Source organism: Pseudomonas yangonensis (genome assembly GCF_009932725.1).
In the GTDB taxonomy this organism is placed as follows: domain Bacteria; phylum Pseudomonadota; class Gammaproteobacteria; order Pseudomonadales; family Pseudomonadaceae; genus Aquipseudomonas; species Aquipseudomonas yangonensis.
Genome location: NZ_BLJU01000020.1, coordinates 1 through 57098, shown reverse-complemented (window position 1 = coordinate 57098; position 57098 = coordinate 1). Strand labels below are relative to the sequence as shown.

General features: G+C 57.4%; 49 protein-coding genes and 2 pseudogenes (1 of these 51 running past the window's edge). 27 read left to right on the top strand and 24 right to left on the bottom strand.

The genetic code is table 11. From position 1 onward, the window contains the following. The 8 genes from fghA to rpoS all read left to right on the top strand — a co-directional run. On the top strand, positions 1-737 hold the 3' portion of the coding sequence (fghA, locus tag GYB81_RS18980; protein ID WP_161867647.1) for an S-formylglutathione hydrolase. The gene continues 106 nt to the left of window position 1, outside the view; the window shows 737 of its 843 coding nt (coding positions 107-843); its start codon lies beyond the left edge, outside the window; the stop codon is at positions 735-737. A gap of 99 nt (positions 738-836) precedes the next feature. Further along, positions 837-1310, top strand: a complete 474-nt coding sequence (gene ispF, locus GYB81_RS18975; RefSeq protein ID WP_161867648.1) for a 2-C-methyl-D-erythritol 2,4-cyclodiphosphate synthase — start codon at positions 837-839, stop codon at positions 1308-1310. Beyond that, a complete protein-coding gene (truD, locus tag GYB81_RS18970; protein ID WP_161867649.1) occupies positions 1307-2365 on the top strand; it encodes a tRNA pseudouridine(13) synthase TruD in 1059 nt (352 codons plus the stop codon). Before ispF ends, truD begins: the two co-directional genes overlap by 4 nt. Further along, positions 2353-3102 carry a 5'/3'-nucleotidase SurE gene (gene surE / locus GYB81_RS18965; protein WP_161867650.1) on the top strand — a complete coding sequence of 250 codons (750 nt, stop codon included), beginning with the start codon at positions 2353-2355 and terminating at the stop codon, positions 3100-3102. Before truD ends, surE begins: the two co-directional genes overlap by 13 nt. Before the next feature lie 38 nt (positions 3103-3140). Next, entirely contained in the window at positions 3141-3776 is a 636-nt protein-coding gene (locus GYB81_RS18960) for a protein-L-isoaspartate(D-aspartate) O-methyltransferase (RefSeq protein WP_161627115.1), read from the top strand. Between the two features lie 25 nt (positions 3777-3801). Next, positions 3802-4740 (top strand): polyprenyl-phosphate transporter, encoded by a 939-nt coding sequence (locus GYB81_RS18955; protein ID WP_161867651.1) that lies wholly within the window; start codon positions 3802-3804, stop codon positions 4738-4740. Between the two features lie 48 nt (positions 4741-4788). Further along, positions 4789-5670 carry a peptidoglycan DD-metalloendopeptidase family protein gene (locus GYB81_RS18950; RefSeq protein WP_178101920.1) on the top strand — a complete coding sequence of 294 codons (882 nt, stop codon included), beginning with the start codon at positions 4789-4791 and terminating at the stop codon, positions 5668-5670. A 101-nt stretch (positions 5671-5771) separates the two neighbouring features. Next, a complete protein-coding gene (gene rpoS / locus GYB81_RS18945) occupies positions 5772-6779 on the top strand; it encodes an RNA polymerase sigma factor RpoS (protein ID WP_161867652.1) in 1008 nt (335 codons plus the stop codon). Between the two features lie 447 nt (positions 6780-7226). On the opposite strand, the gene fdxA is transcribed toward rpoS, so the two are convergent. Further along, positions 7227-7550 carry a ferredoxin FdxA gene (gene fdxA, locus GYB81_RS18940; protein WP_003244255.1) on the bottom strand — a complete coding sequence of 108 codons (324 nt, stop codon included), beginning with the start codon at positions 7548-7550 and terminating at the stop codon, positions 7227-7229. Between the two features lie 140 nt (positions 7551-7690). Beyond that, positions 7691-10258, bottom strand: coding sequence for a DNA mismatch repair protein MutS (mutS, locus tag GYB81_RS18935; RefSeq protein ID WP_161867653.1), 2568 nt, complete (start codon positions 10256-10258; stop codon positions 7691-7693). A 180-nt stretch (positions 10259-10438) separates the two neighbouring features. Here mutS and GYB81_RS18930 point away from each other — a divergent pair, with 180 nt between their 5' ends. The 3 genes from GYB81_RS18930 (at position 10439) to recX (ending at position 12542) form a co-directional block, all read left to right on the top strand. Beyond that, positions 10439-10939, top strand: coding sequence for a CinA family protein (locus tag GYB81_RS18930; protein WP_161867654.1), 501 nt, complete (start codon positions 10439-10441; stop codon positions 10937-10939). 86 nt (positions 10940-11025) lie between these two features. Beyond that, entirely contained in the window at positions 11026-12069 is a 1044-nt protein-coding gene (gene recA, locus GYB81_RS18925) for a recombinase RecA (RefSeq protein ID WP_024308881.1), read from the top strand. Positions 12070-12080: 11 nt separating this feature from the next. Further along, a complete protein-coding gene (gene recX, locus GYB81_RS18920) occupies positions 12081-12542 on the top strand; it encodes a recombination regulator RecX (RefSeq protein ID WP_161867655.1) in 462 nt (153 codons plus the stop codon). Between the two features lie 4 nt (positions 12543-12546). Here the strand turns inward: recX and GYB81_RS18915 are convergent, their stop codons facing one another. Further along, positions 12547-13437, bottom strand: a complete 891-nt coding sequence (locus GYB81_RS18915; protein ID WP_161867656.1) for a DUF6685 family protein — start codon at positions 13435-13437, stop codon at positions 12547-12549. A 144-nt stretch (positions 13438-13581) separates the two neighbouring features. On the opposite strand from GYB81_RS18915, the gene GYB81_RS18910 reads away from it, so the two are divergent. Continuing rightward, the gene (locus GYB81_RS18910; protein ID WP_161867657.1) at positions 13582-13803 is read left to right on the top strand and encodes a DUF2835 domain-containing protein; all 222 of its coding nucleotides are present in this window, start codon (positions 13582-13584) and stop codon (positions 13801-13803) included. A gap of 86 nt (positions 13804-13889) precedes the next feature. Beyond that, positions 13890-14912 (top strand): quinone-dependent dihydroorotate dehydrogenase, encoded by a 1023-nt coding sequence (locus tag GYB81_RS18905; protein ID WP_161867658.1) that lies wholly within the window; start codon positions 13890-13892, stop codon positions 14910-14912. An 80-nt stretch (positions 14913-14992) separates the two neighbouring features. Here the strand turns inward: GYB81_RS18905 and rmf are convergent, their stop codons facing one another. Further along, positions 14993-15208: a ribosome modulation factor gene (gene rmf, locus GYB81_RS18900; RefSeq protein ID WP_003244273.1), complete on the bottom strand. Its 216-nt coding sequence runs from the start codon at positions 15206-15208 to the stop codon at positions 14993-14995. A 414-nt stretch (positions 15209-15622) separates the two neighbouring features. Between rmf and rlmKL the strand changes: the two genes are divergently transcribed. Continuing rightward, positions 15623-17803 (top strand): bifunctional 23S rRNA (guanine(2069)-N(7))-methyltransferase RlmK/23S rRNA (guanine(2445)-N(2))-methyltransferase RlmL, encoded by a 2181-nt coding sequence (rlmKL, locus tag GYB81_RS18895; RefSeq protein ID WP_161867659.1) that lies wholly within the window; start codon positions 15623-15625, stop codon positions 17801-17803. Positions 17804-17874: 71 nt separating this feature from the next. Here the strand turns inward: rlmKL and dacB are convergent, their stop codons facing one another. Then, positions 17875-19311, bottom strand: a complete 1437-nt coding sequence (gene dacB / locus GYB81_RS18890) for a D-alanyl-D-alanine carboxypeptidase/D-alanyl-D-alanine endopeptidase (protein WP_161867660.1) — start codon at positions 19309-19311, stop codon at positions 17875-17877. A gap of 241 nt (positions 19312-19552) precedes the next feature. Here dacB and GYB81_RS18885 point away from each other — a divergent pair. Further along, positions 19553-19615, top strand: a pseudogene (locus GYB81_RS18885) (hypothetical protein); the annotation flags it as partial. Between the two features lie 625 nt (positions 19616-20240). On the opposite strand, the gene GYB81_RS18880 reads toward GYB81_RS18885, so the two are convergent. Continuing rightward, positions 20241-20585 carry a YggL family protein gene (locus tag GYB81_RS18880; protein ID WP_161897932.1) on the bottom strand — a complete coding sequence of 115 codons (345 nt, stop codon included), beginning with the start codon at positions 20583-20585 and terminating at the stop codon, positions 20241-20243. Between the two features lie 433 nt (positions 20586-21018). On the opposite strand from GYB81_RS18880, the gene gapS6a reads away from it, so the two are divergent. Both gapS6a and gapS6b read left to right on the top strand, forming a co-directional pair. After that, positions 21019-21360, top strand: coding sequence for a GapS6a family protein (gene gapS6a / locus GYB81_RS18875; protein WP_161897931.1), 342 nt, complete (start codon positions 21019-21021; stop codon positions 21358-21360). 20 nt (positions 21361-21380) lie between these two features. Then, positions 21381-24713 carry a GapS6b family protein gene (gapS6b, locus tag GYB81_RS18870; RefSeq protein ID WP_161897930.1) on the top strand — a complete coding sequence of 1111 codons (3333 nt, stop codon included), beginning with the start codon at positions 21381-21383 and terminating at the stop codon, positions 24711-24713. A 230-nt stretch (positions 24714-24943) separates the two neighbouring features. Here gapS6b and GYB81_RS18865 read toward each other — a convergent pair whose 3' ends face one another. The 4 genes and pseudogenes from GYB81_RS18865 to GYB81_RS18855 form a co-directional block, all read right to left on the bottom strand. Continuing rightward, positions 24944-25414, bottom strand: a complete 471-nt coding sequence (locus GYB81_RS18865) for a hypothetical protein (protein WP_233787633.1) — start codon at positions 25412-25414, stop codon at positions 24944-24946. 90 nt (positions 25415-25504) lie between these two features. Further along, positions 25505-25645 (bottom strand): annotated as a pseudogene (locus tag GYB81_RS25085) (competence protein CoiA family protein); the annotation flags it as partial. Between the two features lie 146 nt (positions 25646-25791). After that, on the bottom strand, positions 25792-26544 hold the full coding sequence (locus tag GYB81_RS18860; protein ID WP_161897928.1) for an NYN domain-containing protein: 753 nt from the start codon (positions 26542-26544) through the stop codon (positions 25792-25794). 195 nt (positions 26545-26739) lie between these two features. After that, the gene (locus GYB81_RS18855; RefSeq protein WP_161897927.1) at positions 26740-28326 is read right to left on the bottom strand and encodes a hypothetical protein; all 1587 of its coding nucleotides are present in this window, start codon (positions 28324-28326) and stop codon (positions 26740-26742) included. A gap of 136 nt (positions 28327-28462) precedes the next feature. On the opposite strand from GYB81_RS18855, the gene GYB81_RS18850 reads away from it, so the two are divergent. The 6 genes from GYB81_RS18850 (at position 28463) to GYB81_RS18825 (ending at position 38201) form a co-directional block, all read left to right on the top strand. Continuing rightward, complete coding sequence (locus tag GYB81_RS18850; RefSeq protein WP_438810722.1) at positions 28463-28741, top strand: AbrB/MazE/SpoVT family DNA-binding domain-containing protein; 279 nt, start codon at positions 28463-28465, stop codon at positions 28739-28741. A gap of 184 nt (positions 28742-28925) precedes the next feature. Continuing rightward, complete coding sequence (locus GYB81_RS18845) at positions 28926-31325, top strand: type I restriction-modification system subunit M (RefSeq protein ID WP_161897926.1); 2400 nt, start codon at positions 28926-28928, stop codon at positions 31323-31325. Next, the gene (locus tag GYB81_RS18840) at positions 31322-32566 is read left to right on the top strand and encodes a restriction endonuclease subunit S (protein WP_161897925.1); all 1245 of its coding nucleotides are present in this window, start codon (positions 31322-31324) and stop codon (positions 32564-32566) included. The genes GYB81_RS18845 and GYB81_RS18840 overlap by 4 nt, the downstream gene beginning before the upstream one ends. 28 nt (positions 32567-32594) lie before the next feature. Then, positions 32595-34391: an ATP-dependent nuclease gene (locus tag GYB81_RS18835; protein WP_233787631.1), complete on the top strand. Its 1797-nt coding sequence runs from the start codon at positions 32595-32597 to the stop codon at positions 34389-34391. After that, on the top strand, positions 34388-37492 hold the full coding sequence (locus tag GYB81_RS18830; protein ID WP_161897924.1) for a type I restriction endonuclease subunit R: 3105 nt from the start codon (positions 34388-34390) through the stop codon (positions 37490-37492). Before GYB81_RS18835 ends, GYB81_RS18830 begins: the two co-directional genes overlap by 4 nt. Then, a complete protein-coding gene (locus GYB81_RS18825; RefSeq protein WP_233787629.1) occupies positions 37452-38201 on the top strand; it encodes a M48 family metallopeptidase in 750 nt (249 codons plus the stop codon). Before GYB81_RS18830 ends, GYB81_RS18825 begins: the two co-directional genes overlap by 41 nt. Positions 38202-38392: 191 nt before the next feature. On the opposite strand, the gene GYB81_RS18820 is transcribed toward GYB81_RS18825, so the two are convergent. From GYB81_RS18820 to GYB81_RS18810, 3 genes are all read right to left on the bottom strand, one after another. Next, positions 38393-38698 (bottom strand): hypothetical protein, encoded by a 306-nt coding sequence (locus GYB81_RS18820; RefSeq protein ID WP_161897923.1) that lies wholly within the window; start codon positions 38696-38698, stop codon positions 38393-38395. A 503-nt stretch (positions 38699-39201) separates the two neighbouring features. Then, complete coding sequence (locus GYB81_RS18815; protein ID WP_233787628.1) at positions 39202-39600, bottom strand: DUF6957 family protein; 399 nt, start codon at positions 39598-39600, stop codon at positions 39202-39204. 3 nt (positions 39601-39603) lie between these two features. Further along, positions 39604-40050, bottom strand: coding sequence for a hypothetical protein (locus tag GYB81_RS18810; protein ID WP_161897922.1), 447 nt, complete (start codon positions 40048-40050; stop codon positions 39604-39606). Between GYB81_RS18810 and GYB81_RS18805 the strand changes: the two genes are divergently transcribed. Next, positions 40049-40315, top strand: coding sequence for a hypothetical protein (locus GYB81_RS18805; RefSeq protein WP_161897921.1), 267 nt, complete (start codon positions 40049-40051; stop codon positions 40313-40315). The two genes, GYB81_RS18810 and GYB81_RS18805, sit on opposite strands and share 2 nt — an antisense overlap. 11 nt (positions 40316-40326) lie before the next feature. Then, positions 40327-40782 carry a helix-turn-helix domain-containing protein gene (locus tag GYB81_RS25080; RefSeq protein ID WP_368854841.1) on the top strand — a complete coding sequence of 152 codons (456 nt, stop codon included), beginning with the start codon at positions 40327-40329 and terminating at the stop codon, positions 40780-40782. A gap of 33 nt (positions 40783-40815) precedes the next feature. Here the strand turns inward: GYB81_RS25080 and GYB81_RS18795 are convergent, their stop codons facing one another. From GYB81_RS18795 to GYB81_RS18780, 4 genes are read right to left on the bottom strand one after another with little or no spacing between them, the layout of a single operon-like run. Then, complete coding sequence (locus tag GYB81_RS18795) at positions 40816-42228, bottom strand: tyrosine-type recombinase/integrase (RefSeq protein WP_161897919.1); 1413 nt, start codon at positions 42226-42228, stop codon at positions 40816-40818. Further along, a complete protein-coding gene (locus tag GYB81_RS18790; RefSeq protein ID WP_161897918.1) occupies positions 42209-42823 on the bottom strand; it encodes a hypothetical protein in 615 nt (204 codons plus the stop codon). The genes GYB81_RS18795 and GYB81_RS18790 overlap by 20 nt, the downstream gene beginning before the upstream one ends. 7 nt (positions 42824-42830) lie before the next feature. Continuing rightward, positions 42831-44915 carry an integrase gene (locus GYB81_RS18785; protein WP_161897917.1) on the bottom strand — a complete coding sequence of 695 codons (2085 nt, stop codon included), beginning with the start codon at positions 44913-44915 and terminating at the stop codon, positions 42831-42833. Continuing rightward, positions 44893-47199 carry a hypothetical protein gene (locus tag GYB81_RS18780; protein ID WP_161897916.1) on the bottom strand — a complete coding sequence of 769 codons (2307 nt, stop codon included), beginning with the start codon at positions 47197-47199 and terminating at the stop codon, positions 44893-44895. The genes GYB81_RS18785 and GYB81_RS18780 overlap by 23 nt, the downstream gene beginning before the upstream one ends. 91 nt (positions 47200-47290) lie before the next feature. Between GYB81_RS18780 and GYB81_RS18775 the strand changes: the two genes are divergently transcribed. Further along, the gene (locus tag GYB81_RS18775) at positions 47291-47572 is read left to right on the top strand and encodes a 50S ribosome-binding protein YggL (protein WP_161897933.1); all 282 of its coding nucleotides are present in this window, start codon (positions 47291-47293) and stop codon (positions 47570-47572) included. Between the two features lie 135 nt (positions 47573-47707). On the opposite strand, the gene GYB81_RS18770 is transcribed toward GYB81_RS18775, so the two are convergent. The 7 genes from GYB81_RS18770 to GYB81_RS18740 all read right to left on the bottom strand — a co-directional run bounded on the left by GYB81_RS18770 (position 47708) and on the right by GYB81_RS18740 (position 55441). Continuing rightward, positions 47708-50659 (bottom strand): HD domain-containing phosphohydrolase, encoded by a 2952-nt coding sequence (locus tag GYB81_RS18770; protein WP_161867661.1) that lies wholly within the window; start codon positions 50657-50659, stop codon positions 47708-47710. Positions 50660-50727: 68 nt separating this feature from the next. Continuing rightward, positions 50728-51792, bottom strand: a complete 1065-nt coding sequence (locus GYB81_RS18765) for an FUSC family protein (RefSeq protein ID WP_161867662.1) — start codon at positions 51790-51792, stop codon at positions 50728-50730. Between the two features lie 6 nt (positions 51793-51798). After that, positions 51799-53130 carry a deoxyguanosinetriphosphate triphosphohydrolase gene (locus GYB81_RS18760; RefSeq protein ID WP_161867663.1) on the bottom strand — a complete coding sequence of 444 codons (1332 nt, stop codon included), beginning with the start codon at positions 53128-53130 and terminating at the stop codon, positions 51799-51801. A 72-nt stretch (positions 53131-53202) separates the two neighbouring features. Then, on the bottom strand, positions 53203-54366 hold the full coding sequence (locus tag GYB81_RS18755) for an EAL domain-containing protein (protein ID WP_161867664.1): 1164 nt from the start codon (positions 54364-54366) through the stop codon (positions 53203-53205). 96 nt (positions 54367-54462) lie between these two features. Then, the gene (locus GYB81_RS18750) at positions 54463-54759 is read right to left on the bottom strand and encodes a hypothetical protein (protein WP_161867665.1); all 297 of its coding nucleotides are present in this window, start codon (positions 54757-54759) and stop codon (positions 54463-54465) included. Next, positions 54756-55115: a phage holin family protein gene (locus GYB81_RS18745; protein ID WP_161867666.1), complete on the bottom strand. Its 360-nt coding sequence runs from the start codon at positions 55113-55115 to the stop codon at positions 54756-54758. The genes GYB81_RS18750 and GYB81_RS18745 overlap by 4 nt, the downstream gene beginning before the upstream one ends. Positions 55116-55123: 8 nt before the next feature. Then, a complete protein-coding gene (locus tag GYB81_RS18740) occupies positions 55124-55441 on the bottom strand; it encodes an ElaB/YgaM/YqjD family protein (RefSeq protein ID WP_161867667.1) in 318 nt (105 codons plus the stop codon). Between the two features lie 372 nt (positions 55442-55813). Here GYB81_RS18740 and GYB81_RS18735 point away from each other — a divergent pair, with 372 nt between their 5' ends. Next, positions 55814-57022, top strand: coding sequence for an ammonium transporter (locus tag GYB81_RS18735; protein WP_161867668.1), 1209 nt, complete (start codon positions 55814-55816; stop codon positions 57020-57022). Positions 57023-57098 lie beyond the last annotated feature (76 nt).

Below are 57098 nucleotides of genomic sequence, written 5' to 3'. Positions count from 1 at the left end.
CGCAGGCCGAGCAGGGCGGCAAGCTGCCGGTGCTGTACTGGCTGAGTGGCCTGACCTGCACCGACGAGAATTTCATGCAGAAGGCCGGTGCTCAGCGCATGGCAGCCGAACTGGGGCTGATCATCGTCGCGCCGGACACCAGCCCGCGTGGCGAAGGCGTGGCCGACGACGCCAATGGCGCCTATGACTTCGGCCTCGGCGCCGGCTTCTATGTCAATGCGACGCAGGAACCCTTCGCCCGTCACTACCGCATGTACGACTACGTGGTGCAGGAACTGCCGGCATTGATCGAGGCCAACTTCCCCGTCTCGGACAAGCGTGGCATCGCCGGCCATTCCATGGGTGGCCACGGCGCGCTGATCTGCGCGCTGAAGAACCCGGGGCGCTACCAGTCGGTGTCGGCGTTCTCGCCGATCAGCAATCCGATGAACTGCCCCTGGGGCGAGAAGGCGTTTTCCCTGTACCTGGGTGAAGATCGCTCGCGCTGGCGCGAGTGGGATGCCAGCGTGCTGATCGCCGAGGCCGAGGAGAAACTGCCGATTCTGGTCGATCAGGGCGATCGCGATGATTTCCTCGAAGGCCAGCTCAAGCCTCAGGCGCTGCAGGCCGCTGCCAAGGCCGCCGGTCATCCGCTGACGCTGCGCATGCAGCCTGGCTATGACCACAGCTACTATTTCATCGCCAGCTTCATCGACGAGCATCTGCGTCACCACGCAGCCGCTTTGCTCCCGGCATAACCTGGATGAAAACCGGGGTGCGAATTAGCCGGTTTTCGTCCGGGCTACGGATCAATGCGGTTAGAATCACGCCCTGACTTTTTCAGGGCGTTGTTCTTTATGCGTATCGGTCATGGCTATGACGTACACCGCTTCGGCGAAGGCGACTTCATCACCCTCGGTGGCGTGCGGATTCCCCATAAATTCGGTCTTGTCGCTCACTCCGATGGCGACGTGCTGCTGCACGCGCTGAGCGATGCCCTGCTCGGCGCGGTGGCGCTGGGCGATATTGGCAAACATTTCCCCGATACCGATCCGACCTTCAAGGGCGCCGACAGTCGTATGTTGCTGCGTCATGTCATGGGCCTGGTGCGGGCCAAGGGCTATGCGGTGGGCAATGTCGACGCCACCATCATCGCCCAGGCGCCGAAGATGGCGCCGCATATCCAGAACATGCGCGAGCGCATCGCCGAAGATCTTGGCATCGAGCTGGACCAGGTCAACGTCAAGGCCACCACCACCGAGAAACTCGGCTTCACCGGACGCGAGGAAGGTATTGCGGTGCACGCCGTGGCCTTGCTGGTCAAGGCATGAACGAGCTGCAACTGCTGGGGCCGCGCGCCCATGGCGAGGCCTGCGGACGCGCCGTGCTCAAGGCTACGGCCGAGGACTTTCAGGTCGATGAGGTACTGGACATTCCGCTCACTGGCCAGGGCGAGCACCTGTGGCTGTGGGTGCAAAAACGCGGCTTGAATACCGAGGAAGCGGCGCGGCGCATCGCCCGTGCTGCCGGCTTGCCGCTCAAGGCGGTCAGCTACGCCGGCCTCAAGGATCGCCAGGCGCTGACCCGCCAGTGGTTCAGCCTGCACCTGCCGGGCAAGGCCGACCCCGATCTTGCCGCCGCGCAGGGCGATGATCTGGTCATCCTGAACAGCCAGCGACATAACCGCAAGCTGCAGCGCGGCGCCCATTCGGCCAATGGCTTCACCTTGCGCCTGACCGCGCTCGAGGCTGACTGTGATGCCCTCGAGCAGCGCCTGCAGTGTATTGCGGCGCAGGGCGTACCGAACTATTTCGGTCTGCAGCGTTTCGGCTTCGACGGCGGCAATGTCGAGCAGGCGCGCGATTTTGCCGTGCGCCAGGAGCTGCCGGTGCAGCGCAATCTGCGTTCGCGCCTGCTTTCAGCGGCACGCAGCTACCTGTTCAACCAGGTGCTGGCCAAGCGCGTGGCGGCCGGCTCCTGGAACCAGGCGCAGATCGGCGATTTGCTGGCCTTTACCGGCAGTCGCAGTTTCTTCATGGCAGGCGAGGCAGAATGCCATGACCCGCGCCTGGCCATTCTCGATCTGCATCCCACCGGGCCATTGTGGGGTGACGGTGCGCTGCCGACCGGTGGTGCCACCCAGCAGTTGGAGCAAAGCGTCGCCGATGAGGCTACGCAACTGGTGCAATGGCTGGTCAAGGCGGACATGGCGCACGAACGGCGAATTCTGCGCCTCCCCATTCAGAGCCTTACGTGGCATTATCCCGAGCCCGATATTCTGCAACTTGCATTCGTCCTGCCGGCCGGGTGTTTCGCCACCGTGGTGGTGCGCGAATTGCTCGATCTGGTGCCAGCAGGGCAGACGGATACTCCATGCGAATTCTGATTTCCAACGACGACGGGGTGAACGCGCCCGGTATCGCCGCGTTGCACCAGGCGCTGGCCGACTACGCCGAATGCGTGGTGATCGCCCCTGCCGAAGACAGGAGCGGTGCCAGCAGTGCGTTGACGCTCGACCGCCCGCTGCATCCGATGGCTCTGACCAACGGTTACATCAGCCTCAACGGCACGCCGACCGATTGCGTGCATCTGGGGCTTCACGGCTTGCTCGAGCAGACGCCGGACATGGTCGTTTCGGGCATCAACCTGGGCGCCAACCTGGGCGATGACGTGCTCTATTCCGGCACCGTGGCCGCGGCGCTGGAAGGTCGCTTCCTGAACAAGCCGGCGTTCGCCTTCTCGCTGCTGTCGCGTCTTCCCGATAATCTGCCGACTGCCGCCTATTTCGCCCGCAAGCTGGTCGAAGCGCACGAGCGCCTCGAGTTGCCGCCGCGTACCGTGCTCAATGTCAATGTGCCGAACCTGCCGCTCGAACATATCCGGGGTGTGCAGCTGACCCGTCTCGGTCACCGTGCGCGTGCAGCTGCGCCGGTCAAGGTGGTCAACCCACGCGGCAAGGAAGGCTACTGGATCGCTGCGGCCGGTGACGTCGAGGACGGCAGTCAGGGCACCGATTTCCATGCCGTGATGCAAGGCTATGTATCGATCACGCCGCTACGGCTCGATCGCACGTTCAATGAGGCTCTCGAAACTATGGATGGCTGGTTGGAGGGCATCTTCTGATGCGTGGCCAGGACGACATGCAGCGCAGCGGGATCGGCATGACCTCGCAGCGCACCCGTGAACGATTGATCCAGCGTCTCTACGAGGAGGGGCTGTCCAACGCGCGGGTATTGGAGGTGATCCGCCGTACCCCGCGTCATCTGTTCGTCGATGAGGCGCTGGCGCACCGTGCCTATGAAGACACCGCGCTACCCATCGGCCATAACCAGACCATTTCCCAGCCATACATGGTCGGTCGCATGACCGAGCTGCTGCTGGCAGCCGGGCCGCTGGACAAGGTTCTGGAAATCGGCACCGGCTCCGGCTACCAGACCGCCGTGCTCGCGCAGTTGGTAGAACGGGTGTTTTCGGTCGAGCGCATCCAGGTGCTGCAGGATCGTGCCAAGGAGCGTCTGGCCGAACTCAAGCTGCGCAACGTGGTCTTTCGCTGGGGAGACGGTTGGGAAGGCTGGAATGCACTCGGTCCGTACAACGGCATCATCGTAACGGCCGCCGCCGCGCAGGTGCCGCAGGCCTTGCTCGATCAGCTGGCGCCAGGCGGGCGTCTGGTCATCCCGGTCGGTAGCGGCGACGTGCAGCAATTGCTGTTGATCGTGCGCGAAGAGGATGGTTTTTCCCGTCATGTGCTGGACGCGGTGCGCTTCGTGCCGCTGCTCAACGGGCCGCTGGCCTGACTGCTGTATCGCTCTGGAAGGATCCATGAAGAAATATTTCCTGCTCTACGCCAAGGGCATGGCCATGGGCGCTGCCGATGTCGTGCCGGGCGTTTCCGGCGGCACCATCGCCTTCATCAGCGGCATTTATGACGAGCTGCTGCGCTCCATCGCCGGTATTCCCGAAGCATTGCTGTTGCTGCTGCGCGGCCGCATCAAGGACGCCTGGCAGATGGCCAACGCGACCTTTCTCCTGGTGCTGTTCAGCGGCATTGTCACCAGTATCCTCACGCTCGCCCGCGTCATCACCTATTTTCTGCACCATCATCCGATTCCGGTTTGGTCGTTCTTCTTCGGCCTGATTCTGGTGTCCACTTATCTGGTAGGACGCGAAATCGGGCGGTGGAACTGGAGTCGGGCGGTGAGCTTCGTGCTCGGTCTGGCTTTCGCCTACTGGATCACCGTCGCGGCGCCCATGCAGTGGGGCAGTGACCTGCCGACCCTGTTCCTGGCTGGCGCCATCGCCATCTGCGCAATGATCCTGCCAGGTATATCGGGCAGTTTCATTCTGCTGCTGCTCGGCCTCTATTCGGTCGTGCTGGGCGCGGTGAAAGACCTCAACCTCCTGGTGCTGGCGGTTTTCGCCAGCGGTTGTGTGGTGGGCCTGCTCAGCTTCGCCCGCTTGCTCAGCTGGCTGCTGTCGCGCTGGCGCGACCTCAGTCTGGCGTTTCTCAGCGGGCTGATGCTCGGCTCGCTGAACAAGGTCTGGCCCTGGAAGGAGACGCTGACCTGGCGTGTCGACAGCAAGGGCGAGCAGGTGCCGCTGTTGCAGAACAATCTGCTGCCGGGGCAGTTCGCCGACGTCAGCGGCCAGGATCCACAGCTCTTGTTCGCCGTGGCGCTGGCAATAGGCGGTATCGTTTTGGTGCTGAGCCTGGAATGGCTGGCACGCCGTCGGCCAATCGATAATGGCCGTACGGAATAATTGCGCCACAATAGGCGCCGTACTCGGAATCATTCAGGGAGCAGTTGGGTGAGTTGCACCGTCCTTCACGTGCTGGTCCGCGCAGTCGCAGTCTTTCGTCTGCCGCTCGCCATGCTTGCCGCCTCGGCGTTGGCCGGTTGCGTCAGTTCGCCCCCAGGTGGCGTGCAAGTGGTCGATCGCGGACAGAACCAGGGGCGCGCTCCGGTGGTGCAACGTCAGCCCGTGCGCAACGGCCATTATGTGGTGCAGCGCGGCGATACCCTGTACTCCATTGCATTTCGTTTCGGCTGGGACTGGAAGGCGCTGGCCGCGCACAACGGTCTGCGTGACCCCTACATCATCCGCGTTGGCCAGACGATCCGTTTCGACAATCGCCCGGTGGGCAGCAGTCGGCCTGCCGTTGCCTCGGCGCCGCCTGTGACCGCTTCCCCTGTGGTTACTCAGCCGGCGCAGACCCGCCCGCCAGCCGCAGTGACGGCGCCGCCTGCCACTCAGCCAGCCCGGCCACCTGTAGCCAATACACCCGCGACCACGCCTGTAACCCCGGTAAGCCGCTCTGCCAGCGGTTGGTCCTGGCCTACACAGGGGGCGGTAATCAGTCGTTTTTCCTCAAACGGTAGTTTGAATAAAGGAATTGATATCGCTGGGGAATTAGGACAGCCTGTTTTAGCTGCGTCTGATGGGTCAGTGGTGTACGCCGGGAGTGGTTTGCGGGGCTACGGCGAGTTGATCATCATCAAGCACAGCGACACCTACGTAAGTGCTTACGGTCATAACCGCAGGTTGTTGGTACGGGAGGGGCAGCAGGTCAAAGCCGGGCAAAGCATTGCCGAAATGGGGTCTACAGGGGCCGACCGGGTGAAGCTGCACTTCGAGATTCGCCGCCAAGGTAAACCTGTCGATCCGTTGCAATATCTGCCACGTCGTTGACCCGTCGCTGACCCGTTCCATCACGTAGGAGGGACGGGCTCAGGTGTGGCCAGGACGGTTCCGCCAGAGTCTGTTGTCGAACTCAGCTAAGGACAACAACAATGGCTCTCATCAAAAAAGAAGCGCCGGAGTTTGACGTCGACGATGAACTGCTCCTGATGGAGCCGGGCATCGTGTTCGGCGAGGTTCAGGGCGATGACGTGGAAGCACCGGTCACGCGCACCAAGGCCAAGAGCGCCGCACCTTCCAGGCAGCACAAGTACATCGACTACACCCGGGCGCTGGACGCCACTCAGCTTTATCTCAACGAAATCGGCTTCTCTCCCTTGCTCACTCCCGAAGAGGAAGTGCACTTCGCGCGCTTGGCGCAGAAGGGCGATCCTGCCGGGCGCAAGCGCATGATCGAGAGCAATCTGCGTCTGGTCGTCAAGATTGCCCGGCGTTACGTCAACCGCGGTCTTTCTCTGCTCGACCTGATCGAGGAGGGTAACCTGGGCCTGATTCGCGCCGTAGAGAAGTTTGATCCGGAGCGGGGGTTCCGGTTCTCGACTTATGCGACCTGGTGGATTCGCCAGACCATCGAACGCGCAATCATGAATCAGACGCGAACCATCCGTCTGCCGATTCATGTGGTCAAGGAGCTCAACGTCTACCTGCGTGCGGCGCGTGAGCTGACCCAGAAGCTCGACCATGAGCCTTCCGCGGAAGAAATTGCCAACCTGCTGGAAAAACCGGTGGGTGAGGTCAAGCGCATGCTTGGCCTCAATGAGCGTGTGTCTTCGGTAGACGTCTCGCTCGGTCCGGATTCGGACAAGACGCTGCTCGACACCCTGACCGATGATCGTCCGACCGATCCCTGCGAGTTGCTGCAGGACGATGACCTGTCGCAGAGCATAGATCAGTGGCTGTCCGACTTGACCGAAAAGCAGCGCGAGGTCGTTGTGCGCCGTTTCGGTCTGCGCGGGCATGAGAGCTGTACGCTGGAGGAAGTAGGGCAGGAGATCGGTCTGACGCGTGAGCGTGTGCGGCAGATTCAGGTCGAAGCGCTCAAGCGTCTGCGCGAAATTCTGGAGAAGAACGGCCTGTCCAGTGACGCCTTGTTCCAGTGAACCTCGGCTTCGACCAAGAACCCGGCTTCGGCCGGGTTTTTTGTGCGAGGCCATGTAAGTCATCGCTTACAAGTGGTGTCAGCCTTTGTGCTTATTTGGCTGAGATGCAATGGAAGAAAGTTATTAAGTCTTTGTTTTTTAAGTTTTTTTATTTTTACTGAACATTCTGGCTGGGCGTTGTGTCGGCTTGTGCGCAAGCCTGGAACGGCTAATATCACACCTGTGCTCAGGGACAAGCACAGATCATCAGGATGATGATCAGGAACATCGCAAGACGCGATCCATCAGGATGATGAGTTGGGAAACAAAGGGACTAGGGAATAAAAGAGGGCGGCGCAAGCCGCCCCTTTTTTTTGCCTGCTTGTTCTGTTCAACCCTGATCGCCAAAGGCGTTGCGTAGAAAACAAAAGACCCGCACTTGGCGGGTCTTTGTGTTTCCAGGCGAACTCAGCGCTCCAGATACTGCAGCTTGTCCTTCACGCCATCCCATTCCTCGGCGTCCGGCAGCGAGTCCTTCTTCTCGGTAATGTTCGGCCAGACTTCGGCCAGATCGGCGTTCAGCTCGATATATTCCTGCATGTCCTCAGGCACTTCGTCCTCGGAGAAGATCGCCTGAGCCGGGCACTCGGGTTCGCACAGGGCGCAGTCGATGCACTCGTCCGGGTGAATCACCAGGAAATTCGGGCCTTCATAGAAGCAGTCAACCGGGCAGACTTCCACGCAGTCGGTGTATTTGCATTTGACGCAGTTGTCGGTAACGACGAAGGTCATGTCTGATTCTCTCCTCGGGCGGCGGCCTGGGCTCTTTCTGCGAAGGGCTGTCAGGCGCTCTGTCTGTGGCCGCGGCTCAGGCTGTAAACCGGGCGGTCGTAAAAATTGCGCGCGATTCTAGCAGTTTGTTCTATAGAGCGTTAGATCTGCGTCTTCCATGTATATAACAGTTCCAGTGCCTTGCGTGGTGTCAGATCATCCGGATTGATCTTGCCCAATTGCTCCAGCAATGGGTGCGGCACGCTGGCGAACAGATCACTTTGCATCGGCACCTGCGGCTGGCCGGGCTCCTGGCGCGGCAGGTCGTGCGGCAGGCTGGTGGCTTCCAGGCGTGCCAGGTGTTCGCGCGCGCGGCTGATCACCGTACCCGGCACGCCCGCCAGTTGCGCCACCGCCAGGCCATAGCTCTGGCTCGCCGGCCCGGGTTGGACGTGATGGAGGAAAACGATGCGCTCGTTGTGTTCGGTGGCCGAGAGGTGAACGTTGGCCACCACTGGCTCACTTTCCGGCAATACCGTCAGTTCGAAGTAGTGGGTGGCGAACAGGGTGAAGGCACGCAGGCGCGCCAGGTGCTCGGCCGCCGACCAGGCCAGCGACAGGCCATCGAAGGTACTGGTACCACGGCCAACTTCGTCCATCAGCACCAGGCTGCGTTCGCTGGCGTTGTGCAGGATGTTGGCGGTTTCGCTCATTTCCACCATGAAGGTGGAGCGGCCGCCAGCCAGATCATCGCTCGAGCCAATACGGGTAAAGATGCGATCGACCAGCGACAGCTCGCAGGCCGCTGCCGGGACGAAGCTGCCGATATGGGCCAGCAGCACGATCAGGGCGGTCTGGCGCATGTAGGTGGACTTACCGCCCATGTTCGGTCCGGTGATGATCAGCATGCGGCGGTTGTCGTCCAGGTCCAGGTCGTTGGCCACGAAGGGGGTGGTCAGCACCTGCTCGACCACCGGGTGACGACCCTGGTCGATGCGCATGCACGGCTCGTCGACGAAACGCGGGCGGTTCAGATCCAGATTCAGCGCGCGCTCGGCCAGGTTGCTCAGTACGTCCAGTTCGGCGAGGGCCGCGGCGCTGTCCTGCAGCGGCGCGAGGTGGCCGATCAGACGTTCCAGCAGCTCGTCATAGAGCATCTTTTCCCGCGCCAGGGCGCGGCTCTTGGCAGATAGCGCCTTGTCTTCGAATTCCTTGAGCTCCGGGGTGATGAAACGCTCGGCGCCCTTGAGCGTCTGCCTGCGGATGTAATCGGCCGGCGCCGATTCGGCCTGCTTGGTCGGCAGCTCGATGAAATAACCGTGCACACGGTTGTAGCCCACCTTGAGATTGGCCAGGCCGGTGCGGGCCTTCTCGCGTGCCTCCAGATCCATGAGGAACTGGCCGGCGTTCTCGCTCATCGCCTGCAGCTCGTCCAGCTCGGCGTCATAGCCTGTCTTCAGCACGCCGCCGTCGCGGATCACCGCCGGCGGGTTGTCGATGATGGCGCGGGCCAGCAGCTCGGCCAGCTCCGGATAGGTGGCGATGGTGCTGGCCAGCTGCTGCAGGTGCGGCGTGTCCAGCGTAACCATCGCCTGCTGCAGTTCCGGCAGCGCGGCCAGGGCATCACGCAGGCGGGCCAGGTCGCGCGGGCGGGCGTTGCGCAGGCCGATACGGGCGAGAATGCGCTCCAGGTCGCCGATTTCCTTGAGCTGCGGTTGCAGCATCTCGAAACGATAGCCGTCGAGCAGGCAGGCGATGGCGTTCTGGCGTGCTTCCAGCACCGTGCGGTCGCGCAACGGGCGGTTCAGCCAGCGGCCCAGCAGGCGGCTGGCCATGGCGGTCTGGCAGCGGTCCATGACCGATTGCAAGGTGTTGTCGCGACCGCCGGATAGGTTGATGTCCAGCTCCAGGTTGCGGCGGCTGGCGCCGTCGAGGATCACCGTGTCGTCCAGGCGCTCGTGACGCAGGCTGCGCAGGTGGGGCAGGGCGGTGCGCTGGGTTTCCTTGGCATAGCTCAGCAGGCAGCCGGCGGCGCCGATGGCCAGGGTCAGGTTTTCGCAGCCGAAGCCTTTCAGATCCTGGATGCCGAACTGCTGGCACAGGCTCTTGAAAGCGCTGTCGCGGTCGAAGTCCCAGGGCGCGCGGCGGCGCGAGCCCTTGCGCTTCTCGGCGGGCAGGCCCTGCGGCCAGTCGTCCGGGATCAGCAGTTCGGCGGGGTTCAGGCGCTCCAGTTCTGCCAGCAGGTTCTCCCAGCCCTTGATCTCCTGCACGCTGAAGCGGCCGCTGGTGATGTCCAGTACGGCCAGACCGAACAGGCGCTCATCGCCCAGTACCGCTGCCAGCAGGTTGTCGCGGTGCTCGTCGAGCAGCGCCTCGTCGCTGATGGTGCCGGGGGTGATGATGCGCACCACCTGGCGCTCCACCGGGCCCTTGCTGGTAGCCGGGTCGCCGATCTGTTCGCAGATCACCACCGACTCGCCAAGCTTGACCAGCTTGGCCAGGTAACCTTCTACCGAATGGAAGGGAATGCCGCACATGGGGATCGACTGGCCGGCCGACTGACCGCGGGCGGTCAGAGTGATGTCCAGCAGCTTGGCTGCCTTCTTCGCGTCTTCGTAGAAAATCTCGTAGAAGTCACCCATGCGATAGAACATCAACTGGTCCGGGTGCTGGTTCTTCAGCTTCCAGTATTGCTGCATCATCGGGGTGTGTGCGGAGAGATCGGTCATGCCGGGCCTTACATGCGGTGGGTGTGACTAAACGGGGAATCTTCCCATACTTCGCCTTTGCCGTGGACCCCGAAACGCTGAGGCTATCGGTCGCTGCCGTGTTACGCCGGTTGGTGTCATGACCCTTTCCCCTGCTCACGCAAGATGTGTAGCGTGGGGTGATTCGATAAGGAGGCGAAGATGGACAGAATCAGTCAGCTGGCCGAGCAACTTGGCAAGGCGTTGAAAGCACAGGGGGCGCAGGTCAGCACGGCAGAATCCTGTACCGGTGGCGGTATCGCCGAGGCGATTACCCGCATACCGGGTAGCTCGGCCTGGTTCGAGGCGGGATACGTGACCTACTCCAACGCCCAGAAAACCCGGCAGCTGGATGTCTGCGCCGACCTGTTCGCCAGTGTCGGGGCGGTCAGTCAGGAGGTGGTCGAGGCCATGGTGCGCGGCGCTCAGGGACACAGTAGCGCGCGTTATGCCGTTGCCGTCAGCGGTGTGGCGGGCCCGGATGGCGGTTCGCCGGAAAAGCCGGTCGGTACCGTCTGGCTGGCCTGGGGCGATGGCGAGCGGCTTTACAGCGTGCGCAGGCTGTTTTCCGGAAACCGCGACGAGGTGCGCCGACAAACGGTCGAGGCCGCTCTGGCGGGGCTTCTGCGCCTGTTGGCAGAGGAAAATCCTGCGATGGGGTAGGCGGGCGACTTGCCCTGTGGAATAATACTGGCTACTTATACAGTTGTTGGCGGCCGCTGAGGCCCTTGTGAATACGTGAGGATGTAATGGACGAGAACAAGAAGCGCGCGTTGGCGGCTGCCCTGGGTCAGATCGAGAAGCAGTTCGGCAAGGGCGCCGTCATGCGCATGGGCGATCATGAGCGTCAGGCGATTCCGGCCATTTCCACCGGCTCGCTGGGTCTGGATATCGCGCTGGGTATTGGCGGTTTGCCGAAAGGCCGTATCGTCGAGATCTACGGTCCCGAGTCCTCCGGTAAGACGACCCTGACTCTCTCGGTCATCGCCGAAGCGCAGAAGCTGGGTGCCACCTGTGCCTTCGTCGACGCCGAGCACGCGCTGGATCCGGATTATGCCGGCAAGCTCGGCGTCAACGTCGATGATCTGCTGGTTTCGCAGCCGGATACCGGCGAGCAGGCACTGGAAATCACCGACATGCTGGTGCGCTCCAATGCCATCGACGTGATCATCGTCGACTCCGTGGCGGCACTGGTGCCCAAGGCGGAAATCGAAGGCGAAATGGGTGACATGCACGTCGGCCTCCAGGCCCGACTGATGAGCCAGGCGCTGCGCAAGATCACCGGCAACATCAAGAACGCCAACTGCCTGGTGATCTTCATCAACCAGATTCGTATGAAGATCGGCGTGATGTTCGGTAGCCCGGAAACCACCACCGGCGGTAACGCGCTGAAGTTCTACTCCTCGGTTCGTCTGGACATCCGCCGTACCGGCGCGGTGAAGGAAGGCGAAGAGGTGGTGGGCAGCGAAACCCGCGTGAAGATCGTCAAGAACAAGGTTGCCCCACCGTTCCGTCAGGCCGAATTCCAGATTCTGTATGGCAAGGGTATCTACCGTAACGGCGAGATCATCGACCTGGGCGTGCAGCAGGGCCTGATCGAGAAATCGGGCGCCTGGTACAGCTATCAGGGCAACAAGATCGGCCAGGGCAAGGCCAACGCCGCCAAGTACCTGGAAGACAATCAGGAAGTGGCCCGCGAGATCGAAGGTCAGATTCGCCAGAAACTGCTGGTCAGCAGTGCTCCGGCCAAGGCTTCCGCTGACGATCTGGCTGACGCAGAAGTCGACTTCTAAGTCGCCAACGCATGACCGTCGTACTAGATAACCCGCTCGTCGTCAGGCGAGCGGCCATGGATCTGCTGGCGCGACGTGAGCATGGGCGCGTCGAACTGACGCGCAAACTGCGCAAACGCGGCGCCCCGGAAGAGATGATCGAAGCTACTCTGCAGCGCTTGGCAGAAGAAGGCTTGTTGTCGGAGGCCCGCTACCTGGAGAGCTTTATCGCCTATCGGGCGCGTGCCGGCTATGGTCCGCAGCGCATCCGTGACGAGCTGGGGCAGCGTGGGTTGGCGCGCAGCGATATCGATCAGGCGCTACGCGAAAGTGGCATCGACTGGTTCGAGCAATTGCGTGAAACCTGGCAGCGCAAGTTTTCCGGTCGGCTTCCTGGTGATGCTCGCGAGCGTGCCCAGCAGGGCAGGTTTCTGGTTTACCGGGGGTATTCGATGGAGATGATCGGGCGTTTGTTGCGCGGTTGCGACGACTAGCTCGTCATTCGGCAACTTCCGGTTGCGCGGTCAGCTGGCGTAGATGCTCCGGCACATCGGGGGCGCCAGCCAGGCGCAAGCCTTCGCCCAATGCTGTGGCGTCCTGGTGCTCCTTGGGAAGCATGAGAAATTCCGGTGTGCCGGCTTTCTTCAGCAGTGACAGCCTCGCGTATGGAATCGCGTTGTCCAGCAGCAGTCCCATGAAGCTTGGGTCACTCCAGGCCGCTTCCGGCATGGCCAGCACATGATAGCGACTCTGCAGGTCATCCAGGCCTGCTTCGTTCAATCGATAGCGCACCAGATTGGCTGGCAGTTGCACGTCCAGTCCGCGTCTGCGGGCGTAGGCGATCGCGCCGGCGAAGGCTTCACCCTGCGTTTCTCCTGACCAGAAGGTGCGCGAGCCTCGCCAGCTGGCCTGGCGCAGTTCGACCGGTTCGCCTGTGAGAAAGCGCGGCAATGCCAGGCTGATGGTTTTGACGAAATCCTTGTAACTGATGATGCGAACCCGCTTGCAGTGCTCGCTTGCGGCATAGTCCTCGAAGCATGCGTAGCCTGGAGCAGGAGTAGAGCAGGCGAAACCATCGATCATGCGCAGGTCGAAGGCCGGCAGTTGCTGTGTTTGCGCTTCGACGACCTGCGTGAGGGCTGCATGGGCCTGGGCCTTGTCTTCCTGTACCGGGCCGGAGAGTGCGCCGCGCGGTAGGTTGACCAGCAGTTGCAGTTGCGGGCCGTCGTGCCAGCAGATGCTATCGACCGCAGCGGGTAGCGGCTTGAAGGGCAGGCGCAGGGCGCTCGCTCTGGCAAAAATCTGCCGTGAGCCACGGCCGAGCAGGCCCATGCGCTGAGCAAGAGCGGCCAGGCGGCTGCTAAGGGTTGAAGATTCGGACAGGCTCATGGCCGGCAGATCGCTCCTGAAGCGTCTACTGCAATGTGGCAGACGTGGACAACTGTTGCCCATAAAGCGTAGCGCGAAACATGAGCGCCAGCAGCTGTGCAGGTCTGTGGCAAAATAGCCGCATTCATTTGCGAGGGTGCCTCCATGCCCAGCTTGGTGCTGGATATTGCGTTATCGGCCGAACGATTGCAGGCCATCTACCGTGGCAATGCCAACCGGATTATGGCGCAAAGCCGTGACGGGCGCCGCGTCAGTTTGCCGGCTCACCATTTGCGGCCGTATCTGACTCACGCCGGCATCTATGGTTCCTTCGTCCTGGAGTTCAGCAACACCGGCGAGTTGCTGAGCTTACGCCCTTTGGACTGATCTGGCGCGCTTGCCTCGCGCCGATGATGCCTGCACGGCTATAATCAGCGGCTTGCCAACCCTTATCTGTCGAGCTGAGCCTGCCCATGTACTCCCTGGCCCGCGAGCTGCTGTTCAAACTGTCCCCGGAAACCTCTCATGAACTGTCCATCGATCTGATTGGTGCCGGTGGCCGGCTGGGTCTCAATGGCCTGCTGACCAAGGCGCCGACCAGCCTGCCGGTCAATGTGATGGGCTTGCAGTTCGCCAACCCGGTTGGTCTGGCGGCGGGGCTCGACAAGAATGGCGATGCCATCGATGGCTTCGCCCAGCTCGGCTTTGGCTTCGTCGAGATCGGTACCGTGACCCCGCGGCCGCAGCCGGGCAATCCCAAGCCACGCCTGTTCCGCCTGCCCGAGGCCGAGGCGGTGATCAATCGTATGGGGTTCAACAATCACGGTGTCGATCATCTGCTGGCGCGGGTCAGGGCCGCGAAGTTCAAGGGGGTGCTGGGCATCAATATCGGCAAGAATTTCGATACGCCGGTCGAACGTGCGGTGGATGATTACCTGACCTGTCTGGACAAGGTCTACGCCCATGCCAGCTACGTCACGGTCAACGTCAGTTCGCCCAACACGCCGGGGCTGCGCAGCCTGCAGTTCGGTGATTCGCTCAAGGAGCTGCTCGAGGCGTTGCGTCGCCGTCAGGAAGACCTGACCCAGGAACACGGCAGGCGCGTACCGCTGGCGATCAAGATCGCGCCGGACATGAGCGACGAAGAAACAGCGCTGGTCGCATCGGCCCTGCTGGGTGCCGATATGGACGCGGTGATCGCCACCAACACCACCCTCAGCCGCGCAGGCGTCGAGGGGCTGGCTCATGGCGACGAGGCCGGCGGGCTTTCGGGGGCGCCGGTGCGAGACAAGAGCACGCATATCGTCAAGGTACTGGCTGGCGAGTTGTCGGGCCGTCTGCCGATCATCGCAGTCGGTGGTATTACCGAGGGCAAGCACGCAGCGGAGAAAATCGCTGCAGGGGCGAGTCTGGTGCAGATCTATTCGGGGTTCATCTACAAGGGGCCGGCGCTGATTCGCGAGGCTGTGGATGCGATTGCTGCGTTGCGTAAATAAATAGGGCTCCCGAAGGAGCCCTTGGGCTTGCGCCCGCCGCCCGGAGGGGGTCGGCATGGTGAAGTCGGGTGTGATCCTGATCAGCCGACAGCGTGAAGTTCGTTGAGTCGATGAATACCGGCGGTGCCGGTCAGCCCATCCCAATTGTCGCCACGGCCCTCACGCCAGCCATTGAGCCAGGCCTGACGAACCGAAGGTAGGGTAAAGGGGCAGAGTTCGCGGGATTTACCATTGATGCCGTATTGATAGCCGCGCAAAAAAGCTCTTTCTAACGGATCACGCTTAAGTCTTCTCATAGGGTGTTGCCCTCACTGTTGACTGTTATGTCCCGTTGGCCTTGTAGCAAGGCCGGGCAGAAATCTTTCTGCCTACGAAAGTCCGCTGCCGGCGTGGCGAACCTTCTGTGCCTTCGCCGTTGCAGCGAAAGCCTTAGGTAGTGTTCTAACGAATGCACCGATGGCTGTGAATGATCGATTTGTCATAAGGGCGTAACCTAAATGCGGGTGTCGCCATAAGGAAGCTGGGCATATGTCCAGCCTCTTTCAGCCAAGCGCCGCCACAGCTGGCTATGCGCATCGATGCTTAATTTTGCGAGTGCAAATGAGAGCTCTTACTTATTCCGACGAAGGGTCGCACTGTGACCTTTTGTCACTTATTTTGAGTCGAGGTGCGCCTGCGCACCCCCTGACGCCATAGGCAGTTGAATATCCATGTCTGATCGTTACGAAATCGTGCTGACCTGTCCCAAAGGGCTAGAAGGCCTGTTGCTGGAAGAAGCGAAGGCGCTGGGCCTGGAGGAGGCGCGCGAGCAGACCGCCGCCGTCCGTGGGCATGCCGAGATCGAGGTGGCCTACCGGCTGTGCCTGTGGTCGCGGCTGGCCAACCGCGTGCTGCTGGTGCTGTCGCGCTTTTCCATGAACAACGCCGATGAGCTGTACGAAGGCGTCAAGGCGGTGGATTGGCGTGATCACCTGGAGCCGGCTGGCAGCCTGGCAGTAGAGTTCAGCGGCAATGGCTCGGGCATCGATAACACCCACTTCGGCGCGCTCAAGGTCAAGGATGCGATCGTCGACCGGCTGCGCACCGCCGGCGGCGAGCGTCCCAGCATCGACAAGCTCAACCCCGATTTGCGCGTGCATCTGCGCCTGGATCGAGGTGAGGCGGTGCTCTCTCTGGACCTTTCAGGGCACAGCCTGCACCAGCGCGGCTACCGTCTGCAGCAGGGCGCCGCGCCGCTGAAGGAAAACCTGGCTGCCGCGGTGCTGATTCGCGCCGGCTGGCCGCGTATCGCGGCCGAGGGCGGCGCGCTGGCCGACCCCATGTGCGGTGTCGGCACCTTCCTGATCGAGGCTGCGCTGATGGCCGCCGACATCGCGCCCAACCTCAAGCGCGAACGCTGGGGCTTCTCCAACTGGCTCGGCCATGTGCCGGCCATCTGGAAGAAGCTGCATGCCGAGGCCGAACAACGGGCCGCAGCCGGCCTGGCCAAGCCGCCACTGTGGATTCGCGGTTATGAAGCCGACCCGCGCCTGATCCAGCCTGGGCGTAACAACGTAGAGCGTGCCGGTCTCTCCGACTGGGTGAAGATCTATCAGGGGGAACTGGGCAGTTTCGAGCCGCGGCCGGACCAGAATCAGAAGGGCCTGGTGATCAGCAACCCGCCCTATGGCGAGCGCCTGGGCGACGAAGCCAGCCTGCTGTACCTCTATCAGAACCTCGGCGAGCGTCTGCGTCAGGCCTGCCTGGGCTGGGAAGCGGCGGTGTTCACCGGGGCGCCGGAGCTGGGCAAGCGCATGGGCTTGCGCAGCCACAAGCAGTATTCGTTCTGGAACGGTGCGCTGGCGTGCAAGCTGCTGCTGATCAAGGTACAGACCGAGCAGTTCGTCACCGGCGGGCGGCGTGCGCGCGAGGACGATCAACAACCGGTGAGCGAAGCACCACAGCAGGCGCGTTTGTCCGAAGGCGGCCAGATGTTCGCCAACCGGCTGCAGAAGAATCTCAAGCAACTGGGCAAGTGGGCGCGCCGCGAAGGTGTCGAGTGCTACCGGCTGTACGATGCCGACATGCCGGAATACGCCCTGGCGGTCGATCTGTATCGTGACTGGGTGCACGTGCAGGAATATGCCGCGCCGCGTTCGATCGACCCGGACAAGGCGCAGGCGCGTCTGCTCGATGCCCTGGCCGCGATCCCGCAGGCGCTGGGTGTGGCGCAGAGCCGGGTGGCGATCAAACGCCGCGAGCGCCAGACCGGCACCAAGCAGTACCAGCGTCAGGCTGCCCAGGGCCAGTTCATGGAGGTGAGCGAAGGCGGCGTCAAACTGCTGGTCAATCTCACCGACTACCTGGATACCGGCCTGTTCCTCGATCACCGTCCGCTGCGCCTGCGCATCCAGCGTGAGGCGGCCGGCAAGCGTTTCCTCAACCTGTTCTGCTACACCGCCACGGCCACCGTGCATGCGGCCAAGGGTGGGGCGCGCAGCACCACCAGCGTCGATCTGTCGAAAACCTACCTGGACTGGGCGCGGCGCAATCTCTCGCTCAACGGTTTTTCCGACAAGCAACGCCTGGAGCAGGGCGATGTGATGGCCTGGCTGGGTGAGGATCGCGGCGAGTACGAGCTGATCTTCATCGACCCGCCGACCTTCTCCAACTCCAAGCGTATGGAAGGTGTGTTCGATGTGCAGCGCGACCACGTCGAGCTGCTCGACCTGGCCATGGCGCGCTTGGCCCGCGGCGGGGTGCTGTACTTCTCCAACAACTTCCGCAAGTTCCAGCTCGACGAGACTCTGGTAGCGCGTTATCAGGTCGAGGAGATCAGCGCGCAGACCCTGGATCCGGACTTCGCGCGCAATCCGAAGATCCACCGCGCCTGGCGTTTCACTGCGCGCTGATTGCTTAGCCCGGGTGCAATCCGGGGGCTCTGCGAACCTGGCCCCGGATTGCATCCGGGCTACAGAAATCGTCAGCGCTTGGGCTGGTTATAGGTGTACAGCAGCACCTGATCGAGAATCGAGGTGGCTCCCCAGGGTTTGGGGTCGTTGAGGATGGCCACCACCGCCCAGTCCTGGCCATTGCTGTCGCGGCTGTAGCCGGCGATGGCGCGTACGTTGTTCAGCGTGCCGGTCTTGATGTGCGCCTCGCCCACCAGCGGTGTGCGCTGCAGACGTCGACGCATGGTGCCGTCCATCGCCACCAGCGGCATCGAGCTGCGGAATTCGGCGGCATACGGGCTGCGCCAGGCAGCCTGGAGAATCAGCGCCATCTCCCGCGCGCTGATGCGTTCGGCGCGCGACAGCCCTGAGCCATTCTCCATTACCAGCTGCGGCGCGGTGATACCCTTGCGTGCCAGCCAGCTGCGGATCACCCGCTGTGCGGCCATGGCGTCGTCCTGATCGGCTTCGGTGCGGAACTGCGCACCGATGCTGAGGAACAACTGCCGGGCCATGGTGTTGTTGCTGTACTTGTTGATGTCGCGGACGATCTCCACCACGTCGGGCGAGAAGGCGCGTACCAGCATGCGGGCTTTTTCCGGAACGCTGCCCTGGCGGTCCTTGCCGAGAATCTTGCCACCGAGCTCCTGCCAGATGCCGCGTACCGCGCCCGCTGCGTAGCTGGGGTGGTCCAGCAGCGACAGGTAGGTTTGCGCGCTACAGCCTTCGGCGAGCTGGCCGCTGACGATCAGGGTGGTGCCGTCGAACTCTTCCACTGCGTTGTAACGAATGTCCGGCCAGGATGGGCACTTGGCGGCCTTGAGCAGGCGTACCTGATTGTCGATACGCACCGAGGCGATGGGAGGGTCCATGGCGATGCTGACCTTGCCGTCTTCGGCACGGGTGATGAACCGTTGCGCCTTGAGGTTGACCAGCAGCGAGTCGGGCTTGACCAGGAAGGGCTTGTTGGCGTCGCCACCGTCGTCGTTGAAAGCCGGCAATTGCGGGGCGACGAAGAAACTGCGATCCAGCACCAGGTCGCCCTGGACCTGGCGTACGCCATTGATGCGCAGGTCGCGCAGCAGCAGCCAGAGTTTTTCCATGTTGAGTTTCGGGTCGCCACCACCCTTGAGGTAGAGGTTGCCGTGCAGCACACCGTCCTTCAGAGGGCCGTCAGCATAGAACTCGGTCTTCCACTGATGGTTCGGGCCCAGCAGTTCGAGTGCCGCGTAGGTGGTCACCAGCTTCATGGTCGAGGCCGGGTTGACCGAGACATCGGCGTTGAACTGCAGGCCGCCGGTCTGCCCGCCTAGCGGTACGGTCATCACGGACAGCGAGCTGTTGGCGATCTTGTTGGCCTTCAGCGCCTGCTCCACCTTGGCAGGTAGTGCGGCGCTGGCCGCATGACAGGAGAGGGCGAGGGGGAAAAGCACGGCGCTCAGCGCCAGTTGGCGAAACCGTTGAATCATCGACAGAAACCTTCCGCAATCGGGCGGGAGTAACGAGATAGACAAACGACCGTCTGACTCGGGAAAAAGTTGCCCGCATTATGCCGCAAGAGCCCATCATCAGTCGGCCCCGCCCGCCTAAAAACAGGGGGCACAAACAGCTGGCGTTCAACATCCGCGAGGGCTGGCCAGGACACAAAACGGGCGTTCGGCCGGCGAAACTGCTAGAGTGCCGCGCGTTATCACCTTTGAGGATTGTTTCATGGCGACCAACCGTTCCCGCCGTCTGCGCAAGAAGCTCTGTGTCGATGAATTCCAGGTTTTGCTAATTAGCAAAAAATAATCAGAATCTTGTCAAAAACGCTCTGCCCTTCCCGCATTGCCCCCCTCGCTTTACCTGCAAGCATACAGCCGCTTTCTGCCGACATGCCTCCGGGGTGTGCCACGGTATTCCAGCCAGCAATGCTCCACTCGTTAAACCCAGAACTTCGCTTCATCCAATTGACCTCAGTTGGCCCTACAGCTTGCTCCAATCGTCTTGCTTGTCACATTGATGAGAAGATTGGCAAAGTGTGAGGTGCCAGCGGTGAGGGTGCTAAACGATTCGGCTCAAGAGGCTAGTGAAAAGGCCAAGCAATGAGTTTCGGCGCGCCTCTGATGCTGTTCTGCGACAGCCTGGGTAATCCATGTCATTGCTGGAGCCGGTCGGAGGCGGCGGGTGAGGGTGATGCTATATAGCGATGCTTCTGGCGAAGCTTTAAAGACGGTGAACGAGAAAAGGTTCACAAAGGGATGTGAGATGCGTTCGCTTCAGAAAGCTTGGCTCGATTGAGCTACTTAACCGCCTCTGGATTCAGTTCTTCCATGATGAAATGACACAAAAAAACCATCCAGGAGGATGGTCTTTTTAATTCAGAAACCTGGTGCGCAGCGACGTCGGTTCAGCGCGATCACTTTGCAACGTTGATCGGTTTCTCTGGGTACCAGGCGTCCTGCAAGGGGCTGACCTCGATCTTGGTCAGTTCGCTACGGTTTTTCAGCCAGGCCTCAACGGTTGCGCGTTGCTCCTCACTTACCGAGCCACGCTTCGCCAGGCAGACCAAGCCGAATTCTTCGCCGCCAACATAGTCCAGGCCGTTCGCGTCCATGGCCTCTGCAAAGAACGCAACCAGGAAGTCATCGACAGCTTTTTCCGAAAGGCCTTCCTTGAATTCCAGATTGAGCTCAAACCCCAATTCCTGAAACTCGTCAACACACAGCTTCTTACGCAGACGACGGGAGCGGTTGGTAGCCATGGAAAATCCTCAAAAGTAAATGCGGTGCGCATTCTACCAGCTAATGAGTGGCACTGCTTGTTCGCGCTATGGCCGTCCGGGCGCTGGTAGCTGCCAAAGCACGCCCACTGAGCCACTGTTTACAGTGCCACTTCGGCGGGCGACGGCGAGCCGACAGCCAGAGCACGGCTCGCTTTGTCGTGGTCACCGCATAAACTTGCCGCTCCAAGCCGAGTGTTTTCAGCAGCCTGAAGACGGGGGCAGGCCACCACACCGCAACAGCTCCGGGGTGAACTGGCTAACGCTGCTTCGATAGGAGACCTGTCAAAGCTAGGCCTAGCAGCAATCGCATCTGTGCTAACAAGAAAATCAACCAAACGTCAGCTCAAGTGATAGAGTCTGGCCAACCCGATAGGCAACAGATAGATCGCTTTAAACTCAAGGGAGCTCCGAAATGGATTTTATTACCTCCGCAATAATTGCAAACTCTGCCTATGACATCTTCAAGTGCGGCCTGAAGCTGAGTGCTGCAAAGCTCAAGGAGCGTTTGGGTCAATGGATAAAGGAGGATGTCGTAGCAGAAGCAGTAGCTACAGAGCTAAGCAAGTTAGGAATCAATGATGAGATGAGTGAACTTGCGATTGCTCGACGTATTGAGCAATCGCCAGAGATGGCTCAATTAATTCGAGAAATCAATGTGGCAGCAGAAATTTCTGCACCGTCGATGATCACCAAAGTTACACAGCACCACACTGGTAGCGGGGACAATGTTGCTGGGAATAAGATTATTCGGTGATTGAGTCTAAGGGAACTCGCTTGAAAATTATTGAGCAGCATCACAGTGGTAGTGGAGACAACGTCCAGAACAAAATTCTGAACGTAATTAAGTCACTTGCCCCAGATGATCTCCGAGCCCCAATGGAGAAGGTCTTTGAGAGTCTTCGCAAGAAGGATCTTACCACCGCCAAAATCCAATTGGATATGCTGAAGGCAACGACTAAGAGCGATCCTGAATCCTCCGCTCTAGTGGATGTCATATCTATATACGGCGGGCTAGTCGACGCGAATGATCATGACACAGCTTGGGGAACAGTATCGAATATCGCGGCGACCACCCAAATTCCAATGGTCAAAGATGTCTGTTTAGCTGCTCTCTTGCGCCTATCTCATAAAACTGATCAGGAAGAGCCCGCTAAACAACACTATCTCTCAGAACCCGCCCCTGGGCAATACGCAACTGAGGTCTACCTCAGCCAATATGCCGACGAAGCATGCCTTGAAGATGCTGCGAGCATGTTCTTGATTCCTGAACCAGTGCTCACAGGTGTTGTGGTAGGGAGTCTTCGTTTGGAGCTCACTGCCTTAGCCACTAGCATGGCCAAGCGCTTGAGTAAAACTTACCCTTCCTACAATGCCGAGGTTCTAGAAGTCTTGGCGAGCGCATACGAACTTAATCCTCGTATATCCCAGAAACATCTATGGCTTTGCCCTCCTGAAGTGAAACAGGAGGTAGACAGCCTTACCGAAAAAGTTGTCGAACTAATAGGTGTCTCGGATGGGGTCGATACGCGCCTCTACAATATGGCCTGCCCTATATTTGAAACGTATAGAGGTATTGCTCCGTTAGCATTATTCAACACGCTAAAAAAGAACTTGCCTCATTGGGAGTCAGCCCATACCGCGACAGCCACCACCATTAAGGCCATTGCAGGGGATGACGAAGGAATTTCTCAGCGGCAGCGCGATATCCTTGCAGCTAAAGATGACCTCCAGATCAGAGCCACTTGGTGCCGTAATTTTCTATCGGCCAGTAGTTGCAAGCTGGAGGATGTAATCCCGTTCTTCCGTCTGGCAAATACGGCTGAGGTTAATGAGTGGTTATCTAAGGACTCCCCGCTGGATGATGCAACTGAAATGGAGAGGTCTTTTGTCAACCTGCTCGGCTGTTCGTTCCGCGAGCTGGATAACGACAGTGATCTTCACCAAAAATACCAGCTATCTCAACTTGTCGATGATTTTTGGGGTTCATGGGAAGGAGAGTTGTCGAACATTGCTCCAGAGCGAGTTTTCGACTTGGCTGAGAATCTAGTCAATTCAGATCTGGCTCATAAAGCTTTGCGTTTCACCTCGCGCCTAATTCCAGATCACAAATTATGGCCATCTCCGTTTGTTCTGACACATCTGAAGTGCCTACTAGAAGCACAGCAGTACAAGACTTTTGACGATGTTATTGCTAGGGTGGCAGGGGCAGAATACTCCTTAACAATCTTAAGTTACCAATCATTGCGGGCGGAGAAGCTTGGGGACGTTGAGGCAGCTATCAGGATAAGTGATCAGATCGTTGCACAGTCACCAGAAATACCATATAGCTGGCTCAGAGGCTGCCAGCTACGTGCTCGGTATAAAACTGAAGATCAGCAGTTAGAGTTTCATGGCCAAGTGCCAGATGGTTTACTAAAAAAGCACTCGCATGAAGCAGTATCAATTCTTTATTTTTTTGCCATGGCAGGCAACTTCAAGCGTGTAGAACCCCGATGGGTTGAGTGGTTTATAGAGGATCCACGCTCTCGGGCGGTGGAGATGGTTAATTTTTACTTCGGGCTGACTGCCAGCCGCAATAAGAAATGCGAGCTCGAAATTTCGACGACACTAGAACAGTGTGGCGCTGCCGTCCAATTTGAGCAGGATGGTGTCACTATGATCAAGCTAATTGTTGATGGTCATCAAGTTTTCAATGAGTACACACTAAAATCATCTAGCCAGCTAGCGGAATTACTAAAGAACTTATCTGTGGGTGAGACCGGCTCGCTGGGAATGGTCAATTACAAGCTCGTAGAGCGCCTTCCGCCCTACGTTGCTTGCTTGAGAATTGCTCTACGACTCCGGCATATCCATAACGACGGAAGTGATTGCTTTGCAATGTTATCAATGCCTTCGGACAGTGAGCAGATCATACCGTTCTTGGAAGAGAAGCTGGGTCAAAGCCAAGGTACAGGAAAGCGGAAGCAGCTTAATAAAGCAGATAACATTCCACTGTATATTCGCGGACATTTTTTGTACCCGGACAATGCTTTCAAGGGGGCGCTTAATTGCTGGACTGATGCCGGCGTACCTAAAACAACACTTTTTAATCAGGGAAATGAGTTTCCGGATGCCGTCGTGCTTGATGCATATGGCATCGGCTATCTGGCTGTGACAGATCTTGCGCAGAGCATGCTGGATATTGGTATTAAGCTTATATTGCCAGCAGGAACTAAGGACGCACTCAGCCGTTGGGTTGAAGAAATTTCTGACCAAAACTTCATGCTGATGGGGGTCACCGAAGAAGGGAAGTTGTACCGCACGACTGCCAAGGATATCCAAGCACGTGATGGACACTCATTGAGGGCGCTGCAATTGATTCTGGATAATGCGTCAATTGCTCATCCAGTCCTGCATGACGCGGTGCTTGAGGTTTACTCGATCAAGGATGGCATAGACTCCACTGTATACGATGCAATGCAATTATCTATTGCAAACGGTATTGCATGGCTATGCATGGACGGTGCATTCGCCGCGCTCCACAAGTCCAATAATTATGAAATAGCAAATTCTCAGGCAATTATTGCGCGTGCAATGGCGGCGAGTAATCAGTTTGATTTTGAGCGCAAGCGTCATGGACTTTTGCTGTACTCGCTAGGGGCCCTGCCATTGCCACTGACCTACGCGGAAATACATCATTTGGCTGCCCACCCTAATGCCTTGGCTGGGTTTATCCTATTCAAGATAATCCAGAACCATGGAAATCAGATTTTCGTAGGTGAGGAAAAGCCATTATTTATTCTCGACATGATCCAGTTGCACCTTAGTAGCAGGTATCACTCAGGAAAAAGCCAGGCAGCTACGCGGCCAGCCTATACGCCTTGGATTGACTACACGGAACATGTCTTCAACCATGGAATAAGGCTCTTTCTCGGATCCTATGGTGACGGTAGCATCGAACGTCGGTTGGCCATGGCGTTAAACCACATGGGGGCGTCTTGTGGAATTTATCACCGATTCCTTGAGTTCGTTGTCAGCTACTTCCTCAATTTTGCTCAGGGCCATTTCATGGACGTCAGCGCTCTCCAGGTAAACCTCCAGTCGCTGGTGAACCATCAAAGAAATTAATCATAAAACCTATGAGCAGTATCCCAAATCAGTGCCGGCGCGCCATTTGGCCATCGCAGCAAGGCTCTTGAGGGCTATCGATGTAGCTAGTGTGGAGAGTAGACAGCCAGGCCAACTCGACAGGAACACGACAGTGAACTGATAAAGGGGGCGCCCCAACTCTCATTGCTGAAACCATACCTTTGCATGTTTGGCTGGCAACAAAGTACGTCGGGGGCAGTTGAGCGAGATCATTCGGTTGTCCTGGCTTGGGTAGGCTCGGCGCCTGACCACTCTTGCCCGATGACTCCAGACGATGGACTAGCGGGACGGGATGACTTGACCCGTGGCGTCCGGCTGACAGTAATTGCCCCATGGGACTCCGCCGAATAGGTCAGGTTGTAGATTCCGCTCTTCAGACCAAAATGCGGATGCTTGCCTTGCTCAATGTCGAGCCAGAGTGAAGCCGTGCGCTTATGGCCTGGGAACGCGTGAGAGAAGAAGAAAATCCAGCCGTTGTCCGACCGCTTGGGATGCTTCAGTCGGTAGTCCTCGAACTGGTATCGCTCGAAGGCTTTGGCGTTGAAAATGACCACTGGTTTGAGATCGCACTGGACAGATGCGTCGATGAACGCCTTGAGCGCCGTCATATCCAGTTTGTGAGCAAGCAGCAGGGAGAGGCGCTTCTCCGGATGGACTCCATCGAATTCCACTCCGCCCATGCTGGTCTCCATCTCCCACTCACCCGAAGCATGGTAGTGACGTATCCAACTGTACTGCCATAAGGTCGATGTCTTTCGATAGCTACAAGCTTGGCCAGGCCTATGGCTCCAATGCCACTCGTAGATATCGCCCAGCTTGGCAGTCAACTGCTCGTTGCAACTCGGGCAATACCCGCTCTCATCTCGGGTTGCTGGAATGCGTCTGCCGTCCGTTGTGCGTGCTAGGTACATAGGGGCAATTCATCCTTGATCTATCTTACGGATTCAATCTATTACCTATTGCGGGCCAGCAGCAGACTAGGAGGGAAGAGCCGCCTAGCATCCGATGCTATGGGTCAGCGCACGGGCATTGGCCGCTGTCTTCGAGCAGGAGAAGCTCAGGCGGGTTCAGGGGCTGATGATGGCGTTTGCTTGCGAACGGTACGAACCACCATAGCAGTACCGCGCATCTCCACGTCGAACAGCTCCGAGGTGCGAATCAGATCTCCCAGCTTCTGGTAGCCATAGTTCACGACCGAGAAAGAACTGTTGTTGTGGATGTAGTCAGACACCCTGCTCAGCAACGACCAGCCGTCATCGCCAGCTGTCTGATCAGCAGCGTTGCGGAGCAAGCGAACCAGTGAGGTATCGCAGCGCAGTTCGTTACGTGTTTTCTTCTTCGGCTGCTCATCAGCGGAGGCTTTATCGTCATCGGGGTTACGAGCCAGATTCTCCACGTAGATGAACGAAGTGCATGCATGTACGAAAGCCGAAGGGGTCTTTTTCTCGCCAAAGCCATACACCGGAAAGCCACTTTCTTGCAGGCGTAGAGCCAGTGGAGTGAAGTCGCTGTCGCTGGTCATCAGGGCAAAAGCGTCGATGTTCTTGCTGTACAGCAGATCCATCGCATCGATGATCATGGCTGCGTCAGTTGCGTTCTTGCCCTTGGTGTAGGCGAACTGCTGCATCGGGCGGATAGCGAATGGATGCAGCCGCTCAACCCAGCCAGAGAGACCGTCGCTCTTCCAGTCGCCATGAGCATGTCGTACGTTGACCATGCCGTATTTGGCGAGCTCTTCCAGCACGCCTTCAATGGCACTGTGACTGACGTTGTCGCAATCGATCAACAAAGCAATTCGTTTCTGGTGCATCAGGTGTCGTCCTTGTAAGACTGCGTTTGCTTGAACGTTGCCACCATGCGCAGGGGCTATGCAAGCGCTGTAATTATATTGGTGATTCTGAGAGGTGCTTGCCCCAGAGCGACTCTCCAGCCTGTTATTATGTGCATGTTCAACTTGAGCGGTTAACATAATTTCATTACCACCATCTATCCCTTAACGTAAACGCTATAGTTTCTTGCCATTAAGCAACCACCTAGTCAATATGTCGATTTCCTGAATGATCAGACGATTCTTTCCAGGGAGATTGAACTTAGGCAAAAGCGTTTCGGGATCACGGGTGGAGCCAGGAGTGTACCCTAGTAGACCAGCATATTTTGCGGCTTCGCCTCCCAATGAATCATAAAACCGGTCAAATACCTCTTCTTCACCATTGCGAGATAGCACTTTAAACTGCGATTTGCAGAATGCGCATACTTGCACATAAAAAGGAATGAACAGAGGGCCTGCGGAATACTTAGCCTTTTCAAGTGCCTGCTTGAAATGTTTTAGTGCGCTTTCACTGGCGCCGGTTAGCATGAATCTACTAGCCAATGACCAGTCTTCAATCCACGCTGGACTGTTTGTTAAGTTTGATAGCCATTCTTTTTCAAAAAACTTCAGATAATCCTTTTTGTATAGAGCTGCAAGCCCGTCAGGTATGGCGGTGTCGCAGGACAAAAATGCCCCTGTTGATCTAAGGTTTGTCAAGAATTCATGGTACGCTCCAAACGCATCATCCAATAATTTCTCATCGACTACGTCGTCATGCAGTATCTGATCAATGCAGTCGCTGATTGGAGTGGCGCTGTCTAGGGTTTTAATCTTTGGGTATTGGGGTTGAGTGCTGGGGTCAAAATCGCCTATCTCGGTGGCATGCATATACAGGTTGTGGGACACAAAGGCGCAAAAAGCTTTGTTGGCAAACCCATGCCCCTCAGCCTCCGCAGGCAAAAGACACGCAAGCGGCTTGATAAATGGATAAATAACTTCCCATTTTATTTTGCCTTCCTTGCTCATTCGCTCAAATACCTGCTTTGACTGCGTACTGACCGGCTTTGACGAGAAATCTAATCCCCATAGCTCGCTGTCAGTCAGGTTGCAGTTAACGGATTGCTTACGAAGAGCGTGAAACTGGTGAAGTTTGTACGGTGTCACCCCGGTTTCCTTACAGAATTTCTCGACAAACTCACGCAGAGGCCATCTGCTTGTTTCTGTACTCTTACCGAGGACTCCCCTTGGCTCTACATCGGAGATAGCTCTGACCAAGTCGATCATTGTGCCTGCAAGAAAAGCTTGGTAGGCATCAATGCAGTCTTCAGATGTTGCCGAGTACTCCCTTATGAACTCTCTGTAGTGTAGCAACGCTGAAGTGTAGAGTTTCGCTGCAAGATCGGAAACTTTCGAGGCTCCGTATTTCTCATGGACGAGAATCTCGATATAGCCTGTTAACTCCCTGAGTTCTTCGTATGAGGAGTAATCCTCTTTGGCCAGATAGGACACATAGGACTGAATGGTCTTGCTCTTTTTTACTTCCTGCTTTGATTCTGGTGCGATCTGAGTCGTGACGGACACAAGCTCGTCGAGAGACCCATAAGTGCCGTTCTCTCTCTTAATTGCCTCGAAAGCAGATCTCAATGCTTCCCGCCTGGCCTTTTCACTGGCAGGTACATGAAACTCGACACTCTTCCCGTCGCTGCTCCAAAGGCCTAGGCAGTCACATAGCACCTTGTTGAAATGACCGAGTGTTGGGAACTGAAAAGCTGTAGATAACATTATGGCTCTCGCTGTTTCGACTTTTCGCCACTTTAAAGTGAGGCCAGCAGTTTTCTAGGTATCAAAGTGTCGATGGCACTGTCGTGTGGTTCAGAGTGCCAAAATGTGGCTTCAGTGCTTTGCAGTTGGTAACTGTATGGCAACGTTGCCCCCTCCCTATGAAACCGTCCTGCCCAAGGCGATACTGGGCCATACTGAGTTCTTTAACCGTGAGATCAAAGCCATGGCTACATCAGAGAGCTGGCGAGTTGTCTGCCAAGACCCAGGAGATGGTAGCGGAGACGTCATCGTTGAGCTTCCTCCGGCGCTACTGGAGAAGCTTGGCTGGGCTGTGGGAGATGATCTGGTCATTGAGGGCGACAAGGAAGGAATCTCTTTAAAACTCAAGCCTCGATCCGCCGATGCCGCATCCTAGAGGCTGATGTGGCGTTGGCGCCTGTCTTTCAGAAATTCAGCATCTCGAAGGCTATTCTGTTGCCGGCCAAGGATGAGGCCTGCTCCGCATTTCTGGTACTCTCGGCCCATCCTTTCGGCAGGGACGCGTACGGGGCTTTGACCCGCTGCTACCTGCTATCCCGCATTGCAAGGTAGTACGCCCGATGGCCATCAAGAAATCCGAACTCTATTCCTCCCTGTGGAAATCCTGCGACGAGCTGCGTGGCGGGATGGATGCCTCGCAGTACAAGGACTACGTCCTGGTGCTGTTGTTCGTGAAATACGTGTCGGACAAGTACGCCGGCGACCCCAATTCGCTGATCGAAGTGCCGGAAGGCGGCAGCTTCGCCGACATGGTGGCGCTCAAGGGCGACAAGGAGATCGGCGACAAGATCAATCAGATCATCGCCCGCCTGGCCGAGGCCAATAACCTCACCGGCGTCATCGACGTGGCCGACTTCAACGACCAGGAGAAGCTCGGCAAGGGCAAGGAGATGGTCGACCGTCTGTCCAACCTGGTCAGCATCTTCAACTCGCCGGGGCTGGATTTCCGCAGCAACCGCGCTCAGGGTGATGACATCCTCGGTGATGCCTACGAATATCTGATGCGCCACTTCGCCACCGAGTCCGGCAAGAGCAAGGGGCAGTTCTACACCCCCGCAGAAGTGTCGCGGATCATGGCTCAGGTCATCGGCCTGGCCGGTGCTACCGACAGCAAGCAGAGCATCTATGACCCGACCTGCGGCTCGGGTTCGCTGCTATTGAAAGCGCACGACGAAGCCAAAAGCGTCACCGGTCTGGATCTGGCCATCTACGGTCAGGAAATGGACAACGCCACCAGCGCCTTGGCCAAGATGAACATGATCCTGCACGACTGCCCCACGGCGGAAATCTGGAAGGACAACACCCTGTCCGCGCCGCATTTCAAAGACCCGATGGGTAACCTCAAGCTGTTCGACTTCATCGTCGCCAACCCGCCGTTCTCTACCAAGGCCTGGAGCAATGGCTTCAACCCGGCTGAGGATGAGTACAACCGTTTCAGCTATGGCATTCCGCCAGACAAGAACGGCGACTACGCCTTCCTCCTGCACATGCTCACCTCGCTGAAGAGCACCGGCAAGGCTGCGGTGATTCTGCCCCACGGCGTGCTATTCCGGGGCGGTGCCGAGGCCGCCATCCGCAAGCGCATCCTCCAGCAGGGTTACATCAAGGGCATCATCGGCCTACCGGCGAACCTGTTCTACGGCACCGGCATTCCTGCCTGCATCATCGTGTTGGACAAAGAGGGCAGCGCTGGGCGCAAAGGCTTGTTCCTGATCGACGCCAGCAAGGGCTTTATCAAAGACGGCAACAAGAACCGCCTGCGTGAGCAGGACATCCACAAGATCGTCGATACCTTCACCCAGCAGATCGAGGTGGAGAAATTCGCTCGACTGGTGCCAATGGCCGAGATCGAAGCCAACGACTTCAACCTGAATATCCCGCGCTATATCGACACCAGCGAAGAAGAGGATCTTCAGGACATCGAGGCCCACCTGCATGGCGGCATTCCCGAGCGGGATATCGACGCCCTGCATGCCTACTGGCAGGTAATGCCTAACCTGCGCGGCGCGCTGTTCGAGCCCCTACGCCCCGGCTATCTCAGCCTCAAGGTTGCCATCAGCGAGATCAAGCCAACCATCTTCGGCCACCCTGAGTTTGACACCTTCCGTCAGACGGTGGCGGGCCTGTTCGAGGCCTGGCGTGCCGAACACCGCCCGAACCTCTCCGGCATCTCCATTGGCGATCAGCCCAAGGCGCTAATCAAAGAGCTGGCCGAAGATCTGCTGCATCGCTTCGAGGCCGCGCCGCTGCTGGATGCCTACGACGTCTACCAGCACATCCAGGACTATTGGTACGCCACCATGCAGGATGACGTATACCAACTGGTGATCGATGGCTGGCAGCCACTTATTGCCAGTGGCTCAAGCAAGGGCGAACCCAATACCGACCTGCTGCCCCCCGAGCTGATTGTGCGCCGCTACTACTCCAGCGAAGCCGCTGCCATTACCGAGCTGGAAGCCAAACGCGATGCCATCAGCCGTGAGCTGGAAGAGTTGGACGAAGAGCAGGGCGGCGAAGACGGCCCATTGGCCGAAGGCAAAACCGACAAGGGCAAGCTTACTGCCGCCAGCGTCAAGGCACGCCTGAAAGCCATCAAGCACGACCTCGACGCCGACGAGGAGCGCCAAGCGCTGGAGCAATGCCTGGCGCTGATCGAGCGCGAAGCTGAGGCCAGTAAGAAGGTCAAAGCCGCGCAGAGGGTGCTGGATGCAAAGGTGCAGGCCCACTACGCCCAGCTAAGCGAAGCAGAGCTGAAAACCCTGGTGATTGAAGATAAATGGCTGGCCACCCTGCAAACCGATGTACACACCGAACTTGATCGGGTCTCCCAAGCCCTCACTGGCCGTATCCGTCAACTAGCTGAGCGCTATGCCACACCGCTGCCGGCGCTGAATGCCGAGGTGGATGCGCTGGCGGCCAAGGTTAATGCGCATCTGGAAAAGATGGGGTTTTCGGTATGAGTACAGAGGTAATGTCAGGGTACAAGCTGACTGAAGTTGGATTAATTCCGGAAGAATGGGAAGTCAAACGTCTGGGAGAATGCTTAGCTAGCACTCCCCGCTACGGTATAAATGCAGCGGCAGTCCCATACTCAGATCGTCTCCCAGTCTACATTCGAATTACAGACATAAGTACAGACGGGCGCTTTTCTCCTGAAAAACTGGTATCTGTTGATAATACACAAGCATCCAATTACTACCTATTGGATGGCGATATTGTTTTAGCACGCACAGGCGCCAGTGTTGGCAAGTCATATAAATATGACACTAGTGACGGCCCATTGGTTTTCGCTGGATTTTTAATTTTAATTCGACCAAACCCTACAAAGCTTGTATCAGGCTATATTTCTTCATATTTATCCACAAAAAAATACTGGGACTGGGTAGGTTTAATGTCCATGCGCAGTGGGCAGCCAGGAATAAATGGAAAAGAATACTCCCAATTACCTTTACCAATCCCCTCTATAAGTGAGCAGCGTGAAATATCTATCACGCTATTCGATATCGACTATCTCATCAAAAACCTGGATAAAATAATCGCCAAAAAGCGCGATATCCAGCAAGCCGTCATGCAACAACTCCTAACCGGCCAACGCCGCCTGCCGGGTTTTAGTGGGGAGTGGGAAATGAAGCGCCTGGGTGACGTCGGCGAGTTAATCAGCGGGGGGACGCCAAAAACCTCGAACCCTGAATACTGGGGTGGACATATTAAGTGGTGTACTCCCACAGACATAACTCGGTCGAAAGGGAAGTATTTATCAGAAACTGAGCGCAACATTTCTGAGGCCGGCTTAGCTGACAGTGGAGCAAGACTACTGCCTGCTGGATCATTGCTCATCTGTACACGTGCAACAATCGGTGAGCTAAAAATAGCCAGAACCCCCTTGTGTACCAACCAAGGTTTTAAATCATTAATTTGTCATGACGATATAAGTCAAGAATTCATGTACTACAAGCTTCTAACAATGAAGAAAGACATGATTGAGCGCGCATTTGGCTCGACATTTCTTGAGATTTCGAAGGCGAATATCTCAGCAATCACGTTTTCTGTTCCTCCCCAGGCAGAGCAGAAAGCTATCGCCACTATCCTCTCTGATATGGACACCGAACTAGCCGCTCTCGAAGCCCGCCGCGACAAAGCCCGTCACATTAAGCAGGGTGTGATGCAGGAGCTGTTAACAGGTCGAACTCGCCTGATCTAATGTCGAGTCATTAAGCACGAATACAGGGATGAACATGCACAAGATCGGATTTATAAACATCAAGAATTACCGACTTTGCCGTAAGGTCTCACTACCACTGGAGGGGTTTACTCCTCTGGTAGGGCAGAACAACACTGGCAAGTCCTCCATATTGGCAGCCCTGGCATGGGTGCTGAAACCTTATGCCCTGCAAGTATCAGACTTTGCCGAGGCGGGCCGTCCCATTGAGGTATCCGCACGCATCGACGGAATCACTGCCGAAGTCCTTGATCAAATTCCTGATGGGCGTCACCGCGCAGCGATTGAGCCATTCTGCCGCAATGGATCTATTTGGATACGTGCACATACAACTGGCACAACTGCGCGTGCTATCACGCAGGAGATCTACGATCACGAGCAATACACTGGCGAAGGTATTCCGGAGTCTTGGAGGGCATTTCCCACAGGGCTACCACAAGCTGTTGGTGCATTGCTTCCAGACCCCCTCCAGATCAACGCCATGGATGACATTGGTGAAGATCTAGGTAAGGCTAAAGCAGGCAGCACCATCAAGGCCCTGCTGGACGAAATCATGGAGCCTATCCTTCAGGCCCATGTGGAGCTGACAGAGGCACTCACCGCCATTCGAAGGGTGCTGACGACCGGAGGAGAAGCGCGCTCCCAACACCTAAGCGATTTTGATCGCGCCGCGTCAAATGCGTTGGCCCATTTCTTTCCTGGCCTTAACTTGGAACTCGATCTTCAGGTCATTGAAGCAAAAGAGTTCTTCAAGGCTGGAGACCTCATCGTTACTGACTCATCAACGGGCGATAGAAGGCGATTTGATCAGCTGGGTACGGGAGCGCAGCGAGCCATTCAAATGGCACTCATCCGCCACTTGGCAGATCTCCGCACCAACGCTCAAGCTGGTGTAGCACGACGTCTGTTGTTGATAGATGAACCCGAACTTTATCTCCACCCACAAGCCGTACGGCGTCTTAGGCAAGCCTTGGAAACCCTATCCAAGACTGGCTTTCAGGTTGTGTACTCAACCCACTCGCCATTGATGCTCAGTCGCGAAAATGCTGCTGATACCATCATCGTGGGTAAGCAGAGGGAAGTCGGTACGTTCACTCGCTTGCCTCTGCGCCAAGCCGTTCCTTCTGCTTTGCAAGAAGCCGAGGCTCAGTCCCGCACTCTCTTTGAGCTTGGCAACCTATCTGAGATCTATTTTTCAGAGCGTGTAGTGTTGTGCGAAGGTAAAACCGACCGTCGGCTGCTGCCACTCGCATACGAAGCACTGTATGGGCGGCATCCCGAGCTAGATCAGATCACTTTTGTATCTGTCGGCTCATGCTCAGATATCCCAAAGGCATTGCCTGTACTCGCCGCGATGGGCATCAATGCCTGTGCTGTTGCCGATTTGGATTTTGCCTTTACAGACGCTCGCAAAGGCCAGAGATCCTTACTCCCCAAGGAGGACGAACAACTCAATACCGCCAAATCCATCTTGCAGCGACTGCAAGCAGAGCATGGCTTCCCTCTTGGTGGAAATGGCTTGCCGACAAAAGACAAGAACACAGGTTGGCAGGCGGCTGATACTTGGGCTTGCTTTGCCAAAGATGCAGAGGGGGCTGAGGTAGTTCGTTTGATACAGCAGGCCCTCAAAGAGCAGGGTATTTGGGTATGGGCGGCAGGGTGCATTGAGCATGTAACTGGGCATCTCGACAAAGGAGAGGACGCCATTCAGATGCAAGAGCTTGCGATTGGACAGCTAACAACCGGCCAAGTCGATGAACAAATGCCCGCGTTTAGGGAATGTTTTGAGTGGATGCAAGCCAGATGAGTGTCGGTCAGATCGAAAAAAAGACCCAGCAACGCGTGGTCGAACTGTTCAAGCAGGCACTGGGCTACGTGTATCTAGGCGACTGGGCCGAGCGCCCGAACAACGCCAATATCGAAGCAGAGTTGCTGCGCAGTTGGCTGGCAGAGCAGGGCGTCGAGGCTAACCTTACCAGCCGCGCCATCTTCGAGCTGAACAGAGCTGCCAATGACGCCAGCAAGGGCCTGTATGACCGCAACAAGGCGGTGTACGAGCTGCTGCGCTATGGGGTCAAGATCAAGCCTGAGGTGGGTGAAAACACCCAGACCGTCTGGCTGATCGACTGGAAGCATCCTGAGCGCAATCACTTCGCGATTGCCGAGGAAGTCACCGTCAAGGGCGCTGATGCCAAGGCCCATACCAAGCGCCCGGATATTGTGCTCTATGTGAATGGTATCGCGCTGGGCGTGCTGGAGCTCAAGCGCTCCAAGGTGGCAGTGAACGAAGGTATCCGGCAGAACCTGGATAACCAGAAAACCGAGTTTATCCAGCCGTTCTTCTCCACCATGCAGTACGTGATGGCTGGTAACGATAGCCAGGGCCTGCGCTACGGCACCATCCAGACCGGTGAGAAGTACTACCTCACCTGGAAAGAGGAAAACGCTGACAGCGCCGCTGCCGACAACCTGCTGGATCGGCATCTACTTCAGCTGTGCAACAAGACGCGCTTTCTGGAGCTGATCCACGATTACATCGTGTTCGACAGCGGGGTGAAGAAGCTCTGTCGGCACAACCAGTACTTCGGCATCCGCGAAGCGCAGCGCTACCTGCGTCGACGTGAGGGCGGGATCATCTGGCACACCCAGGGCTCGGGTAAGTCCCTGACCATGGTCTGGCTGACCAAGTGGATTCGGGAAAACATCCGGGACTCGCGGGTGCTGATCATCACCGACCGCACTGAGCTGGATGAGCAGATCGAGAAGGTGTTTACCGGCGTCAATGAACAGATCGTGCGCACCACCAGCGGTGCCGACCTGATCGACAAGCTCAACCAGCCATCGCCCTGGTTGCTGTGCTCGCTGATCCACAAGTTCGGCACCCGCGAGGATGCCGATGTAGAAGACTTTGTGGAGGAGCTTCGCAAGAGCCTGCCGCCAGACTTCCGCGCTAAGGGCGACCTCTATGTGTTCGTCGACGAGTGCCACCGCACACAGTCCGGCGAACTGCATAAGGCGATGAAGGCCATCCTGCCCAATGCTGTATTTATCGGTTTCACCGGCACGCCGCTGCTGAAGGCAGACAAGCAGAAGAGCATCGAGGTGTTTGGCCGCTATATCCACACCTACAAATTCAATGAAGCCGTGGCAGATGGCGTGGTACTCGACCTGCGCTATGAAGCCCGCGACATCGACCAGAACGTCACGTCGCAGCAGAAGATCGATCAGTGGTTTGAGGCCAAGACCAAGGGGTTGAACGACCTGGCCAAGGCCCAGCTCAAACAGCGCTGGGGCACCATGCAGAAGGTGCTGTCGAGCCAGTCGCGGCTGGAGAAGATCGTTGCCGACATCCTTCTCGACATGGCCACCAAGCACCGCCTGGCCGATGGCCGGGGCAATGCGATGCTGGTCACCAGCAGCATCTTCGAAGCCTGCAAGTGCTATGAGCTGTTCTGCAAGGCCGGCATGGGCGACAAGTGCGCCATCGTCACCAGCTACAAGCCTTCGCCAGCGGATATCAAGGGCGAAGCCACCGGAGAGGGGCTGACCGAAAAGCTGCGTCAGTACGCCATCTACAACCAGATGCTGGGCGACAAAGACCCAGAGACTTTCGAGAAAGAGGTCAAGCAGACCTTCATCAAAGAGCCGGGGCAGATGCGCCTGCTCATCGTGGTGGACAAACTGCTAACCGGTTTCGACGCGCCTTCAGCGACCTACCTGTATATCGATAAGCAGATGCGCGACCACGGCCTGTTCCAGGCCATCTGCCGGGTCAACCGCCTCGATGGTGAAGACAAGCAGTACGGCTACATCATCGACTACAAGGACTTGTTCAAGCAGCTGGAAGGCGCCATCGGCGACTACACCAGCGGTGCACTGGACGGTTACGACAAGGCCGATGTTGCAGGCCTGCTGGAAGACCGGCTGAACAAGGCCCAGGAAGACCTAGAGGAAGCCCGCGAGGCGATCAAGGCCCTGTGCGAGCCGGTGGAGAAACCCAAGGACACGCCTGCCTATCTCCGCTTCTTCTGCGGCACCGACTCAGGTAACGCCGAGGTGCTTAAAGCCAATGAGCCTAAGCGGCTGAACCTGTACAAGATGACCTCAGCGCTGATTCGCTGCTTCGGCAATTTGGCCAACGAGCTGGAAGAAGCCGGCTATAGCGCCAGAGAAATCAGCGAGATCAAGGATGAGGTTGATCACTTCACCAAGGTGCGCGACGAGGTGAAACTGGCCAGCGGTGACTTCATCGACCTGAAGGCTTACGAGCCGGACATGCGCTTTTTGATCGACACCTACATCCGGGCCGAGGACAGCGAGAAGATCTCAGCCTTCGATGATATGTCGCTGATCCAGCTGATCGTGGAACGTGGTGTCGATGCGGTGGACGCTCTGCCCAATGGCATCCGCGAAAGCCAGGAAGCCGTCGCCGAGACCATCGAGAACAACGTGCGCAAGCTGATCATCGATGAGTCGCCGATCAACCCGAAGTACTACGAGACCATGTCTTCGCTTCTCGATGCGCTGATCGCTAAGCGCAAGGAAGACGCCATCAGCTATCAGGAGTATCTGGATGAGGTGGTGAAGCTGGCTCAGCAGGCCAAGAACCCAACCAGCTCGACCAACTATCCCGGCTCGATCAATAGCGCTGCTCGCAAAGCGCTGTATGACAACCTGGGGCACAATGCAGGCCTGGCATTGGCTGTGGATGCCGCTGTACTAGATAGCCGGCAGGACGACTGGCGCGGCAATGCCATGAAGATCAAACGCGTACGCCTGGCGATCAAGCATGTGCTGGATCAGTGGGGTAAAGACGCCGCTGAAGCCTTGGGTGACTATTCGGCAGGGCAGGACAACGAACGGCTGGATGTCTTGCTGGAACTGGTCAAGCATCAGCATGAGTATTGAGTCCCGCAACATCACGGTCAGCGGTTTGACCGTGGAGGTCGTGCGCAAGCCGATCAAGAACCTGCATCTGGGCGTTTATCCGCCGCAAGGACGTGTGCGTGTGGCCGCGCCGTTGGCGGTAGATGACGAAGCCGTGCGCCTGGCAGTCGTAGGTAAGCTCGGCTGGATCAAACGCCAGAGGGCCAAATTTCAGGCCCAGCCCCGGCAATCCGCTCGACGCATGGTCAGCGGCGAAAGCCATTACTTTCTGGGGCAGCGGTATCGGCTACGCGTGCACGAGAGCAGTGGTACAGCACTGCATATAGCGCTGCGCGGGAAGGCCTGCATGGATCTTTTCGTGCGACCGGAGACAACCGTCGAGCGACGCGAGCAGGTGCTTCAGGACTTTTATCGTGCAGAGTTGAAGCGCCTGGTGCCAGAGCTGCTGGAAAAGTGGCAACCGAAGCTAGGCGTTGAAGTAAGGGCCTGGGGCATCAAACGGATGAAGACCAAGTGGGGCACCTGCAACATCGAAGCCCGACGCATTTGGCTCAACCTGGAGCTGGCCAAGAAGCCCGTGCAATGCCTGGAGTACATCCTGGTGCATGAGCTGGCCCACCTGCATGAGCGGCATCACAACGAACGTTTCACCTCTCTCCTCGACCTCCATTTGCCGCAATGGCGAACGCTGCGCGAGGAACTGAATAGTTCAGTGCTGACAGAGTTTTAAGGGCTGACACATCAACCCAGTGTGGTGAGTGGACGCCAGATCTTTTAGCGCCCAAACCAAGGTCTGGCGCTGAGCGGTTGATGGCAGTTGTTGACCAGATTAATTAGCGAGAAGAACGTAGCCAGCTGCGTATTATCCAAGTTCCAGAAAATAGCAAGCGGGAAGAATGCACCACATTTAGATAGAGCATTTCACACGTCAAGATCGATCTCTAATTTCTTGACTAAAACACGCCTTATTGCTTCCGTATTCAATGGCGTATCAACACGATAGAAGGCTTTCCAAGCCTCCCAATATAAAATTTCCGGAGCAGGATGAACCCAGCGTTCGCACTCGTTTTTGGCCTTTTCCATCAAGCTATCCACTGCTTTTCGATAATCATCCGGTACTGACTTGCCACATGTGTAATGCCAAAGGTGATAGTACTCCTTCTTGAGTTCACATAAATCCTCAATCAACTTCGCGAGGATCCGATGCTGTTCGGCTATCGTCGGCATTGATACATCTTCCTATTAGTGGCTACACACGGAAAGTGTAGACGACTCTTAGCTATACATACATCAACATATACACCAAAGATCTGATATCAGCCAGGCCTTACCAATGGAATGGCAGGTCAATCTACATTGCATAAGCAGCCTAAGCTAGTTCAAGAGGCGCCAGGGCAAGCGCAACCTAGCTTCCCCGGAAGCCTTGAAATGCATCAGTGAATACCAACCGATTTTGCGTTCAAAAGTCGCGATCACGTAGAAACTGCCGCTTGTGGTATGCAGCACCCAGAATCCACTTTCTTTGTAAAGGTGGATTACACCGGACGTGCGAATAGTCACTCCCTCTTTGAAGAATTTTCGAGTTCCTTGATGGCGGTGCACACAGCCAATGGCTGATCTTATGAAGATATGAACATCTGTCAGATATCCAGTCACTCGCCAAGAGAAATGGGTGTTTTGTGCTTTGAGCAGGCGTAGCCTGGTGCGTCTTGATAGTTCGCTCATTGACATCAAAAAATGCGCCCAAGGGTCTCAAGAGAAGCTCTTATTCTGACGCCATCGCCGATCAGGATGTAAATCGAATTTAGTGTCTGGAAGATGAACCCGTCTTCGAATTTATGAAGATAGCTTGTGCGCACAAAGTCACCAACATCCCATCTGCGCTGACTATCGTAAATCACGGTATGGGCGTAGATGACGACTGGGTGCCGGTTGGTTCTAGTCAACTCGCTGCGTTGCTCTGGTGTTACATCTAAGTCGATCCAGCGCCAATTGGAGACTAGGCAGTACTCTGAGTATGGGTAGCGTTCGCGGACGATCCTTACAGCCGCATCCTGACTGACCTGTGCCCCTGGCATTGGTGAGCCAGGGCCGACAAGTAACTCAGCCACCTCATTTAACTGTTTCATCGCTTAGCCTCCGTAATACCGGCGTGCTGGAGGCTTCGCCGTATAGAGCACCACATCAGAGCCTAACTGTACTTGACTGGCCATGAGTTTTATGGGGCCGCCAAATTGATAGCAATTGAACTTGGTGTGCACGAGATGGAATATTTCGCCTCGCTTGGTTCGCTGCTCGATCAGTTTTAATACATCAGCAACTGCAATTCCCTTGTTGTCGGGAAAATCGCAGCTTACGACCGCTTGAAAGCTTCGGATGAATAACCCTTCTCCTGGTTCTTTGAGCGTCCGCTTAATGATCTCGGGATCATTTGTAGCTATTGTATTTACAACACCATTGGTTTCGGTACTGGCCAGCGTAATGCTCATCCAGCGCTCGCTGCCTTTCTTATTGAGGCACCACAGTCCTGCACTTTCTGACTTGAACTCAAAGTCGATATGTCCGGCTTGATCAGCCATGGTGTTCCTCCGCTTAAAATATCTGTTCAGTCGCTATGCCGCCGTGGAGGCGGGGTGTCATTCAGGGCGGCAGGAGCAGAAGCTGGGCATCGCTCTTTGCGGACTCGGTTGGGGGGCCGCTGGCTGCAATCACGCCTGCTTGGCTGGTGCCAAGGATTTCAATTGGCATTTATTGACGGGGGTTTCTGATAAGATCTTGCGACACATCATTAGTTTATTCGCTAACGATGTGTCGCGTCAAAATTGGTTTGATGCTCGTTTTTGAGCGCGAAGAAAATGAGGTTTGAAAAGGTTTTGGGGCAGGTGCTGCGGGATGCCAGGCTCCAAGCTGGTCTGACACGCATTGAGTGCGGTGAAGTCCTTCATATTTCAAATCTGAGCCAGATCGAAAACGGCCAAACGCTTCCTCGCATCGATACGCTTGCCGCTCTCTGCAAGGTGCTCGGTGTCGCGCCCAGCGATGTTCTGCTGGTTGTCGAAGCGCGTTGCTCTGGTCTCGACGTTGAAGAACAGATAGTGCTGAGTAATAAAAGGCTTAGGGCGTTGCTGAGTGCGGGGCGGTTTGAGGCAGTTGTTCAAGAGGATGCGCTTCGGGGAATTCGAGGGCGGAAGGCAGACAGTACTCGTGACTCCGTGAAGCGCATGCAGGGTGAAGGTCTACAAAAAGACGAGATCGCTCGTAGGCTAGGGGTGACACTCAGGACTGTTCAGAGGTACTGGGCTAGAGGGTAAGCTAGGATCCCCGCGCACTGGTCGTGTAGTCGCTCATGCAAGGTCAAGATCCATGGCTGCCGTCAGAGCCTCTTCTCGCTTGATGTATTTCTCCTTGCTGATTTTCCCTCTTTTGAAATCTTCTAAGAGCTGTTTTCTCCGGCGCTGGTAGGTTTCATAAGTCCTGGCAACTTGGACGTTATGGATGACCTGTTCGTACTTGGATTTTTCCCTAAAGGCGGCGTCCACATAGTTAAGCAAACTCTCAAGCGTTGCGTGGCCGCTCAAGGCCATGGCGCGCTCGGCCAACATCTTGTTTGTCATTAGTGTTTGCCTGAATGAGTCGGGGCTCAGGGCCTGTGTTTCAGCAATGAGCTTAGCCACAATATTGGTGCAGAAAGCATGCCTGAAGAGGTGCGAGCAGGCTTGTTCCTCGATGCCCGCTGCACGTCGAATTAACGAAAACTCGGTCGTCACGGTATCTATCCCCAATGGGCGTCCGCCTCGCTCTGTCACTAGTAGAAGACCGTGGTCTGGAGCGTCCTTGAATCGCTTCATGATGGTGCGGCGGTCGCCGCGAATATAGTTCAGGAGGTCTTCTATCATTGGTGGGCTAAGCTCAAGCTCACGCGTCAGCCCAGTCCCGCCTCTTTTCAAAGTGGAAAGTTGAATTATTGGCTTTTTAATTTTGCTAGCAGCGAAAACTTGTGAAACAGTAATCGCCTGAATCTCGGCTCGACGGCCACCCAGTTCCTCGAACAAGGAAATCATCAGATGTCGGCGATTGCATAAAAATTCCGATGTGGACATTTCATCAACAGCGTTGTGCAACTTTGCGATGGTGGCTTCGCCAATAGGTCTGCGAGTCTTTTTGGCACTGGCCGTCCTGAAAGACCTGTGGTGAACGCTGGAGCGTTTGATGGCTTTTCCATTTCTGTAGAAAACTGAGTCCACCATCTCAATAGAAATGGTTCCACCTATTCCAACGAAATTATGAATTCCATTCATCTCTCCCACATGTGAGAGAAAGTTTAAACATCTTCTGCCTATACTGGTAATTGTGCGCTCAGTTCTTTTTAGCTGAGTTGGATTGTTTGGTTTTGTCTGTTTGCGGAGTCCGTCGATGAAGTCGCAAAAATCGTCGTCGGAAAGGGCTATGAAGTTGATTTTGTTATAGTAACAGAATCTAATCAGGTGACTGATCTGCCCGGCGTATTCACCAAAGGTACCCCCTTTGGTTCCAAATCTTGATGGGCCATTGCCGCCACGGCTTGGTTGCATGCGTGTCTTGATCATGTAGGCGTTGGCCTGCAAACAAGGCGAGCCATCAGGCCAAGTCATGAATGGCATATTGCTGCCATCAAGCGTATGCAGTTTATCGTGCGATAAATAGTCGTATAGTCGCAGTCTCGGGATTGGAGTGAACAATTGAGATGCTTCGGGGTACTCAATGATTCGCTTTGCCATTTGGCACCAACTGCAAATGATTTTTCATGGATAGAACGGTCACGTCATCAAAGGGGGCAGGGTTTAACCCTAATATCTTGATGATTCTGTTGATTGCGTCGTTAATTCTCTTTTGTCGCAATCCCGTATTCGTGGTGTCAGAGATCGTGATCAAGTCTTTCCGGTTAATCTCCAGTGCCTGTATTAAAACCATATTTACCGCTTGGAGTGTGGAAATCGAAGCCTTGAGTTCCTCGACCTGATCCTCCAGTGCAGAGCGAGTACGTTTATTTGGAGGCGTCAGTTCCTTGCTGAGTTTGCTTATAGCATTCTGTGCATGTGCTCGCAATTTTTCTAAGTGCTGAAAATCTTTGTTAGGCTCATTGTCGGCGAGCCTTTTCTTTAGGGTGTTAAGGCTTATGGGGTGGATTGTGAAGCTTTCATCCTGTATGAAGAACTCAATGTCCAAAGAGCATAAGCCACCTTGGCTCTTCAGTGCGTTCAGAACTTTTTCGTTGTCAGTATAGTCGCCTGGTGATTGCCCTATATCTACTAGTAATTTGAAGATGTTCGATATGGATTGATCAATCAGCTCGCGCTTGGGTAATGGGCTCATTTTATTCTCAGCTAACAATGAATAGAACTTGCATGGATTTACCATTTTCATCGTTGAAGAATTGTGGCTCAATCCGAGCTTTCCCTTCTTCAAGCATCGCCGAAAGGTAGTCTTCGATTTTTTGCTCGTCGACCAAGGAGAATTTGGTGGTGCTGAATTCCGCAAACAGCAGATCCTGCAAATTCTGGTAATTGTCTAACCGTTCGTGTTTGGCGAGGTCAGCAAAATAGCGGGCGCCCGCGCCCCTGAGATCTTTGGGCTCTAGGCACTCGGTCAAGTAGTGCCAAACGTGTTCAATGTCGCGGTGTCCGAGCATCCAGCGAAGGGTATCCAACTCGCCGAAGCTATTGGTGTAGAAAAACATAATGGCAAAAAAGCGGCGCAGTTGGTGCTGGCGTACGTAGTAGCGTTCCCCGTCAGCAGTGATATCGCTTTCGAAGTAGTCGCAGGCGAAGTCCAGATGGCGGTTGTACAGGTGAAGCGAGCAGTCCTGTAATCCTTTGTGCCCCAGCGACGATGGGGTCGCGAAGAGGCTGGTCAGATCGTCGATAACCCGGAGACGCTTGAGCAGCTTTTGAAAGCGGCGAAGCTCCTCGATCATTTCCACGGCAATGGCGTCAATAGGCCGAGATTCACGCTGCCGCATTCCCAAGGCGTCGCGGGTGGATTTCTCCAAGTTGAAGACGAGCCATGATTTGCTTTTGTCCAAGCAGTTCGCAGCGTCCAGAGTGACCAACTCGTCAATGCGTCGCGCCATGATCATCCCAACGACCATCTGTATGCTGCCCAGGTAGACGTATACCAGCTCAAGCAGTCCGTGGTTGGCGCGCAGGTGCTGGAAGTACTGCTCCCGGCTGCCTTTTCGAGGAGATTTATTATTGGTGCTGCGGTTGCTGGATAGGCCTAACTCTTTGACGCCAAAGTTAGCGAGCTCCGGGCCGATAATTCTCAAAAAGTCCTCTTTGGATTGTTGGGTCATTGAGATATTCTGAGCGTGACTACGCGCTGCCACCCTGATGAAACCGTTCAGGATCTTCCTCCCATGTTCGACATGGAATTCCACACTGCGGCGGAATAGCTTCAACAGGTTGTCTGACGGCACGCTTCTGAATCGGGAGGATTCGTTGAGTTTTGGAATGTACTCTGTGATGGTGTTGGTATCTGCGGGGGCGGATAACCCTAACGTATTGAGTGCCGCGCTATTCACGAGCGCGTACCGATAGTAATAGTACACGGTGTCTTGGAGGATATCAGACTCGCCTGTGGTGACTCTGACCCCTGGATACTCGCGCTTGTAGTTGATTTCGTTGGGGTAGAAATTAAGTACTTCGAGAGCCGATTTTGGCGTTTGTCGCCCACGCAACGTGTCTGAGTAGATGCGCTCCGAAAGTGCTTTTGTGCTTACCTTGTAGCCATTGCTACTATTCCCGTAGTACAGATTAGCCTTCATGAGTGCCGCACGAATCCTCGGGATATCAGCCACGGTGATATCGAGTTTGAGATTCTCACACTCATCGTCGCTCACCTCCAACATACTTGGATACTTGGCAAAGATTATCTCGGCCTCGTTATCGCTGAGATTGCACAGCTGAGCATTGCAGAACGCCGATGAGCGTTCAGGCCATGCATAAACGGAGTCTTCAGCCCATGAAGTAGAGGCAAGATGGTTGAGAATTCCTTTCAAATCATCGGCGCTCAAGGCGCCAAGGCCGAACTTGATAAGGCCAAGCCTTCTTGAGTGTATCAACAGGTAGTCAATGAGTCTTAACGTGCATGACAGACGCATGTTTTGGGTCACGGGTGCGCGCGTGGAAAACTCTTCATTGACTCCGTTCGCACCAATTATGAGCAGGTGTTGCAACGACCGTAATAATTTTTCGTTCTTGGCCTCAGTCAATAGACTGCCATCCCCAAGATGTACCGTCCAATCGAGTTCTATGGGTTTTTTTTGGTTGGCCTGAATTGCCCAGCGATGCTTATAGAAGTCACTTAGCAGCCAGGGTGCTGACGTATGAGGCGCTAGTTTTGTTATCACAAAGTCATCGAGAAATTCATACCCGGTGCTGGATTCACGCCCAGTGAGCAGGGACATAGATCAATGCCTCCATCTTTTTCGCATCAACTAGTTTCAGCGCAGCATCTAGGTGTTGCTTCAGCAGGCGGTTATAGCCGCTTGTGATTTCAGATTTAATTTTGTCTGCAAATGACGCCCAGTATTCCGCTTTGCCGCATACGCGGGCCCGATCAGTGGAGGTTTTGACTGCTGCTTCAAGTGAGAGCAAAGAAGCCAGGAACGGCACGCCGATAGAAAAAACAGCCTCACTAGCCTCGGTAATTGCCCGGCGTTCTGTGCGCTCAGGATCGGAAGCTTGGTACGGAATTTCTTTAATTCGGTGGTTATCCAGAAAGGCATCCAGTTCATCCATGGTGTTGAATCGGGTCACTCGGAGGAGATGGGGACTATCCTTCATGGCTTCACAGACGAGAGCTTTCTGAAAGATCCGGATCCACCGAGCTTTGATGAATGCCAATAGCGCGTCCGGTAGGTAGTGGCTGAGCAGATCTGGGTAATAGTGCTCATGGCCGAGGGCCTTAGACATGGCTTCGCTACTTTTACTATGAATAAAGATTTCTACAGCCCTAGATGCCCGGATCTTGGTTAATCGTACTCGTTTGATGAATTCGACCAGCTCGGTAACCGGCAGGTCGCTGTGAGGCTTGAATTGTGTGATCAGTTGTTCGCGTAAGCTAGAATTGTTACGAAAGGTATGTTCGTTCCAGATGGTTACATCGGCCTGATTGAAGTGGAAGGCTTTCCCTGAAGTGATAAATAGGTAGCGATAGCTGTCTTTCCCTTGCGCGCGTAGCTTTCCCCGTCCAGAGCTAGTGATCTCGATAATATCCTTCACTATGTTGAAAGAAGTGTCATTGAGCTCGATGACCTGCTCCCGAACATCTGGCTTCTTGCGGTCTTTGTATCCAGTTAGTAGGCGCTTCTCTTCGTTAAATCCCACCAATTGACCTTGCTGATTGTAAAGCTCGAAGCTCTTTAGAAACTCGGTCGTGATTTCAGGATGCTCAAGCACTAACAGGCACTGAAGCGGGAACAGACTTCCTGTAACGGGTAACCCGTAAATGTTGGCAAGATCTGCGGCATCGCAGTTTTCGCCGGTGAGCCGGTTATAAATCTTACAAAGGAAACTTGATGGTACCTTAGAGTCGGCGGCCTCCAGTGTCGCGCAGATGTCAGCCAGTGTGTACCGATTTACGATTCCCCGGCCTTGGTGCTCGATGATCGGGGTGCCGCTCTGAGCGAGCAAGACACGACGGCCCTGTCGGGATTTCAGGTCTGCAACCTGGTGGCTTGCCCAGTTACGAACTGTGGCAAGATCATTTTTGATGTGGAAAAACAGTACGTCAACGGCTTCTGAATCGGTTACGTAAAGGGGAATGCTCGTAAGTAGCTTTTCTTGGACAAACAGTCCGCCTTCGCGCTCTTCTAGTTTGGTTTCAGATCCATGCTTGGTTGACGGTGGTGGCCGCTTGATTGGTGAGGTTAGCTTTGCCCATACCCCAGTTTTGCATAGGCACTTCTCAATCGACGTTATAAATCGGCCCCAGTTTTTGATTTGTGATTTTGCATCCTTCTGGGCTTCCTTTGCTTCTCTGAAGTAAGCAACTGTAAAGGCCTGTATGAAACTTTTCACGCCTGCCTCGGTTTTGAAGGTGCTCCGGGGCCACATGGTGTGGTACTCACCGAGATAGTCGAACATGTAGTTCCATTCAACGCGAAATGCGGCAGGTCGACCACGGAAGTACCTTTCAATTTCTGCGAAGATGGCCTCTACAAATACCCGCCCATAAGGGGCTACGAGCTGGGCGAGCCGCACGTACACACCAGTTTCGTCCGGGCGCAGGATTGACCAACCTTTCCAGTACCAACGTTTGTACTCATTAGCCGAAGCAATCTTCGCGCACACGCTTGCATCTGGTTTGAACAGGGAGAAGTTCCAGGAAAAAACGTGAGCTTCAGGAAGCTGCGCTAGAGCCGTAGTGAGCGATTGATAGAGGCAACGGCATAAGGTTTCACGCTTTTTTTCTGGAAGCTCCACTAGGGCATTGCCTGCCATCGCGGAGGAAAATCCACGCAAGATTCCCTCGATACAGGGGCTTCTGACCGTGTCCATGGTGATCCGTTGGCCGGTAATGTCACAGTAGGCCTCCAACAGTTGTATGGACGCGTGGACGCTGTATTTTCTGAGACCGAAGTTTTTTTGGTGGTCGGCTGCCCCTTGGATAATCAGATTCGCCAACTCTGGGTCGATTGCAGCCAAAGGGTGATAGCGGATAGCTTGGGTTTTTTTGATAATTGTCATTTTTCTTTCGCTTCCATTGGCGTCTGAATCAATCGTTTCAGAGCTGTTTAGAAGATAATGACAATGTTCTCAAAATAGTCAAAGCAAAGAGCTGGGCTTCGAGCTGACCCTGAACTTCAAGGCCGACCTGAGCGACCAGACCCTCGACGCTTTCGTCGATCAGTTCCTCGATCAGGCTATTGCCGGCAATGGCCTGGACTACGTAGGTGGTGAGGACTACGGTCTGGTCTGCCTGGCCAAGCGTGGCTCGGTCAACGAGGAGCAGCGCGCCGCCGTCGAAGCCTGGCTGAAGGGCCGTGACGAGCTGCAGAACTACGAGATCAGCCCGCTGCTGGACGTCTGGTATCCGGAAAATCCGATCAACCAGGCCTGATAGCTATTCGGCGCCGGGTTCTCCGGCGCCGCTTGCCTGGACAGGCTTTCGGCCAACTCAGGCGACTACCAGGTTGTAGGAGCGAGCTCTGCTCGCGAACCGAGGCGTTGTAAGGCCTATCGAGCGCAGTTGCTCCTACAGAACTCCCGCCTTTTCCAGTATTGCCTGCTCGTCCACCTCGTCGATCTGCTCGGGCTGCATGAAGCGCTCGGCATAACGCCGATGTATGCCGCTGCGGATGAAAAGGGCGAACAGCTCGGGGTCGATGTGCGCCCCTTTGCACATGCCAACCATGATGTTCAGCGCTTCCGACAGCGTCTTGCCCTTCTTGTAGGGGCGGTCCACCGCTGTCAGAGCTTCGAAGATATCGGCGATCGCCATCATTCTTGCCGGCAGGCTCATCTGCTCGCGCGTCAGGCGCTTGGGGTAACCCGTGCCGTCCATTTTCTCGTGGTGCCCGCCGGCGATTTCGGTGACGCTCTGCAGGTGTTTGGGGAAGGGCAGGCGGTCGAGCATCAGGATGGTCTGCACGATGTGGTGGTTGATGATGTAGCGCTCCTCGGTGGTCAGCGTGCCGCGCGTGATGCTCAGGTTGTGCAGTTCGCCCCTGTTGAATTTGTGTTGCGGCACGTCCAGTTTGAAGCCCCAGCGGTTGTCCGTCGCGATCAGCTCCTGAGCCGGTCGCTCGATCAGGTGATCGAGACGATCAGCCAGCAGCGCCTCTTCCACCGGCAGACCGGCCGGCGCAGAGCGCTCCAGGCGTTTGGCTTCCTCCCAGGACACCCCCAGCCGGTTATCCAGAGTACGCAGCCAGCGGCGTTCGGCTATCTGCTCGAGGCGCGCCTGGTCGGCCTCGGCCATGGCCTCGCCACCCTGGTTGATGCGCGCGATGAAGGCGAATTCTTCATCCAGATCGCTCAGCAACTGATCGCGTTGTGCGGCCAGTGCTGCTTCGTCGCCGCCTTCGGCGCGGCCACGCCAGTAGGCGATCCAGGCATCGCGCTTGAGCACCTCGAAGCGCATGCGCACCTCGTGAATGCGGTCATACAGGGTTTCCAGCTTGGTCGCCTTGTCCACCACGTATTCGGGGGTGGTGACCTTGCCGCAATCGTGCAGCCAGGCGGCGATATGCAAGGCCTCCCATTCCTCGTCGCTGGGGGCGTAGTCAATAAACTCCGGGGCCTCACTCTCGGCGGCGGCTCGCGCCAGCATCAATGTGAGCTCCGGCACTCGCTGACAGTGGCCGCCTGTATAGGGGCTCTTGGCGTCGATGGCGCCGGCGATCAGCTGGATGAAGGCATCGAGCAACTGCTTTTGTCTGGCCAGCAGGCGCTGACTTTCGATGCACAGAGCTGCGCTGCCCGAGACCGCTTCGACGAAGGCCACGCGGTCCGGGCTGAGCATGCTTTCGCTGTCCTCGCCATTATCACGTTGCAGCAGCACCAGCACACCCACGGTGTCGCCCTGACGGTTGTGCAGGCCGGTGGCGATCAGATGCAGGCGCGGACTGTCCATCGCCGATAGCAACCCTTGAAACTTGCCTGCCTGATCGAAGCCGATGGAGGTGGCGATGCTCTCGCCGCCGCTGGCCGGGCGTTGCAGCCAGGTGGGCAGGCTCGGGTCGTCGTGGGTCAGGGCGTGAAGGTCGAGTTCGGCGAGGCTGCGGCTCTGACCGTCGATCACCAGTCCCTGGGGCTCCAGCCGTCCGCTGTCGTTGTCGAGCAGATAGAGCAGCCCGCCCTGGGCATCGCTGATCGATACTGTGGCGTCCATCACCCGTTTGATCAGCGCGTCGAAATGGGTTTCCGCGGAAAGGCTGGCAGCGATATCGAGGAAGCTCGACAGGGTATCCTTCATGCTCCCCATCGATACCGCCAACTGGTCGACTTCGAGAATCGGTGAGCGGCCGCTGGCCGGGTAACTGAAGTTGAAGCGACGGATCGCCTGCGCTTCCTGCACCAGGCTGCGCAGGGGTTTGACCACCAGGCGCGAGGTCAGCCAGCCCAGCGGCAGGCACAGCAGCAGCGTGGTCAGGGTGATCAGGGCGCCCTGCCAGCGGATGCGATAGGCCTCGGCCAACAACTCCTGCTCGGGCACCAGCAGCGCCAGGTGAAGCCCTTGTGGGCCGCCTTCCTGAATGTGCCGGTGGGCCATGGCCCAGCGCTGCCTGGCCAGTTCGATGATGCCCTCGTCCTGTTCGTTGAGGTTCCCGGACAGCAGCTCACCTAACGCCGGGTTGAGCTCGCTGACCTTGACCAGCGACACCTTGCCGTCGACCTCCTTTAGCAGACGGTTGCTCTCGGGATAGGCCACCGCGTTACCGTCGCCGTCGGCAAGCACCACCTGGCTGTTGGGCGTGACGCGGTGAGTCGCCAGCGTAGCCGAAAGGTCGTCGAGGGTGAGGTCGGCGCCGAGTACGGTGGTCAGGCCGCTGCGTCTGGCCAGGGTGGTGCCGATTTCCTGAGTGGAGAAAAACAGATAGGGCGCTGTGGTGATTTGCCCGCCATCGTCGCGGGCGCGCTTGAACCACTCGCGCCGTCTTGGATCGTAGGGCTCGCTGAGATTCTGGCGGCGGGTCAGCGGGTTCAGCGAGCCGTCATAGAACAGGTAGTCGCTCTCGGTTCCCGTGCTACTGCGGTCGATGGCCCAGACTTGATAGGCGGCCTTGTCCGGTGCGTTGAAGCGCTGCTTGAGCATTTCGCTGCGCAGCGGTCTGACCATGAAGAAATCACCATCTTCGTAGCCGAGGTAGATCGAGGCCAGCTTGGGATTGTCGCGCAGTGCCTGGGCGAACAGCGGCAGCATTTTCAGGCGTTCATCGAGTGTGTCGGCCTGGGTAGCCGGATGCAGCGCCAGCAGGCTGAGCAGGTGGCGGATGGGCCGGTAGGTGCTGTCCAGGTCGCGCTCTACGTCGTGCTGGATGCGCTCGAAGAGGGTCGAACTGCTGGAGAAGATCAGCCGGCTGGTCTGCTTGTAGTTGAACAAACCCAGCACGACACCGGTGAACAGCAGCAGAAGTGTGAACAGGACACTGATATGGACATGCAGGGGGAAACGGCGTTCACGCGCTACGGCGGGCTTTAGCATCGCACTTCACTCCTTGGGCGCTGCGTGCTTGCACAGCATAGTGAAGAGTGGGCGAATCTGCCGGAACGTTATAAGGGCTGCTGCGAACCGTCCTCGGTTTTGTCTGGCTTTCTCAGCTGCAGGCGCAGGCCATGTACCAGCAGCGCCACCGTCAGGGTCAGGGCGACACCGATTAGCGCGTTGAGCAGGCGTACCTCGGCCAGGTGCCAGTCCTGTGACAGGCTTTCGGCCAGAAGCACGAAGCACAGGCTGGTCTGCAGTACGAACAGGCCGTAGTGATTGGCCTGCAGCGCGCGGCTGAGGATGACCAGCACCAGCAGGGTCATCACCATCATCGGCGGACTTTGCAAGCTATGACCGAAGAGGATCAGCAGGCCGGCGGCGGCGAGACTGGCAAGGCTGGCTTGCAGCGCCCGTACCAGGCTGCCGCGGAACTCCAGCTGCAATGTGCTGATCACGGTGAGCGTCAGCCAGTAACCACGCGACAGACCAGCCAGGTTGACGATCAGACCGGAGGCGGCGAAGGCCAGCATGCAGGCCAGCGCATGCAGGCGCCATTGCTGGCGTGGCAGGCGCTGCGCGTGACGCTTGAGCACCTTGAGAATGGCGAGAAAGCGCGGCATGTACGGCCACATACGCAGGCCATGCAGGCCGCGCAGGCCGAAGGCGAGCAACATCACCCACAGCCCGCCGAGGATGAAAAGCATGGCCACTGCGTAGGGGTTGTGCAGATTGCCAATGCCGAATTGTCCCTGGCCAAGGCACAGGCAGATGCACAGGCCGATGCCCAGCTTGCCGGCCTCGCTGCCGAAACGCTGCAGCCAGGCCAGCAGCAGGCCGAAGGCGGCAAAAATACCCAGGCTGACCAGCGGGTGACTTCCGGCCCAGAACCCCAGGCCGGCGCTGCAGGCACCGAGACCGGTGAGCAGCAGCATGCGCAACATGCCGAAGCGGTGCAGTGGATTGGCCTGCGCGGCCTGGAAGGCGCCGGCCGAGGCCCAGAGGAAACCACTATGGGCAGTGAACAGACCGAGCAGCAGCGGCAAGGCACAACCCAGCCCGGCGACCACCGCCGGGCCCCAAGCCGGCGGGCCTGCATGCCAGGTGAAACTGTTGCGAATCAGGTTCTTCATGTGTCGTCAGACCGGGCTCGAGCGGCCGGTCATTTCCCTCGCCATCTCCGTAGCGTAGCTGTCGGTCATGCCGGCGATGAAATCGATCACGCGCATGAACGAGCGGTACAGTGGCCAGCCCGGCTCCGGCGCGTAGTAGCTGAGTAGATCGAGAATGCGCCGGTGCTTGAAGGACAGCGTGCGCCCGCTGTGCTGTTCCAGCGCCGCGCCGCAGAAGGCATTGAGAAGGATTTCCAGCGTGGTGTAGGCGCCGATCTCATGCAGCGTCTTGCGCTTGTCGTGGAAGATCTTCTCCCGCGCCAGAGACTTCGCGCTCTGCACGCAGCGCTTGGCCGCGCCGTGCATGTGTTCCACCAGATCGCCCTGCAGGTCGCCGCCAAGCAGTGCCTGCTGCTGCTCGACGAAGGCACCGGCCGCAGCATTGGTCAGGTGCTCGATGGCCTTGCCGCGCAGGATCGCCAGTTTGCGCCGGCGCGAGTCCTTGGGACCTAGCTGGCGATAGGTCTCCGGCAGATCGTCGCCGACCAGGTCGAGCAGCAGCGTCTCGACTTCGGTGTAGTCGAGCAGCTCCATCTCCACGCCGTCTTCCAGGTCGATCAGGCCGTAGCAGATGTCATCCGCCGCCTCCATCAGGTAGACCAGCGGGTGGCGTGCCCAGCGCTGGGGCTCCAGTTGCGGCAGTTCGAGCTTGGCGGCGATTTGCTCGAGCAGCGGCAGTTCGCTCTGGTAGCAGCCGAACTTGTGTTTCTTGTAGCCCTGGGCGTCGGCATGACGGGCCGTCCAGGGGTACTTTAGATAGGTGCCGAGGGTGGCGTAGGTCAGGCGCGTGCCGCCGTCGAACTGGTGGTATTCGAGTTGAGTGAGGACGCGAAAGCCCTGGGCGTTGCCTTCGAAATTAAGAAAGTCGGCGCGTTCGGCATCGCTCATCGCATCCAGCCAGCCGCGCCCGGCGGCCTGCTGGAACCAGTGGCGAATGGCGTCCTCGCCGGAATGGCCGAACGGCGGATTGCCGATATCATGGGCCAGGCAGGCGGACTGTACGACCATGCCCAGATCGCTGGGTGTGCACCAGTCCGGCAGTTCGTCACGCAGCATCTCGCCGACGCGCATGGCCAGGGAGCGGCCTACGCAGCTGACCTCCAGCGAGTGGGTCAGGCGGGTATGGATATGGTCGTTGCTGGAAACCGGATGCACCTGCGTCTTGCGTCCCAGGCGTCGGAAGGCGCCGGAGAAGATGATGCGGTCATGATCCTTATGAAAGGGACTGCGTCCGAGCTCTGCCGAGCTGGGAGCGGGTTTGCCGAGACGTTCGCGGGTGAGCAGGGTGTGCCAATCCAAGGCCTATCCTCGCCAGGTTGATCCAGACCCCTAGCTTGGTTGTTCGTGCCGCTGCCTGCAACCCCGTGTTGGCTACAGACCGGCGGCGTCGATGTCTACCAGGAGCAGCCGGCGACCGTGATCGATGAACTGACCCGCTGTCAGGCAGTACTGGTTGGTGGTGGCGTCACGATAGGTGGTGGAGAGCGTCAGGCGCCGCTCTTCCCAGCCTTCGGCCAGCAGTTGATAGAAGTAGGGGCGCCATGACCAGTTGTGGCCCAGGTAGCGGTCATCGGCGTGCCAGGCCTGTTGGCGCCACTCCAGATTCGGCGTCAGCTGAGTGCCGTGGCGATCGCACTGATAGGTGCGCAGCAGCCAGGGATAACTGTCCGGCGCGCGCAGGCCGCTAGTAGGGGCGCCGCTCTCCGCCCAGGGCCGCAGTTCGGCCATCAGTTCGCTCAACTGCTGGCGCAGGTTGACCAGGCGTGCGCGCTCAGCGAGTTTCTGTTTCACATAACAGTCGCGCAGGCGGGCGAAGCGGCCGACGAAGGCGTCGCTGGCGAACAGCTCCCGCTCGGGCCTGGCGAAGAGAAAACCCTGCACGTAGCGCGCGCCGCACTCGAGGGCGAAGTTCAGCTCGGCTTCGGTTTCCACCCCCTCGGCGATGATCCAGCAGCCGGTCTTCTCCGCCATCTGCGCCAGGGCCTTGACCACTTCGCCGCTGGGGCCCCCACGCGCAGCTTCCTGAAACAGGCGCATGTCCAGCTTGAGGATGTCCGGCTGCAGCGCCAGCACGCGGTCGAGCTGCGAGTAGCCGGCGCCGAAGTCGTCGATCGCGATTCGCGCGCCGGCTTCGCGGTAGCGTGCGACCACATCGGACAGGCGCTGGCGGGCGCCGCCCAGTTCGGTTATTTCGAAGACGATGCGCGCGGGGTCGATACGGCTGCGCTGCAGTTGAATCAGGCTGGGAAGGGGTTGGGCAGGGCGCAACAGGCTGATCCAGCGCGGCGAAATGTTCAGGCTGAGAAACCAGTCGCCGGGGGCTTCGCCAAAGCGCTGCAGCGCATCTTCGCGGACCTGGCGGTCCAGGCGGCGCAGGGCTGCGGTGGGCGTTTTCGGATCGGCGAAGAGATGCCCGGCTGAGTGTTCCCGTCCACTGCCATCGCGCAGCCGGGCCAACGCTTCGACGCCAGCTATGCGGCCAGTGGCCGTGTCGATGAAGGGTTGGAAGACGGCGAATGGCTGTCCGTCGAGCACTGAATGTCCTTAGCTGCGAGCAGTTGGCCGCGTGAAGCGGCAGACTGCTCGACCAAGCAAGATTACGGCCACTCCTCGCAAGGGTGGCCGCATTTGCTACCTCATGGGACGGTGCCGAAGCAACGGAATGACCAGCAGTGCCAGGCGCAACAAGCTACGCATGCCCCGCTTGCGAACCAGCAATGCGGTCAGCGTCGCCGCGCCACCTGCGAGCCAGATTGGTGCAGTGCCCTGACGCAGGCGTTGTCCGTAGTCACGCGCCTGACGTAGCGGGCTGGTGAGCTGCAACGCCTCATGGCGAACTTCCTGGCGGCGCATCTCCAGGCGCATGCGCAGCACGGCCTTGCGCATTTCGCGCGGCGAAGCGCCTGGTGGCATGGTTGGAGTGGTCATGGCAACAGTTGCTCCTTGTCTCGTTGCAATTCTTCCAGCGTCGCGCTGAAAGGCGCTTCAGCGTGCCGCAGGCTCTGCACCAGCCAGGTACCGCAGGCTAGCAGGCCCGCTCCATGGAACACGCACAACCCTATGGCCACTGCCAGGCGGTGACTGTCCCAGAAGATGACCAGCAACAGAACGGACAAGCCGAACAACAGAAGCAGAGCAAAGCTGAAGCACAGGCCCCCGAGCAGCAGAGCACGCAGTGCCTGGTTGCGCTGGTCTTCCAGTTCATGGGCCAGCAGCGCGATATGGCCTTGCAAAAGGCCGAGCAGCGCTGCTCCCAGACGACGGGCTGAAGAGTCCTTGGACATGGGCGCTGTCAACGACGGCTCATCATAAGGCCGAACACCAGGCCGACAGCGGCTGCCAAGCCGACAGCCTGCCATGGATGCTTGTGAACGTACTCTTCGGTGGCGTCGACGGCGACCTTGCCCTGCTGGCGTAAGCTGGCTTCGGCATCATGCAGGGTTTCGCGGGCGCGACTCAGGCTGCTGCGAATATCGTCGCGCAGGGCTTCGGCCTGTTCGCCGGCCAGGCTGGCCGAGTGTTGCAGGAGCTTCTCGGTGTCGCTGACCAGAGCCTGGAATTCATCCAGCAAGGCGTCCTTGGTGCTTGAAGTAGCGGCTTTGTTTGGCATGGCGAGCAGTCCTCTGCGTTGGGTATGTATGGTTTACGAGTGCACTGCGGCGCAAGGGTTCCGAAAGAATAGTCGCTGAGTGACCGGTTCGGCATTTGGTATAGCGATTGCTATTTGCTGGTGCGCGAAGGCCGGGAAATGCCCTGCGATGGGGCTTTTCGGGTGCGGCTCAGGATGGTCCATTTCGCGTATAACCACTTGATTAACAAGAGATTAGTACCGATCAGAGGATTTTCGGTGGCGCTGTTTTAGGGCCGCCCGAAAGCACTTTTCGAGGGCGCACGCGGTGGCTTGGCTGCATTGTGGTGCGCATTTTCGATGGTGTGCCTTGGTTTGGTGCCTTTTCTTCTGCCTCCGGAGTTTTCTTCCTCGATGGAAAACATCAACAGCGCCGTGGCCACGCTGATCCACGGTTCCAATACCCTGTTCATCCTGCTGGGTGCGATCATGGTCCTGGCCATGCATGCCGGTTTTGCCTTCCTCGAAGTGGGCACGGTACGGCAGAAGAATCAGGTCAATGCGCTATCGAAAATCCTCTCGGACTTCGCCATTTCCGCGCTGGCGTATTTCTTCATTGGTTACTGGATCGCCTATGGCATCAGTTTTCTCGAGCCGGCCGCGGTGCTGACCGAAAACCACGGCTATGGCCTGGTGAAGTTCTTCTTTCTGCTGACCTTCGCCGCTGCGATTCCGGCGATCATCTCCGGCGGCATAGCCGAGCGCGCAAAGTTCGGCCCGCAGCTGTGCGCCACGGTGTTGATCGTGGCGTTCGTCTATCCGTTCTTCGAGGGCATGATCTGGAATGGCAACTACGGACTGCAGGCCTGGCTGGAGGCGCGTTTCGGCGCCGGCTTCCATGACTTCGCGGGATCGGTGGTGGTGCATGCGATGGGCGGCTGGCTGGCATTCGGCGCGGTGCTGTTGCTCGGTCGCCGCAATGGCCGTTACCGCGACGGCAAGCTGGTGGCCATGGCACCCTCGAACATCCCGTTCCTGGCGCTGGGCTCGTGGATCCTGATCATCGGCTGGTTCGGCTTCAACGTGATGAGTGCGCAGACGCTCGAAGGCGTCAGCGGGCTGGTGGCGGTCAACTCGCTGATGGCCATGGTCGGCGGCACCGTCGCCGCGCTGCTGGTTGGGCGTAACGACCCGGGCTTCCTGCACAACGGCCCGCTCGCCGGCCTGGTAGCGGTCTGCGCAGGTTCGGACCTCATGCATCCGATTGGCGCCCTGGTCACCGGTGCGATCGCCGGCGCGTTGTTCGTCTGGGCCTTCACCGCGACTCAGGTGAAGTGGAAGATCGACGACGTGCTCGGCGTCTGGCCGTTGCATGGTCTGTGTGGCGTTTGGGGCGGTATCGCCTGCGGCATCTTCGGCCTCGAAGCCTTCGGTGGCCTGGGTGGCGTGAGTCTGGCCAGCCAGATGATCGGCACGGCGCTGGGTGTGGTGATCGCGCTGGTCGGTGGCTTTGCGGTGTATGGCCTGCTCAAGACTTCCCTGGGCATTCGCCTGAGCCAGGAAGAGGAGTACAACGGCGCCGACCTGTCGATTCACAAGATCGGTGCGATGAGTCAGGATTGATACCTGTCGGCGCTGCCCGATCAGCGCCTTAACGGCCAATAAAAAACCGGGCATTTCAGACTGTGTGAAAATCTAG

What these genes read in the sequence shown, in the direction of transcription:
- recA (WP_024308881.1), top strand. Translation starts at nt 11,026, where the DNA reads ATGGACGAGAACAAGAAGCGCGCGTTGGCGGCTGCCCTGGGTCAGATC.
- GYB81_RS18815 (WP_233787628.1), bottom strand. Translation starts at nt 39,600, where the DNA reads ATGAAACAGTTAAATGAGGTGGCTGAGTTACTTGTCGGCCCTGGCTCA.
- GYB81_RS18770 (WP_161867661.1), bottom strand. Translation starts at nt 50,659, where the DNA reads ATGCTAAAGCCCGCCGTAGCGCGTGAACGCCGTTTCCCCCTGCATGTC.
- GYB81_RS18805 (WP_161897921.1), top strand. Translation starts at nt 40,049, where the DNA reads ATGGTGTTCCTCCGCTTAAAATATCTGTTCAGTCGCTATGCCGCCGTG.
- GYB81_RS18820 (WP_161897923.1), bottom strand. Translation starts at nt 38,698, where the DNA reads ATGCCGACGATAGCCGAACAGCATCGGATCCTCGCGAAGTTGATTGAG.
- GYB81_RS18880 (WP_161897932.1), bottom strand. Translation starts at nt 20,585, where the DNA reads ATGGCTACCAACCGCTCCCGTCGTCTGCGTAAGAAGCTGTGTGTTGAC.
- rpoS (WP_161867652.1), top strand. Translation starts at nt 5,772, where the DNA reads ATGGCTCTCATCAAAAAAGAAGCGCCGGAGTTTGACGTCGACGATGAA.
- GYB81_RS18780 (WP_161897916.1), bottom strand. Translation starts at nt 47,199, where the DNA reads ATGACAATTATCAAAAAAACCCAAGCTATCCGCTATCACCCTTTGGCT.
- GYB81_RS18905 (WP_161867658.1), top strand. Translation starts at nt 13,890, where the DNA reads ATGTACTCCCTGGCCCGCGAGCTGCTGTTCAAACTGTCCCCGGAAACC.
- truD (WP_161867649.1), top strand. Translation starts at nt 1,307, where the DNA reads ATGAACGAGCTGCAACTGCTGGGGCCGCGCGCCCATGGCGAGGCCTGC.
- GYB81_RS18785 (WP_161897917.1), bottom strand. Translation starts at nt 44,915, where the DNA reads ATGTCCCTGCTCACTGGGCGTGAATCCAGCACCGGGTATGAATTTCTC.
- GYB81_RS18960 (WP_161627115.1), top strand. Translation starts at nt 3,141, where the DNA reads ATGACCTCGCAGCGCACCCGTGAACGATTGATCCAGCGTCTCTACGAG.
- recX (WP_161867655.1), top strand. Translation starts at nt 12,081, where the DNA reads ATGACCGTCGTACTAGATAACCCGCTCGTCGTCAGGCGAGCGGCCATG.
- GYB81_RS18765 (WP_161867662.1), bottom strand. Translation starts at nt 51,792, where the DNA reads ATGAAGAACCTGATTCGCAACAGTTTCACCTGGCATGCAGGCCCGCCG.
- surE (WP_161867650.1), top strand. Translation starts at nt 2,353, where the DNA reads ATGCGAATTCTGATTTCCAACGACGACGGGGTGAACGCGCCCGGTATC.
- GYB81_RS18745 (WP_161867666.1), bottom strand. Translation starts at nt 55,115, where the DNA reads ATGTCCAAGGACTCTTCAGCCCGTCGTCTGGGAGCAGCGCTGCTCGGC.
- GYB81_RS18910 (WP_161867657.1), top strand. Translation starts at nt 13,582, where the DNA reads ATGCCCAGCTTGGTGCTGGATATTGCGTTATCGGCCGAACGATTGCAG.
- rlmKL (WP_161867659.1), top strand. Translation starts at nt 15,623, where the DNA reads ATGTCTGATCGTTACGAAATCGTGCTGACCTGTCCCAAAGGGCTAGAA.
- mutS (WP_161867653.1), bottom strand. Translation starts at nt 10,258, where the DNA reads ATGACCGATCTCTCCGCACACACCCCGATGATGCAGCAATACTGGAAG.
- GYB81_RS18865 (WP_233787633.1), bottom strand. Translation starts at nt 25,414, where the DNA reads ATGGGCGGAGTGGAATTCGATGGAGTCCATCCGGAGAAGCGCCTCTCC.
- GYB81_RS18795 (WP_161897919.1), bottom strand. Translation starts at nt 42,228, where the DNA reads ATGGCAAAGCGAATCATTGAGTACCCCGAAGCATCTCAATTGTTCACT.
- GYB81_RS18830 (WP_161897924.1), top strand. Translation starts at nt 34,388, where the DNA reads ATGAGTGTCGGTCAGATCGAAAAAAAGACCCAGCAACGCGTGGTCGAA.
- GYB81_RS18930 (WP_161867654.1), top strand. Translation starts at nt 10,439, where the DNA reads ATGGACAGAATCAGTCAGCTGGCCGAGCAACTTGGCAAGGCGTTGAAA.
- GYB81_RS18955 (WP_161867651.1), top strand. Translation starts at nt 3,802, where the DNA reads ATGAAGAAATATTTCCTGCTCTACGCCAAGGGCATGGCCATGGGCGCT.
- GYB81_RS18845 (WP_161897926.1), top strand. Translation starts at nt 28,926, where the DNA reads ATGGCCATCAAGAAATCCGAACTCTATTCCTCCCTGTGGAAATCCTGC.
- GYB81_RS18915 (WP_161867656.1), bottom strand. Translation starts at nt 13,437, where the DNA reads ATGAGCCTGTCCGAATCTTCAACCCTTAGCAGCCGCCTGGCCGCTCTT.
- GYB81_RS18740 (WP_161867667.1), bottom strand. Translation starts at nt 55,441, where the DNA reads ATGCCAAACAAAGCCGCTACTTCAAGCACCAAGGACGCCTTGCTGGAT.
- GYB81_RS18790 (WP_161897918.1), bottom strand. Translation starts at nt 42,823, where the DNA reads ATGAGCCCATTACCCAAGCGCGAGCTGATTGATCAATCCATATCGAAC.
- ispF (WP_161867648.1), top strand. Translation starts at nt 837, where the DNA reads ATGCGTATCGGTCATGGCTATGACGTACACCGCTTCGGCGAAGGCGAC.
- GYB81_RS18810 (WP_161897922.1), bottom strand. Translation starts at nt 40,050, where the DNA reads ATGGCTGATCAAGCCGGACATATCGACTTTGAGTTCAAGTCAGAAAGT.
- GYB81_RS18835 (WP_233787631.1), top strand. Translation starts at nt 32,595, where the DNA reads ATGAACATGCACAAGATCGGATTTATAAACATCAAGAATTACCGACTT.
- gapS6a (WP_161897931.1), top strand. Translation starts at nt 21,019, where the DNA reads ATGGATTTTATTACCTCCGCAATAATTGCAAACTCTGCCTATGACATC.
- GYB81_RS25080 (WP_368854841.1), top strand. Translation starts at nt 40,327, where the DNA reads ATGAGGTTTGAAAAGGTTTTGGGGCAGGTGCTGCGGGATGCCAGGCTC.
- fdxA (WP_003244255.1), bottom strand. Translation starts at nt 7,550, where the DNA reads ATGACCTTCGTCGTTACCGACAACTGCGTCAAATGCAAATACACCGAC.
- dacB (WP_161867660.1), bottom strand. Translation starts at nt 19,311, where the DNA reads ATGATTCAACGGTTTCGCCAACTGGCGCTGAGCGCCGTGCTTTTCCCC.
- GYB81_RS18850 (WP_438810722.1), top strand. Translation starts at nt 28,463, where the DNA reads ATGGCAACGTTGCCCCCTCCCTATGAAACCGTCCTGCCCAAGGCGATA.
- GYB81_RS18840 (WP_161897925.1), top strand. Translation starts at nt 31,322, where the DNA reads ATGAGTACAGAGGTAATGTCAGGGTACAAGCTGACTGAAGTTGGATTA.
- rmf (WP_003244273.1), bottom strand. Translation starts at nt 15,208, where the DNA reads ATGAGAAGACTTAAGCGTGATCCGTTAGAAAGAGCTTTTTTGCGCGGC.
- GYB81_RS18825 (WP_233787629.1), top strand. Translation starts at nt 37,452, where the DNA reads ATGTCTTGCTGGAACTGGTCAAGCATCAGCATGAGTATTGAGTCCCGC.
- GYB81_RS18750 (WP_161867665.1), bottom strand. Translation starts at nt 54,759, where the DNA reads ATGACCACTCCAACCATGCCACCAGGCGCTTCGCCGCGCGAAATGCGC.
- GYB81_RS18855 (WP_161897927.1), bottom strand. Translation starts at nt 28,326, where the DNA reads ATGTTATCTACAGCTTTTCAGTTCCCAACACTCGGTCATTTCAACAAG.
- GYB81_RS18860 (WP_161897928.1), bottom strand. Translation starts at nt 26,544, where the DNA reads ATGCACCAGAAACGAATTGCTTTGTTGATCGATTGCGACAACGTCAGT.
- GYB81_RS18735 (WP_161867668.1), top strand. Translation starts at nt 55,814, where the DNA reads ATGGAAAACATCAACAGCGCCGTGGCCACGCTGATCCACGGTTCCAAT.